The sequence below is a fragment of the Anaerococcus hydrogenalis genome (assembly GCF_002871895.1).
Lineage (GTDB): Bacteria > Bacillota > Clostridia > Tissierellales > Peptoniphilaceae > Anaerococcus > Anaerococcus hydrogenalis.
The window spans coordinates 57,672-115,342 of record NZ_PNHP01000006.1 but is presented as its reverse complement, the minus strand read 5'-3'; the positions used below and the strand labels follow the sequence as shown (position 1 = coordinate 115,342).

Annotated in this window: 48 protein-coding genes (2 of these 48 cut by a window edge); 37 read left to right on the top strand and 11 right to left on the bottom strand. The window is 30.2% G+C overall.

Annotated features, from left to right (window positions below; genetic code table 11):
* Both CJ192_RS08280 and mgtE read left to right on the top strand, forming a co-directional pair.
* A protein-coding gene (locus CJ192_RS08280) for a S41 family peptidase (protein ID WP_004818605.1) crosses the window boundary here: on the top strand, positions 1-1,113 show its 3' portion. Its footprint begins 90 nt before the window's first position; the window shows 1,113 of its 1,203 coding nt (coding positions 91-1,203); its start codon lies off the left edge, out of view; it ends in the stop codon at positions 1,111-1,113.
* 4 nt (positions 1,114-1,117) lie between these two features.
* A complete protein-coding gene (gene mgtE / locus CJ192_RS08275; protein WP_102198445.1) occupies positions 1,118-2,476 on the top strand; it encodes a magnesium transporter in 1,359 nt (452 codons plus the stop codon).
* Positions 2,477-2,939: 463 nt separating this feature from the next.
* On the opposite strand, the gene CJ192_RS08270 is transcribed toward mgtE, so the two are convergent.
* The 4 genes from CJ192_RS08270 to CJ192_RS08255 all read right to left on the bottom strand — a co-directional run bounded on the left by CJ192_RS08270 (position 2,940) and on the right by CJ192_RS08255 (position 7,664).
* Entirely contained in the window at positions 2,940-4,184 is a 1,245-nt protein-coding gene (locus CJ192_RS08270; RefSeq protein WP_004818678.1) for a YkvI family membrane protein, read from the bottom strand.
* 79 nt (positions 4,185-4,263) lie between these two features.
* A complete protein-coding gene (locus tag CJ192_RS08265) occupies positions 4,264-5,196 on the bottom strand; it encodes a 1-phosphofructokinase family hexose kinase (protein ID WP_004818644.1) in 933 nt (310 codons plus the stop codon).
* A 45-nt stretch (positions 5,197-5,241) separates the two neighbouring features.
* The gene (locus CJ192_RS08260; protein WP_004818581.1) at positions 5,242-6,621 is read right to left on the bottom strand and encodes a UDP-N-acetylmuramoyl-tripeptide--D-alanyl-D-alanine ligase; all 1,380 of its coding nucleotides are present in this window, start codon (positions 6,619-6,621) and stop codon (positions 5,242-5,244) included.
* A complete protein-coding gene (locus tag CJ192_RS08255) occupies positions 6,618-7,664 on the bottom strand; it encodes a D-alanine--D-alanine ligase family protein (RefSeq protein WP_004818583.1) in 1,047 nt (348 codons plus the stop codon). The genes CJ192_RS08260 and CJ192_RS08255 overlap by 4 nt, the downstream gene beginning before the upstream one ends.
* 171 nt (positions 7,665-7,835) lie before the next feature.
* Here CJ192_RS08255 and pepD point away from each other — a divergent pair, with 171 nt between their 5' ends.
* The 8 genes from pepD to CJ192_RS08215 all read left to right on the top strand — a co-directional run bounded on the left by pepD (position 7,836) and on the right by CJ192_RS08215 (position 15,053).
* Positions 7,836-9,254 carry a beta-Ala-His dipeptidase gene (pepD, locus tag CJ192_RS08250; protein WP_102198444.1) on the top strand — a complete coding sequence of 473 codons (1,419 nt, stop codon included), beginning with the start codon at positions 7,836-7,838 and terminating at the stop codon, positions 9,252-9,254.
* 251 nt (positions 9,255-9,505) lie between these two features.
* Positions 9,506-9,772, top strand: coding sequence for an HPr family phosphocarrier protein (locus CJ192_RS08245; protein WP_004814944.1), 267 nt, complete (start codon positions 9,506-9,508; stop codon positions 9,770-9,772).
* 234 nt (positions 9,773-10,006) lie between these two features.
* Positions 10,007-10,738 carry a Fe-S cluster assembly ATPase SufC gene (gene sufC, locus CJ192_RS08240; protein WP_004814941.1) on the top strand — a complete coding sequence of 244 codons (732 nt, stop codon included), beginning with the start codon at positions 10,007-10,009 and terminating at the stop codon, positions 10,736-10,738.
* Position 10,739: 1 nt separating this feature from the next.
* Entirely contained in the window at positions 10,740-12,155 is a 1,416-nt protein-coding gene (gene sufB / locus CJ192_RS08235; protein WP_037376890.1) for a Fe-S cluster assembly protein SufB, read from the top strand.
* Entirely contained in the window at positions 12,155-13,201 is a 1,047-nt protein-coding gene (locus CJ192_RS08230) for a SufD family Fe-S cluster assembly protein (protein ID WP_102198442.1), read from the top strand. The genes sufB and CJ192_RS08230 overlap by 1 nt, the downstream gene beginning before the upstream one ends.
* Before the next feature lies 1 nt (position 13,202).
* Complete coding sequence (locus tag CJ192_RS08225) at positions 13,203-14,423, top strand: aminotransferase class V-fold PLP-dependent enzyme (RefSeq protein WP_102198441.1); 1,221 nt, start codon at positions 13,203-13,205, stop codon at positions 14,421-14,423.
* The gene (sufU, locus tag CJ192_RS08220) at positions 14,423-14,857 is read left to right on the top strand and encodes a Fe-S cluster assembly sulfur transfer protein SufU (RefSeq protein ID WP_102198440.1); all 435 of its coding nucleotides are present in this window, start codon (positions 14,423-14,425) and stop codon (positions 14,855-14,857) included. Before CJ192_RS08225 ends, sufU begins: the two co-directional genes overlap by 1 nt.
* Positions 14,847-15,053: a hypothetical protein gene (locus CJ192_RS08215; RefSeq protein ID WP_004814932.1), complete on the top strand. Its 207-nt coding sequence runs from the start codon at positions 14,847-14,849 to the stop codon at positions 15,051-15,053. Before sufU ends, CJ192_RS08215 begins: the two co-directional genes overlap by 11 nt.
* 23 nt (positions 15,054-15,076) lie before the next feature.
* Here the strand turns inward: CJ192_RS08215 and CJ192_RS08210 are convergent, their stop codons facing one another.
* Complete coding sequence (locus CJ192_RS08210) at positions 15,077-15,901, bottom strand: Cof-type HAD-IIB family hydrolase (protein ID WP_102198439.1); 825 nt, start codon at positions 15,899-15,901, stop codon at positions 15,077-15,079.
* Between the two features lie 87 nt (positions 15,902-15,988).
* On the opposite strand from CJ192_RS08210, the gene CJ192_RS08205 reads away from it, so the two are divergent.
* The 19 genes from CJ192_RS08205 (at position 15,989) to CJ192_RS08115 (ending at position 41,422) form a co-directional block, all read left to right on the top strand.
* A complete protein-coding gene (locus CJ192_RS08205) occupies positions 15,989-17,131 on the top strand; it encodes an LCP family protein (RefSeq protein WP_102198438.1) in 1,143 nt (380 codons plus the stop codon).
* A gap of 8 nt (positions 17,132-17,139) precedes the next feature.
* Positions 17,140-18,156 (top strand): type 2 isopentenyl-diphosphate Delta-isomerase, encoded by a 1,017-nt coding sequence (gene fni / locus CJ192_RS08200; protein WP_004818590.1) that lies wholly within the window; start codon positions 17,140-17,142, stop codon positions 18,154-18,156.
* A gap of 297 nt (positions 18,157-18,453) precedes the next feature.
* Positions 18,454-21,000, top strand: a complete 2,547-nt coding sequence (locus CJ192_RS08195) for a S8/S53 family peptidase (protein ID WP_102198437.1) — start codon at positions 18,454-18,456, stop codon at positions 20,998-21,000.
* Positions 21,001-21,083: 83 nt separating this feature from the next.
* The gene (locus CJ192_RS08190; RefSeq protein WP_004818694.1) at positions 21,084-21,707 is read left to right on the top strand and encodes an NfeD family protein; all 624 of its coding nucleotides are present in this window, start codon (positions 21,084-21,086) and stop codon (positions 21,705-21,707) included.
* A complete protein-coding gene (gene floA / locus CJ192_RS08185; protein WP_004812995.1) occupies positions 21,707-22,648 on the top strand; it encodes a flotillin-like protein FloA in 942 nt (313 codons plus the stop codon). The genes CJ192_RS08190 and floA overlap by 1 nt, the downstream gene beginning before the upstream one ends.
* Positions 22,648-23,073: a hypothetical protein gene (locus CJ192_RS08180; RefSeq protein ID WP_102198436.1), complete on the top strand. Its 426-nt coding sequence runs from the start codon at positions 22,648-22,650 to the stop codon at positions 23,071-23,073. Before floA ends, CJ192_RS08180 begins: the two co-directional genes overlap by 1 nt.
* A gap of 317 nt (positions 23,074-23,390) precedes the next feature.
* Positions 23,391-24,332, top strand: coding sequence for a PhoH family protein (locus CJ192_RS08175; RefSeq protein ID WP_102198435.1), 942 nt, complete (start codon positions 23,391-23,393; stop codon positions 24,330-24,332).
* The gene (gene ybeY, locus CJ192_RS08170; RefSeq protein ID WP_102198434.1) at positions 24,313-24,777 is read left to right on the top strand and encodes an rRNA maturation RNase YbeY; all 465 of its coding nucleotides are present in this window, start codon (positions 24,313-24,315) and stop codon (positions 24,775-24,777) included. Before CJ192_RS08175 ends, ybeY begins: the two co-directional genes overlap by 20 nt.
* A complete protein-coding gene (locus CJ192_RS08165; protein WP_102198433.1) occupies positions 24,774-25,592 on the top strand; it encodes a diacylglycerol kinase in 819 nt (272 codons plus the stop codon). Before ybeY ends, CJ192_RS08165 begins: the two co-directional genes overlap by 4 nt.
* Positions 25,589-25,993 (top strand): cytidine deaminase, encoded by a 405-nt coding sequence (cdd, locus tag CJ192_RS08160; protein ID WP_102198432.1) that lies wholly within the window; start codon positions 25,589-25,591, stop codon positions 25,991-25,993. Before CJ192_RS08165 ends, cdd begins: the two co-directional genes overlap by 4 nt.
* Positions 25,990-26,871, top strand: a complete 882-nt coding sequence (gene era, locus CJ192_RS08155) for a GTPase Era (RefSeq protein ID WP_004818612.1) — start codon at positions 25,990-25,992, stop codon at positions 26,869-26,871. Before cdd ends, era begins: the two co-directional genes overlap by 4 nt.
* On the top strand, positions 26,858-27,616 hold the full coding sequence (recO, locus tag CJ192_RS08150) for a DNA repair protein RecO (RefSeq protein ID WP_102198431.1): 759 nt from the start codon (positions 26,858-26,860) through the stop codon (positions 27,614-27,616). The genes era and recO overlap by 14 nt, the downstream gene beginning before the upstream one ends.
* Positions 27,617-27,628: 12 nt before the next feature.
* Complete coding sequence (gene glyQ, locus CJ192_RS08145; RefSeq protein WP_102198430.1) at positions 27,629-28,504, top strand: glycine--tRNA ligase subunit alpha; 876 nt, start codon at positions 27,629-27,631, stop codon at positions 28,502-28,504.
* On the top strand, positions 28,504-30,573 hold the full coding sequence (gene glyS, locus CJ192_RS08140) for a glycine--tRNA ligase subunit beta (protein WP_102198429.1): 2,070 nt from the start codon (positions 28,504-28,506) through the stop codon (positions 30,571-30,573). Before glyQ ends, glyS begins: the two co-directional genes overlap by 1 nt.
* Before the next feature lie 8 nt (positions 30,574-30,581).
* Positions 30,582-31,394: a pyruvate, water dikinase regulatory protein gene (locus CJ192_RS08135; RefSeq protein ID WP_004818691.1), complete on the top strand. Its 813-nt coding sequence runs from the start codon at positions 30,582-30,584 to the stop codon at positions 31,392-31,394.
* A 44-nt stretch (positions 31,395-31,438) separates the two neighbouring features.
* Entirely contained in the window at positions 31,439-31,954 is a 516-nt protein-coding gene (locus CJ192_RS08130; protein WP_004818587.1) for a GNAT family N-acetyltransferase, read from the top strand.
* Between the two features lie 9 nt (positions 31,955-31,963).
* On the top strand, positions 31,964-33,499 hold the full coding sequence (guaA, locus tag CJ192_RS08125) for a glutamine-hydrolyzing GMP synthase (RefSeq protein ID WP_102198428.1): 1,536 nt from the start codon (positions 31,964-31,966) through the stop codon (positions 33,497-33,499).
* Positions 33,500-33,783: 284 nt separating this feature from the next.
* Positions 33,784-35,115 carry an RNA-binding domain-containing protein gene (locus CJ192_RS08120; protein ID WP_102198427.1) on the top strand — a complete coding sequence of 444 codons (1,332 nt, stop codon included), beginning with the start codon at positions 33,784-33,786 and terminating at the stop codon, positions 35,113-35,115.
* Between the two features lie 406 nt (positions 35,116-35,521).
* Positions 35,522-41,422, top strand: coding sequence for a hypothetical protein (locus tag CJ192_RS08115; RefSeq protein WP_244897301.1), 5,901 nt, complete (start codon positions 35,522-35,524; stop codon positions 41,420-41,422).
* A 169-nt stretch (positions 41,423-41,591) separates the two neighbouring features.
* Here CJ192_RS08115 and CJ192_RS08110 read toward each other — a convergent pair whose 3' ends face one another.
* Positions 41,592-42,023, bottom strand: a complete 432-nt coding sequence (locus tag CJ192_RS08110) for a helix-turn-helix domain-containing protein (RefSeq protein ID WP_002839745.1) — start codon at positions 42,021-42,023, stop codon at positions 41,592-41,594.
* 262 nt (positions 42,024-42,285) lie between these two features.
* Between CJ192_RS08110 and CJ192_RS08105 the strand changes: the two genes are divergently transcribed.
* The 5 genes from CJ192_RS08105 (at position 42,286) to CJ192_RS08085 (ending at position 46,253) form a co-directional block, all read left to right on the top strand.
* Positions 42,286-42,480 carry a hypothetical protein gene (locus CJ192_RS08105; protein ID WP_002839721.1) on the top strand — a complete coding sequence of 65 codons (195 nt, stop codon included), beginning with the start codon at positions 42,286-42,288 and terminating at the stop codon, positions 42,478-42,480.
* A gap of 1 nt (position 42,481) precedes the next feature.
* Complete coding sequence (locus tag CJ192_RS08100; protein WP_102198426.1) at positions 42,482-43,606, top strand: site-specific integrase; 1,125 nt, start codon at positions 42,482-42,484, stop codon at positions 43,604-43,606.
* On the top strand, positions 43,599-43,961 hold the full coding sequence (locus CJ192_RS08095) for a plasmid mobilization protein (protein WP_102198425.1): 363 nt from the start codon (positions 43,599-43,601) through the stop codon (positions 43,959-43,961). The genes CJ192_RS08100 and CJ192_RS08095 overlap by 8 nt, the downstream gene beginning before the upstream one ends.
* 117 nt (positions 43,962-44,078) lie before the next feature.
* Positions 44,079-45,560, top strand: coding sequence for a VapE domain-containing protein (locus CJ192_RS08090; protein WP_102198424.1), 1,482 nt, complete (start codon positions 44,079-44,081; stop codon positions 45,558-45,560).
* A gap of 336 nt (positions 45,561-45,896) precedes the next feature.
* Positions 45,897-46,253 (top strand): plasmid mobilization protein, encoded by a 357-nt coding sequence (locus CJ192_RS08085; protein ID WP_102198423.1) that lies wholly within the window; start codon positions 45,897-45,899, stop codon positions 46,251-46,253.
* Between the two features lie 216 nt (positions 46,254-46,469).
* Here the strand turns inward: CJ192_RS08085 and CJ192_RS08080 are convergent, their stop codons facing one another.
* The 5 genes from CJ192_RS08080 to CJ192_RS08060 are packed head-to-tail and all read right to left on the bottom strand — an operon-like array spanning position 46,470 to position 52,581.
* Positions 46,470-47,858, bottom strand: coding sequence for an ABC transporter ATP-binding protein (locus CJ192_RS08080; protein WP_102198422.1), 1,389 nt, complete (start codon positions 47,856-47,858; stop codon positions 46,470-46,472).
* A 10-nt stretch (positions 47,859-47,868) separates the two neighbouring features.
* Positions 47,869-48,525 (bottom strand): energy-coupling factor transporter transmembrane component T, encoded by a 657-nt coding sequence (locus tag CJ192_RS08075; RefSeq protein ID WP_044567210.1) that lies wholly within the window; start codon positions 48,523-48,525, stop codon positions 47,869-47,871.
* A 1-nt stretch (position 48,526) separates the two neighbouring features.
* Positions 48,527-49,114: an MptD family putative ECF transporter S component gene (locus CJ192_RS08070; RefSeq protein WP_102198421.1), complete on the bottom strand. Its 588-nt coding sequence runs from the start codon at positions 49,112-49,114 to the stop codon at positions 48,527-48,529.
* A 10-nt stretch (positions 49,115-49,124) separates the two neighbouring features.
* A complete protein-coding gene (locus CJ192_RS08065) occupies positions 49,125-50,843 on the bottom strand; it encodes an ABC transporter ATP-binding protein (protein WP_102198420.1) in 1,719 nt (572 codons plus the stop codon).
* Complete coding sequence (locus CJ192_RS08060; protein WP_072536938.1) at positions 50,827-52,581, bottom strand: ABC transporter ATP-binding protein; 1,755 nt, start codon at positions 52,579-52,581, stop codon at positions 50,827-50,829. The genes CJ192_RS08065 and CJ192_RS08060 overlap by 17 nt, the downstream gene beginning before the upstream one ends.
* 152 nt (positions 52,582-52,733) lie before the next feature.
* On the opposite strand from CJ192_RS08060, the gene CJ192_RS08055 reads away from it, so the two are divergent.
* The 3 genes from CJ192_RS08055 to CJ192_RS08045 form a co-directional block, all read left to right on the top strand.
* Entirely contained in the window at positions 52,734-53,726 is a 993-nt protein-coding gene (locus CJ192_RS08055) for a helix-turn-helix domain-containing protein (RefSeq protein ID WP_072536939.1), read from the top strand.
* 1,221 nt (positions 53,727-54,947) lie between these two features.
* The gene (locus CJ192_RS08050; RefSeq protein WP_102198419.1) at positions 54,948-56,540 is read left to right on the top strand and encodes a type I restriction-modification system subunit M; all 1,593 of its coding nucleotides are present in this window, start codon (positions 54,948-54,950) and stop codon (positions 56,538-56,540) included.
* Positions 56,537-57,671, top strand: partial view of a restriction endonuclease subunit S gene (locus CJ192_RS08045; RefSeq protein ID WP_102198418.1) — the 5' portion only. 89 nt of this gene lie beyond the right edge of the window; only the first 1,135 of its 1,224 coding nucleotides appear in the window; its start codon is at positions 56,537-56,539; its stop codon lies beyond the right edge, outside the window. Before CJ192_RS08050 ends, CJ192_RS08045 begins: the two co-directional genes overlap by 4 nt.

Here is a 57,671-nt window from a genome sequence, read left to right as displayed (position 1 = left end):
GATAGCCCCCTATTATCACAAGAAAACCAAAAACATATGGCTCAAATGGAAGCTATGAAAGAGTTAATAGATGAAAATTTCCTTTTCGATTATGATGAAAAACAATTGTATGACGGATCTTTGAAGGGAATGTTTGAGAATTTGAAAGATCCCTATACAGCTTATTATACAAAAGATGAATTTGAAAAGCTTATGGAAGGCGTAAACGGAAAGTATGCTGGAATTGGAGTTGCTGTTCAAGCAAGCGATGAAGGTTATATTAAGGCGATTTCTGTTTTTGATGAATCTCCTGCAAAAAAAGCTGGTATAAAAGTTGGCGATTATATTACAAAGGTTGATGGAGAGAGTTATTCTGCTGATCAACTAGAAGAAGCCGTTTCAAAAATCAGGGGAAATGTCGGAGAAAAAGTAAAAATCACAGTTTTAAGAAAAAATGACAAAGAAAAGGCTGAGGAGAAAGAAATAGAAGTCGAAAGAGCTAATGTAAAAGTTGATACTGTGGATAGCAAGGTAGTAGAAAAAGATGACAAGAAAATTGGTTATTTAAGAGTTAAAGAATTTGAAGATGTAACCAAGGAAGAATTTGCCAAAGAATTAAAGTCTTTAAAAGATCAAAATGTTGACGGAATAGTTATGGATCTTAGAAATAATCCTGGAGGAAGTCTTGATGTATGTCTTGCCATTGCTGATACATTTTTGGATGAGGGAGTAATTGTTTCAACTGTTGATAAAAAAGGTAAGGAGATAGTTGAAAAAAGTGATAAGGATATGGACAAGACTCCTATGACTGTCCTTATTAATGAAAATTCTGCCTCAGCATCAGAAATTTTGGCAGGTGCTTTTAAGGATAGAGGTAGGGCAAAAATTGTCGGAAAAACTTCTTTTGGTAAGGGCATAGTTCAAAAACTTTTCCCACTTGAAGATGGATCTGGAGTAAAAATTACAATTAGCGAATATTTTACTCCAAATAAAACAAAGATTCACAAAATAGGTGTAAAACCAGATATAGAGGTTGAAAATAAAGATAATGATAGCTTAGATATAGAAAATCTTGATAAGGACGATCAATTTAATAAGGCCATGGATACATTATTAGAAGAAATTAAGGGGTGATATTATGAACAGCTACAATAGCGAATTAAGGATAAAAGAGCTAAATGAACTTTTAGAAAAAAAAGATATTACTGCTTTGAAGGATTCTTTAAGAAGGACAAACCCAGTAGACATAGAAGAATTTATGTCTGAGCTTGATAATGAGCAAAGTTTGATCGTCTATAGACTTCTTAGAAAAGATGATGCTGCAGAAGTATTTGCAGAATTAAAACATGATGGCAAGCACCGACTTCTAACATCAATCACAGACCCTGAGCTTGATGCAATTGTAACAGCCTTAAACTTTGATGACGTGATTGATACCTTGGAAGAAATGCCGGCAACTGTTGTAAAAAGAATTTTGAGAAATTCTGATTCAGAAATGAGAAAAAGAGTAAATCAATTCTTACAATTTCCAGAAGATTCTGCTGGAAGTTTGATGACAACAGAATTTATAGAAGTAAATCCTCAAATGACCTGCCAAAAAGTTTTGGAAAGGATAAAAAGAGTAGGAACAAGTAGTGCAACTATTTATACTTGCTATGTAACAGATAAAACAAAATCATTGTTGGGATATGTTTCTTTGAGAATGATTGTAACAAGTCCGTCAGATACAAAAGTAAAAGACTTAATGTACGAAGATGTAATCAGCGTTGAAGCTTACGAAGACCAAGAAGAGGTTGCTAAAACTTTTAGAAGGTATGGTTTTACTGCCCTTCCAGTTGTAGATAGCGAAAGAAGATTAATAGGGATAATCACAGTTGATGATATCATGGATGTAATGGAGTTAGAAACAACAGAAGACTTCCAAAGAATGGCTGGTACAACACCAGATGAAGAAGAATACTCAACAACATCTGCCTTAAAACTTGCAAAAAACAGATTGCCTTGGTTAATGTTTTTGATGATTTCTGCATCATTCACTTCAACAATTTTAAAATCAAGCCAAAAAGTAATAGAATCAATAATTGCCCTTAACATGTTCATTCCAATGCTAACAGACTCAGGTGGAAACGCAGGAAGCCAATCATCAACCTTAGTTATCCGTGGTATGGCAACAGGAGATGTAGACTTAAAAAATTGGTTTAAAGTTGTAGGAAAAGAATTTGAAGTAGGTGTAATAGTAGGAGTAGTTATGTCACTTCTAGCATTTTTAAAATGCTTATTATTTGATGGAGTTGACATGGAAGTTGCTGCTATAGTTGCAATAACAATTTTTGTAATAATAATTATAGCAAAAGTTGTAGGTGCCCTACTACCAATGGGAGCCAAAAAATTAGGATTTGACCCAGCAATAATGGCAAGTCCACTAATAACAACCATAGTAGACTCAATAGGATTAATTTGCTATTTTGAAGTTGCAAAAATAATTATGGGAATATAAAAAAGCTTACTTTAATTAGTAAGCTTTTTTATTTGATAAATTAAGTAAAAAAGATATCTCTTAACATGATTTGTTAAAGATTAAATTTAAACTTTAGAATTATATAATGCATGAGATCTCTCGACAAGCTCGAGATGGGTAACTATATTATTTTTTTAATTTCTGAAGAACTTAGAGATTCTATGATTATATTTTTTAAAATAAGTAAATCATATCTTACAATACTTACTATAGTGAGTATATTTTATAAATTTCATTCAAAACTTATTTAGTATTAAATTACTTTAGTCATTAAATCCAAAAAGAATTAACCCATCTCGAGCCTAGTCGAGAGATCTCTTAAATTGTCTTTGCTAAATTTTAAATTTATTTTCAGATTTACATAAGCAATCTAATCTTTTTTTTAAATATAGCAAAAAAATACTGGATAAGAAAATCAATCTTCTTATCCAGTCTAATTTTATTATTCTTCGCTATTTTCTTCTTCTAATTCTTCTTTTATTTCTTCATGAACTGCTTGTTTTATTTCTTTATTATCTATAATGGATTTTTCTGCAAGTCTATTTAGCTTATCTTTTTCCATTTTTCCGAAATCTTCAAACTCGTCTAGTTTTCTTCTTGTTAGGACAGAAATTGCAAATCTTCTTCTCATTTCACGCTTTATTTCTTCTTTTTCTCTAAACCAAGCTATTACCAAAATTATGGTAAGGGCAAGTCCTAGGTAGCCTAAGATTGGGTATAGGATTGACATTAATTTTTTAAAGCCCATAAAGGAAAGCCCAAATCCTATTAGGGTAAATATTACTAGATTTCTTCTAAATTTATTTTCTGTATTTGAAAATCTTCTTGCTGCTGAATAAAATAGGGAAATTGATGAGTTAAAAATCATTCCGAAAATTATTAGTGACATCAAAAGTCCAAGAATTGGATGAATATTTTGCAAAACAACTTGCATTGGTATATCTGAATCTTTTACCATTGGTAGGGTGAAAAATAGGGTAAATCCAACAAGTGCTGTAAGGATTGCAACCATTAATCCCCCAAGCATTCCCCCAAGTCCTGCTTCTGCTGAATCGGTTTTACTACCTCCAAGAACAAAGGCCATGGAAATTCCACTTATCATACATAAACCAAAATAATTTAAGGTAGATAGGATAGGATTTGGTAGGGGAGATAAAACGGATTTTCCAATTTTATCTAAACTTTGCCAATCAGGACTTATTGTTATGAATGTATAAATTGATCCAACAACTGCAAATAAAATTATTAAAGGTGTAAAGGCACCTATTACTTGAGTAACCTTATCAAAGTCTAACATTCCTATAAAAATAATTAAGAGTGTACAAATTAAAGAACCTACCCAAGGCTTAAAGCCAAATTGTTGGTTTAAATTTGATCCAGCTCCTGCAATCATAACAAAGCCCATCAAAAAACAATTTATTACCAGGGCCCAATCCATAAATTTTCCTATATACTTATTTGAAATTTCATCTATTACATCGATATGACTTTCTGCAAGATAATGTGATCCTAGTTGAAGTATTATTCCTCCAACTAAAATATGAAAAATTCCTATAAATCCTAGACCAAATAGTCCAGAAACTCCAAAGGACACAAAATATTGCATAAGTTCTTGACCACTGGCAAGTCCTGCTCCGGTCAATACGCCTACATAGGCTAGCATTATACTTATAGTTTTTTTATTCATTATTTCTCCTTTTTACTTATTAAATAAAGCTTTTTTTCTTTAAAAAATAAAAGTGCTGGACTTACCAACACTTTTATTTTTAAGAAAATTGGTTAATTACAACTTTTGGTATGATTTTTTCTATTTCTTCTCTTGTTGGAAGGTCTAGAACTTCTGCAGTAGCTGTTGCAGCTGCTACTGCTACCTTGTAAGCCTCTAGGGTATCGCTTGTTCTTGCCAAAGTTCCTATAAATCCACTAATCATAGCATCACGACAAGCAACTGAATTTACTACTTCGTTTATGTGGATTTCTTCTGAAATGTATGAATGTCCATCTTTTGAGAAAAACATTGATCCTTTTTTACCATAAGATACTATGGCATTTTGGGCTCCCATTTCAATTATTTTTTTACCGTACTTATCCATATCTTCAATTGTTTCGATTTTTTCACCAAAAATTTCCATCAAGTCGTCTACATTTGGTTTTACAAGGATTGGTCCTTCTTTTATAACATCTGGCAAATATTTTGCAGGAATATCTGCTATAAAGTTTGCCTTGTTTGCCTTTGCTATTGAAACCATTCTTGAATAAATATCTTCATCAGCTTTTTCTTCCATTGGAGGAATTGACCCACCCATAACAATGGTATCTCCTTCTCCAACTCTAGATAAATAATACAAAAGTTCATCTACTTCATAGTGACTTATATTTGGTCCTTTTGAATTAATAGTTGTTTCTTCATTGTTTATAAGAAGTTTTATATTAGTCCTATTTGCTTCTTCAATTTCTACAAAATCTGTCATGATATTTTCTTTATCAAGCCATTCTTTGATGAAATCTCCTTGGTGACCACCTATAAATCCTGTTGCTACAGTTGGAATTTGTAATTGAGAAAGAACTCTAGAAACATTTAGGGCCTTTCCTCCTGGTAGGGTAAATTCGTCTGTAACATGGTTTTTATTACCAATATTAAGGTTTTTCACTTCCAAAAATACATCCACAGATGGGTTTAGTGTAACTGTGTAAATCATAATTCCTCCATTAATTTAATCTTTTCTAATCTTTTTTTAATTTTTTTATACCCTAAAATCGTAAATTGCTTCTATAACTTCTTCCATATGAAGCCCTCTAGATCCTTTTACAAAAACCAGAGTAGATTTTGTTATTAGAAGTTTTAATTTATCGATTAGGTCGTTTTTGTTTTCAAAGTAGAAGCTTCTATCTTGTGGGAAATTTTCTAAACTGGCCCTATACATTTCCTTGCAAAGAGGTCCAAAAAATAGGCAATAATTTATTTTTTTTGGATCAATATCAAGGCCAGACTTGTAGTGGAGATTTAATTCATCATCCCCAAGCTCAAGCATATCTCCCAAAACTACAATTTTATTTAAGTATCCATCCAAAAATCCAGCAAGCTCAAGACCTTGTTTTAATGATTGAGGATTTGATTTGTAGGCATCATCAAGAATGTCAAAACCATCTCTTTCAATTAATTCATTCCTATTGGCATTGTTTGATGATTTTGAAAGCCCCACTTTAATTTGATCATAAGATAGGTCAAATAATTTTCCAATCAAAACTGCTAGGGCACCATTGTAAACTTGGTGGGAACCTAGTAAGGGAACTGAATAATTTTCATCCTTGTAGGAAAAATTTGTTGATGTACTTGTATATTCTTTAGCTTCAACCTTAAAATCAACCTTATCTCCCATACCAAAGGATATAGTTTTTTGTTTTATCTCATATGATGGTAGGACTTTTTTTAAGATTTCATCATCGCCATTATATAAAAATATTCCATCATCTTTTAGGCCTTCAAGAATTTCAAGTTTTGCCTTGGCAATTCCTTCCCTTGTTTTTAATTTTAAAAGATGGGCATCACCGATATTTGTAATCATTGCCATATCAGGCCTTGCTATATTTGTCAAAACAGAAATTTCTCCAAAATCATCTGTTCCCATTTCAACAACTCCAATATCAGTATCTTCTGAAAAATCTAAAATTGTAAGAGGGACTCCTATTTCATTGTTTAAATTTCCATGAGTTTTTTCTACCTTATATTTTTCTGATAGGACTGAATGGATAATATTTTTGCTAGTTGTCTTACCATTTGAGCCTGTTATAGCTATAATTTTTATATCAAGCTCTTTTCTATAGGCCCTTGCAAGATCTCTTAGGGCTTTTTGTGTATCATCTACTATAATATAAGGAATATTTATTGATTTTGGAATTTTAAAATTTTTGTCAATCAAAAAGGCAGGTGAGCCTGCATTTTGACATTCTTCAATAAAAATTCTTCCGTCAAATTTCTCCCCAACTATGGGAATATAGAGCATATCTTTTTTTATAGTTCTTGAATCGATTGATACACCCTTGATTTTCACATGGCCATATTCAGGATCAGAAATTTCCCCACCAAGCATTTTAGAAATTTGATCTAAGCTTCTTTCAATCATTTAAATCTCCTTTTTTGAAAACTTTTAAATCCTTCTTCAATTAACATATCTAAAATTTCTTCAAATTCAAGATTAAAGCTAATTTTACAAAGTCTTGCAAAAAATGAAGTAGGAGTAAAACCTGGGAAGGTATTAATTTCGTTTATATAAAATTTATTGTCTTTTAAAAATATATCAACCCTTGCAAAACCTTGACATCCACAAGCCTTGTAGCATTTTTTTGCAAATTCTAAAAGTTCTTTTTCAAGATTTTCATCAATAGGATAAGGAAGCTCTTCCTTAGTAGATTTGTCAAAATATTTTGCATCGTAATCAAGGAAGGTGTGGTCTGTTGTGTAAGCACCAGGTTTTGATGCCATTAATTCATTTTCACCAATTATAGCAATTTCAACTTCTTGACCAATTATTGCTTCTTCAACTAAGATTTTCTCGTCATATTTTAAGGCTTCTTTTCCAAATTTTAAAAGCTCTTTTATATTTTCAGCCTTATTTACACCAACAGATGATCCGTTTGCTGATGGTTTTACAATCATAGGAAATTTAATATATTCTTGGCATTTTTTTGCAAAATCTTCATTAAAAGTTTCTTCCTTTGCATAAAGGTACCTAGCTTGAGATAATTTATTTTTTTCAAAAATGTCATTTGCAGTAACCTTGTCCATACAAACTGATGATGATAAGAGGCCATTTCCTATGTAGGCCATGTCAATTGCATCCAAAAATCCTTGAATTGTACCATCTTCACCATAAGTTCCGTGAATACAAGGAATGATTATAGTATTATCCTTATCCTTATCTTTTAATTCTAAAAGAAAGTCAGAAATTGATTCTAGAATATTTTCCTTACAAGTCTTTACAAGATCAAATTCATCATCTGTATCTATAAAATCAAAGGCCTTTGAAAACCTGCCTTTTTTGTCAACATATACAAGTTTTAACTTATATTTTTCTTTGTTTAAATTTTTTGAAATATTAAGGGCACTTCTTAAAGCTATATCATGCTCGCTTGAAGGTCCACCACATAATAAGTAAGTATTAATCATTTGTCTCTCCATCTAATTTTATATAAAAATTTTACTACATATGAGAAATTAGAGCAAATAAAAGGCAAATGAAATATGAAAAAATAAATATTTCATAAGATTATTTTAATTTTATATTTTTATTTTCCAAAACGAGTATAATGTTTTTAGAAAATAAAAATAGGAGGGTTTATGCAATACGAAGATTTACAACCAAAAGAAGTTTTTCATTGGTTTAGAGAAATATCAAATATACCAAGAGAAAGTGGAAATGAAAAAGGAATTTCAGATTTTTTAGTTAATTTTGCAAAAGAAAGAAATTTAGAATATTGGCAAGATGATGTTTTAAATGTATATATAAAGAAAGAAGCAAAAAAAGGCTGTGAAGATTATCCAGAAATTTTACTTCAAGGCCATATGGATATGGTAGCTGTAAAAGAAAAAGATTCTGACCATGATTTTTCCAAAGATCCTATAGAACTTCTTGTAGAAGGAGATTGGGTTACAGCAAACAAAACAACCCTTGGAGCTGATGATGGAATAGCAGTAGCTTACGCTCTTGCAATTTTAGATAATGATGAAATTAATCACGGACCTATAGCAGCTTTGATTACAACAGGCGAAGAAACATCAATGGTTGGTGTAAACAATCTCGATACTAAAAAATTAGGAAATCCAAAATATCTTCTAAACATAGACAGTGAAGAAGAGGGGATTCTTACAATAGGCTGTGCAGGTGGAATGGATATTAAATTCTCTTTTGAAAAAGAATACGAAAAAGCAAATGGAGAATTCATTTCAATAGAATTTAAAAATTTCCAAGGTGGCCACTCAGGAATGGAAATTGATAAATTTAGACTAAATGCAATCAAAGGCCTTGTAAGAGTAATTGACACTCTTGATTCATATAAAATTGCAAAGATTGAAGGTGGGGTAAAAAGAAATGCCATCCCTTCTCATTCATTCGCAATAGTAGAAGTAGAAAATGCTAAAGAAGCAATTAAAAAATTAGAAGAAGTAAAAGAAAATATCCTACATGAATACAAAAATTCAGATCCAAATGGACAAATTATAATAGAAGAATGCTCTTATGATGGGGAAGTTTTCACAAAAGAATTATCAGAAAAAATTGTAAATTCAAACCTAATTGTGGCTGATGGTCCTGTTAAAAAATTTGATGGATCAATGGTTACAAGTTCAAATCTTGGCTTAATTGAAGAAGATGAAAAAAATATAACATTTATAGTTCTTGCAAGAAGTGAGCTAACAAGTGCAAAAAGATTTAGACGTGATGTTATAAAAAGACAAGTTGAACTTTTTGGAGCAAAAGTTTCATCTGATAATGAATATCCAGGATGGGAAAGAGAAGATAGCGAATTATTAGAAAAAATGGTAAAAGTTTGGGAAAATTTATATGGTAAAAAACCTGAAATTTTAACAACCCACGGTGGACTTGAATGTGGACTTTTAAAACAAGATATGAAAGAAACTCAAATGGTTTCATTTGGTCCTGAAATCGAAGGAGCTCACTCACCAGAAGAAAGAGTAAATATAAAATCAACAGAAAATAATTATAAATTCTTAATAGAATTATTAAAAGAGTTAAGATAAAACAAAGAGGCTTCGGCCTCTTTTATATTTATATAAATAATATGTATAAAACAAGCTTGTTAATTTTCTATTTCATGTTATAATGTTTACAGAAAGGAAATCATTTTCTAAAATTTAAGATAATTTATTGTCGAAGTAAATCGTTGTATTATTATGGGAAAACGTGTATAATAAATATAGCGAGTTAAGGTCTTGAGTTTAAAAAATATATACTGATAATATTTATTTATCAACAAAAATATGGAGGAGTTATGTACGAGGAAAAAGTCACATTAGTGAATGAAATCGGTTTACATGCAAGACCTGCTTCTATTTTTATTAGAGAAGCTGTTAAGCATGGATGCGATATAAACGTAGAAAAAGATGGCAGAGTTTATAATGCCAAATCAATTATGTCCGTGCTTTCAATGAGCGCTGGCAAGGGTGAAGAAATTACTATAAAGGCCCAAGGTGAAGGCGAACAAGAAGCTGTAAAAAGCTTGGTAGATTTAATAGAAAATGAACTAACAAATTATTAGTTGAAAATAAACATATTAAAAATAAAATAATTACTTAGAAGAACACTTTTAGTAAAAAGTGTTTTTTATTTGTGAAAATTTTTAAAATTTTACTGAAAAATAAGAACAATAAATTTAAGATGAAATCTTTTATCAGATGTTAGGATTTCAAGTTTTGACAATCCGTACTAAAGTAGTATACTTTTTATTGGATATAAGATTTATTTTTTCGAAAATTATAAGAAGAGGTACAAAATGAAAGAATTATTAAAAGTTGAAAATTTACATGTTTCAGTTGGAGATACTGAAATATTAAAAGGAATAGATTTAAAGGTAAATGCTGGGGAAGTTCATGTAATAATGGGTTCAAATGGATCAGGAAAATCTACATTTATGAATTCAATCATGGCTAATCCAATTTACGATGTAACAGAAGGAAAAATATTTTTTGAAGGAGAAGATATAACAGACCTTACAACTGACCAAAGAGCAAGGGCTGGAATTTTTATGTCTTTCCAATCACCAGATGCAATAAATGGTGTAAAACTTAGAGATTTCTTAAAACAAGCTAAAGAAGAAGTTACAGGTAAAAAACCATCAATTTTAGGCTTTAATAAGGAACTTAAAAAAGAAATGGATGATTTAAAATTATCTGAAGAATATGCAAATAGATATGTAAATGTTGGATTTTCTGGTGGAGAAAGAAAAAAATCAGAAATTTTACAACTTAAAATGTTAAATCCAAAACTTGCTATGCTTGACGAAACTGACTCAGGACTTGACGTTGATGCAGTAAGAATTGTAAGCGAAGGAATCAAAAATTATTTAAGCGAAGATAATGCAGTAATAGTTGTAACTCACCACAATGAATTATTAGAAAATATTGATGTTGATTATGTTCACGTTTTAAAAGATGGAGTAATCAAAGAAACATCTGATGCAAGCCTAATGGAAAAAATCGAAAAAGAAGGATATGAGTGGGTTTAAAATGACAGAGAAAAAATTTGATGAATCAACCTTTAAGGATATAGATAGGGGTATTTATGATGTCATTGACAAATTCGAATACTCAGATATATCCGATAAGGGTTTGAATAAAGAAATAGTAGAAGAATTATCAAGAAAGAAAAATGAACCAGAATGGATGTTAAAAAGAAGACTTCAATCTCTTTTGATTTTTGAACAAACAGAAAATCCATCATGGGGACCAGACCTTTCAGAATTAAATATGGCAGATATAACAACTTATGTTAAGCCAAAAACTGACAAAAAAAGCAATTGGGATGCCCTACCAGAAGAAATTAAAGATACTTTTGATAGGCTAGGAATCCCTCAAGCTGAGCAAGAATCTCTTGCAGGAGTTGGGGCCCAATACGACAGTGAGGAAGTTTATCATTCAATTCAAAAACACTTGTCAGACCAAGGGGTAATTTTTACAGATTTTGATACAGCCTTAAAAGAACACGAAGAAATTGTTCATAAATATTTCCAAAGAGCAATTCCACCAACCCTACACAAATATGCAGCTCTTCACGGTGCAGTTTGGTCAGGAGGATCTTTAATTTATGTACCAAAGGGAGTAAATGTAGATATTCCTCTCCAATCTTATTACAGGTTAAACGCTCCAGGAGCTGGACAATTTGAACACACAATGATTATTGCTGAAGAAGGAGCAAAAGTTCATTTTATAGAAGGATGTTCTGCTCCAAAATATAATGTTGTAAATCTTCACGCAGGAAGTGTAGAAATTTTTGTTCACAAGGATGCTGAAGTAAGATTTTCTACAATAGAAAACTGGTCAAGAAATATGTACAACCTTAATACAAAAAGGGCAATAGTTGAAGAAAATGGTCAAGTTGAATGGATTTCTGGATCATTTGGTTCTAAAGTTTCTATGCTTTATCCAACCACAATTTTAAATGGGGAAGGAGCAAGGGCAGAATACACAGGAATAACTTATGCATCAAACGGTCAATATATAGATAATGGTTGTTCAATGATTCATAACGCACCAAACACTTATTCAACAGCTCTTACAAAATCTATTACTCAAGGAAATGGAAAATCTATGACAAGGTCTTTTGTAAAAATTGGAAAAAAAGCAAAAGGATCAAAGTCAACTGTAGATTGTGAAAACTTAATGTTATCACGTGAATCAAAATCAGATACAATTCCAACTCTTGATATAAGAAATGATGATGTAGATTGTGGACACGAAGCAAAAATTGGATCTCTTGATCAAAAACAAATATTTTATTTAATGAGCAGGGGAATTCCAGAAAACGAAGCAAAATCTATGATAGTTAGAGGTTTTGCAGAGCCAGTTGCAAAAGAATTGCCACTAGAATATGCAGTTGAGATGAATAATTTGATTGATATGGAATTGGAAGGAGCAAATGGCTGATGGAAAAAGTAAATGTAATGAGAGAGCCTACTTGGTCATATACCAAGCTAAATTATAGTGAAAAAGCTCCAAGTTTAAATGAAAAAATAGGATATAAAAATTTAGAAAGCTCAAATAAAGAAAATAAATCTTTAGATGAAATTTTTAAGGAAAAAAATTATGGACTTTCGAAAGCTTTCTTAGATGAGAATAAAAAATTTAATAATTTAGATATTTATAGGGATATTGATGGAGAAAAAGATTTAGAATTTATTAATTTAAACCTTGATCAAAAATCAAAACAACTTGTAAATAAAATTGATATAAATGCAAAAAAAGGATCAAAATCTTCATTTTTAGTTAATTTTTCTCAAAGTGAGGGGAATTCTTCCTACCTAAATTCTTTAATTAGGGTAAATCTTGAAGAAGATTCTTCTGTGAAGTTGGTTGTAGTTGTAGATTTATTAGAAAATTCTCTAAATTTACAACAAATTTCATCAATAATTGGTGATAGGGCAAATTTTGATATTTCCTATATTGAACTAGGTGCAGACAAGTCTTATGTAAATATAAGAAATTTCCTTGATGGGGAAGAATCCAATCTTGAAGAAAATGGAATTTATTTTAAAGAAAATGATGACTTTTTAGATATTGGTGCCTTCAATGACCATAAGGCAAAAATTACAAAATCAAATTGTCTTTTCAATGGAGCTCTTAAGGGCAAAGCTGAAAAAAGATGGAAAGGTGTTGTTGATCTTAAAAGAGGATGCGAGCATGCTGATGGAAAAATTGGTGATTATGCAGTAATGCTTAGTCCTGATGCTATAAATAGGTCTGCTCCAGTTTTATTAAATGAAGAAAAAGACGTTTCTGGAGAACACGCTGCAAGCGTTGGAAGATTTGATAAGGCAATGTTATTTTATATAATGAGCAGGGGTTTTTCTAAAAGAAAGGCAGAAAGTTTGATGCTTGAAGCTAATTTTGCTCCAACAATTGATAAAATTGACCATGAAGAATTGAGAGAAAAAGTAAGATATAAAGTTCACGCAATGAATACGAGGGGTTAGGATGGATATAGAAAAAATAAGAAAAGAATTTCCATTTTTGGATGAAGAAAAAACTGGAAAAAAAGTTATTTATCTAGATTCAGCAGCAACCAGCCAAAGTCCTCTTTCAGTAATAAATGCCCAAGCTGATTATTACAAATATTCAAATGCTAATCCCCACAGGGGAGCTCACTTTTTATCATGGAAAGCAACAGAAGCCTTTGAAAATACCAGAAAAAAAGTAAAAGAATTTATAAATGCAAGTAAAGATGAAGAAATAATTTATACAAGAAATGCAACAGAATCTTTAAACCTTGTGGCCTATTCATACGCATGTGAAAATTTAAAAAAGGGTGATGAAATTGTAATTTCAATTTTAGAACATCACGCAAATTTAGTTCCTTGGCAAAGGGTAGCTAAAGAAACTGGGGCAGTTTTAAAATATGTTTACCTAAATGATGATTATTCCTTAAATTACGATGAAGTAAAAGAAAAGATCACAGATAAAACAAAAATTGTTTCAATTACTGCCTCATCAAATGTTACAGGTGAGATGACAGATCAAAAATTAATAACAGAACTTGCCCACCAAGTTGGGGCGATTTCAATTGTTGATGCTTGTCAACTTGCTCCACACGGAAAAATTGATGTCAAAGATTTGGATTGTGATTTTCTTGCTTTTTCAGCCCACAAAATGTATGGACCAATGGGAATTGGAATTTTGTATGGAAAATATGACTTGCTTGATAAAATGAAACCATATAATCTTGGTGGAGATATGATTGAATATGTTTATGAACAAGAGTCTACTTTTGCAGCTCCTGCCCAAAAATTTGAAGCAGGAACCCAAGATGTTGGTGGAGTTGTAGGACTTTCTGCAGCAATTGATTTTATGAATGAAATTGGAGTGGAAAATATTTATAAGCATGAAAATGAGCTTGCAAGGTATGCTTATGAATTAATAAAAGATATTGACCATATAAAAGTATTTTTCCCAGAAAAAAGAAAAACAGGATCTGTTGTTTCTTTTACCTTTGATGATATTCACCCACATGATGTTGCAACAATTTTAGATATGAAAGGAATAGCTGTAAGAAGTGGTCACCATTGTGCTATGCCACTTCACACCTACCTTGATGTATCTTCAACTTGCAGAGCGTCATTTGCCATATATAATACTAAAGAGGAAGTAGAATATTTTGCAAAAGAGCTTAAAAATGTAAGAAAGGTGATGGGACTTTAATGGACTTAAATGATGTTTATACTCAAGTAATTTTAGAAAATTCAAGAAATCAAAAAAATAAAAGAAATTTGGAAAATCCTGATATAAAAGAGACAGGACACAATCCTTCATGTGGAGATGAAATTGTTTTGGAATTAAAACATGATGGAAATGTAATTACAGAGGCAGCTTTTACAGGACACGGTTGTGCCATAAGCCAAGCTGCAACTTCTGTTATGTGCGATGAAATTGTTGGAAAAACAATTGAAGAAGCAAAAGAGATGGCAAAAATTTATATAGGAATGATTAAAAGAGAAGATATTAGTGATGAAGATTTGGAAAAAATTGGAGATGCAGCAGCTTTCCAAAATATTTCAAATATGCCACAAAGGGTAAAATGTGCACTTTTATCTTGGAAAACCTTGGATGAAGTTATAGAAAAAGATGTCAAATAATAATATTTTTAAAGACTCTAACTTATTAGAATTTGTAACAAGTACTATAACTTTTGTCCTTCTTATAATTCTAACAATAATTCAATTTGTAAATAACAAGCCATTTTGGTGGATAATATTATTGGTAACTATTATTATGGGTGCCAATGCCTATCTTAAATATAAAAAATTTAAAGAAAACAAAAAGCATTCTTAGTTAATCTAGGAATGCTTTTTTATTTAAAATTTTTCAAAATTATTTTCAATTAATTTTTCTATGGCCTCGCCAACTCCTGCCTTATTGTTTGATAAAGTTATATAATCAGCATGAGGTTTTAGGTAATCATTGGCGTTTTCCATAGCCACAGAAAATCCTGCCATATCTAGCATGGGAATATCGTTCATTTCATTTCCTATTGCCATAATTTCATCAATTTCAAAACCAAGTTTTTCACTCATTAATTTAATGGCATTTCCCTTGTTTGCATTTTTGTTCATAACTTCAATTAAAACAGGGGCGGTTTTTGCATAATAATAATTTTCGTTTACATAGCTAGGCATATTGTCCATTACTTTTTCTATATTCCAAGGCCAACCCATAATCAAAAATCTACCAAAATTTTTGTTTTGGTCAAAATCATGGTAGGAGACTTTTTTAAGTTTTAGCTTGGTTAAAAAAGAATCGACCTTTGTAAATAAATTTGGATTTTTGTGCCTTGTATAAAAACTATCATCATCCATGGCTGAAACTTGAACCTTAAATTTTTTTAAAGAATCATCTAGGGCGATTAAATCTTTTGGTTTTTGAAAAACTCCTGTAATTACTTCCTTAGTGTAATTGTCAAAAATATAAGAACCATTTTGAGAAATTGAAAAATGTCCTTCATGTTCAAGATCTAGTTCTTTCACATAGGGAAGAATTCCAGAAAATGGCCTACCACTTACAAGAGCGATGTGGCATCCTAATTTTTTTGCCTTTAATATCATTTTTTTGTTTTTTTCAGGTAGACGCCTTAAATCAGTTAGTAAGGTTCCGTCTATATCAATTGTAATTAGCTTAATCATAAGTAGATTATATCATATATTTTTTGATTTTATCATTTTTATTAAGGATATTTTTATGCTATAATTACAAGATGAGAAGGAGATTTTATGAAGTTTAAAAGATTGTTAATTACCTTATTAACTGTAGCTACTGTATATTTCGGGTCTAATCTTTTTTTAAATAGGCTAGAAAATAAAAAAAACATTACAAATTATGGAAAAGAAGCTGCAAGTGAAAATAAATACCAAAAAGTTGATCATGAAATTTTAGTTTTGATGGTTGGGGTAGATGTTAATGAGAATAATGAAAATCCAGATTTTACAAGAACTGATACAATAATGTTGTGTAAAATAAATGCAGAAACTGGAAAGGTTGATCTTTTATCTATTCCAAGAGATTCAAGAATTAAGGTTAGAGATGAATTTACAAAGGCAAACCATGCTCACGCTTATGGTGGGATTGGTTTAACTTTAAAATCTTTGAGAGATTTTTTGGGACTTGATATAGATTATTATGTGGAAATTAATTATGACGCCTTGGTTGATATAGTAGATGGCATGGGTGGTTTAAAATATAAGGTTCCAAAGGGGATTTCTATTGACCATGGAGATGTTCATATTAGACCAGGTATTAATGATATGGACGGGATGGATGTCTTGTGGTATCTAAGAACTAGAAAAATTTATGATAATGGAGACCTTGGTAGGGTTAATGCTCAACAAGAATTTTTGAAGGCAATAGTTAATGAATTAGTTAAAAAATCTAAAGAAATTAGCATGACATCTTTGATAGAAACATATTTTAAAGATGTAAAAACTAACCTGCCTTTTTCAACCATGGTTGAATTTGCAAATAGCATGTCTAATTTTTCATCTGATAAATTTAAAACTTATACAGTTCCAGGTGAAGCAAGTATGATTGATGGAATTTCTTATTATATTCCAGATTATGAGGCTACATGGGATATTGTAAATAAAGTTTTTCCTAAATATAAATTAAAGGGATGGAAGAAGGAAGATAGTTATTATTGGGAATATGAATATTATAATTATTCTTATAAAAATTATGGGTCAAATGAAGATTATAATAAGATAAAAGAAAATAAAGATAATAATTTGAACAATTATAAGGACTTTGACGATAATAAAGATGAGGTTAAAGAAAAAACTGATGATTATGAAGATAATTCATTAGATAATAAAAATTATTTGAATGATGAAATTGAAGATTTTACAGAAGATAATTATTAGGTGATATTATGGATGAAAAAAGAAGAGCAAGAAAAGATGAACATATTGAAAATTATCTTAGAAGTGAATTTAGGTCAAAAACTCTCTTAAATAATATTTATGTTGAACACAATGCCCTAAGCAAGGTGAATTTTGATGAAATTGATACATCTATTGAATTTATGGGAAAGAAAATTTCTATGCCAGTTATGGTAAATGCTATGACAGGTGGAACAGAAATTAGCGAGGACATAAATGAAGATTTATCAAATATTTGTGCTGATTTAAATATTCCTATGGCTGTGGGAAGTGAGTCTATTGCCCTAAAGGATATCAAGGCGAGAGAATCTTTTTCTTTATTAAAAGATAAGAATAATGTTTTTAAGATAGGAAATTTAGGCTTTGAAAATAGTTTAGAAAATTTTGAATTTGCCAAAGATTTAATCGGGGCAAGTGCCATGCAAGCCCATTTAAATATTGCCCAAGAGCTAGTTATGGATGAGGGAGAAAGAGATTTTTCAAATAATTTTGAAAATTTGAAAAATATAAGAAAAAATCTTTCAGCACCTTTGATTGTAAAAGAAGTTGGCTTTGGGATGAGTAAGGAAGTTGGCAAAAAACTTTTGGATATTGGAGTTGAATATATAGATGTCGCTGGAAAAGGTGGAACTAACTTTATTGAAATAGAAGATATGAGAATTTTTGATAAAGATTATTCAGAATTTTATTCTTGGGGCATACCAACAGCAAAATCAATCCTTGATTTAAGAAGTTTATCTGATGATTTTTTCTTAATTTCAAGTGGTGGAATAAGAAATGCTACTGATGTATGTAAATCTATAATAATTGGGGCTGATATGTGTGCAATTTCTGGAGAAGTTTTGTCATTTCTTTTAAGAGGTGATTATGATTATGCCCAAAAATATCTTGAAGAATTACAAACTAAAATAAAAATATTTATGGCCCTTGTTGGAGCAAAAAACATAGAAGAACTTAAAAAAGTTCCATATAAAATAACTGGAAGGTTAAAAGAATTAATTGACTAAAAAAGAAGGATTAATCTTTCCTATGGTGTAAACAAATCCTCAAGCACGAATATCTGACTTCAAAAATTGGTGATTTCTAAATTTCAAAATTCTAAAATCGCAAACTCGCTAAAGCTCGAACAGTGCGATTTTGACGAATTTTTAAATTTGAAATCAAATCAATTTTTTCCGTAGGATATTCTTTGCATGAGGATTTGAATACTTTGTAGAAAGCCTTAAGAAGGAGTAATCCTTCTTTTTTTATTACAAAATATTTATTTCTTGCTATAATAAAATAAAGAATACTAGGAGGGAAAGATGAAATCTTATAGGAAAATTGCTATTGGGTTTGGTATAGGCTTGATTGCCATTTTAGTTTTTTATTTTGGAAAAGGTTTTTTAAATTTAGGACCTAAAAGGGATAGAAATTCAAATAATCCAGATGTTATTTTAAGTGACAGTAAAGAGAAAAATAATAATTCTAATAGCAAGGCTAAGGCAAAATATATTGAAAAAAGAGTTTCTATGAAAGAAAATTACCCACAAAAAAGTCAAAAGTTAGAATTTTCTGATAAGAAAAATTTCTTTACAATTCCAGGAAAAGAAAACATAAAAGAAGATGATTTTGGAGAATATGTTGATGGTGAGATCTTAGTTGATGTAGACTTGGATAAGTTCGATGAAAAAATATTTGATAAGTACGGGGCAAAAATCATTGGAAAATGTGACATTTGGGGTGGTTATCAAATAAATATTCCAAATAAATCTATAGATGAGCTAGAAAAAATTGCTGAGAAAATTAAAAAAGAAGAGGGAGTAGTGGTTTCTAGAGTTCATTGGTTGATTCCAGTTGGAATAAATGAATCGTATCCGGATGATAATTTCAAAATTGGTAAAAAGAATTTTGATAAAAATAATTTATGGGATGGTTATGATTTAGATAAAGGATTTGATAGAAAAAATAAAATTAGTGAAGATGATCCTTATTGGTCATATAAAATAACAAACTTATCATATATGTGGAAAAATCTTGATTTTAAAGAAGAATCTCATATTGGAGTATTTGAAAATGGAAAAATAGGAACCAGTAAAAACAAGGATACATTTATAGAAAAAGATTTAGACTTTCAAAATTTAAATACTCAAGTCATTGAAGATGAAAATAAAAGATCAAAGTCAGAAAAGTTCTATAAAGAAGCAACAAAAGATATGAAAATTCATACATATTTAGTTTCTTCAATATTAGCGGCGAGACATAATAATTTGGGATTTAGTGGTGTAGGTAAAGATACAAAAGTATATCCTACTGTTTTTGATTTTAGTATTTTTCCATACTTGTTGGCATATAGGATAGATAATTCAAGTAATCAAATAAAAATATTTAATTTAAGTTGGGGATATTTAAAAGAAGTTCTATATTACTTGAATACAGATAAAGAAAATATAAAAAAAGATTCTAAAAGCAAGAATAGGACCTTGCGTAGAATTGCGAAATTCGGGCTAAGATCAGAGGGCAGAAATCAAAAACAATATTATAGAAGATTTCAATTATATCTTAGAGATAATTCGATGGTATATAATGTAGCTTTAAAGAAATTAAAAGAACAGGGCAAAGATTTCTTGATAGTAAATTCAGCAGGTAATGAAGGGGAAATAATAAGAGATATTGAAGAATATTCTGATGTAGAGATAAAGAAAACAACCTTTTTTGAAGAAGTAGATGATGATATTAAAAAAAGAATAATAATTATTGGAGCTTCAAAGCCAGAAATGAATAAAAATGGTAAAACTATTTTTTGGAAAAACTCAACTACTAGAAATTTAGATATTGTAGCACCTGGTAATAATGTACCTGGATATGATAAAAATGGTAAATTGATGTTGTGGGATGGTACATCAGCTTCTGCTCCTTTTGTAGCAGGACTAGCAGCAAATCTTTATAGTGCCTATCCTGATAAAATGAATGGTGAATTGGCAAAAGAATTAATAGTTAAGTCTGGAAATATTGATGTAATAGATGAATTTAATGGGGAAAATTCAAAACTTGTTGACGCAAAAAAATTGACTGAACTTGTTAAGAAAAAATTTGAAGAAGAAAAAGAGGATAAGAAGGAAGAAAAGAAAATTAATAGAAAAATTATTAGGGAAAATAAAAAAGATGATAATAAAGGAAATTTAGAGCAAATTGAAAATGTTCCTTCTAATCAAAGTTCTAATAAAGATCAAGAAAATCCTCCGAGTGCTAGTAATGATGAAAATCTTTCTAAAGATAAGACCTATAAGATAATTCAAGATGGTAAAGACCAAGGAGAAATTTCCATTTTGGATATGGGAGATGCTTATTTTATAGATGTGGATAAGTTAGATGAAATTTATTTTTCAGATTCACCTTATTTTACAGACCCTGAGTATTCTGATATTGCAAATAAATACAAGAAAATCCTTTCACAAAATCAGGGAAGCTATATAAGAGAAAATCCAGATGGATCATATTATTTTAGATTATTTCTTGGAAATATAGATGGATTAGAAAATAAGCCAAACTATTCCTACCAATATTTTCCAGAATATGGAGTTTTTACTTTTGCAAAAAATAATTATATGAAAGAAAAAGAGGTAACTTTTCTAACAAGTAAGTACGCAGGAATAATTTTAAATGGAAAATTATATGTAGAGGCAGATTGGCTAGCTTGGTGGTTTGGTTTTGAGTTGGATTATACATTTGATTCAAAGAATAAAATCTTTGAATATAAGAGGGAAGGTCACGATATTGGCCAAGAAGGAGTCGATTATATAAATATTTCTACAGAAAATTATAAAGATATTTATGAATTATTGGATGATAATTTTGAAAAAATAAATTAAAAGTGAGGAGAAATTTTCTCCTCCTTTATTTTTTTGGGTATAAGATATTTAATAGTAGTATTTTTACTATAGAAAGGAGTATTATGTTAGCAGATATTTTATTAGCCCTATCTTTTAGTTTAGCTTTTATAAGTATTGTTGCTATATTTTTTACTGACAAGAAAATTTTATTTTCTATAATAGCCCTGGTACTTTTTGCTTATTTTTATAAGGTAGGATTTGATAGGGGTCAGGCAGATTTGATAACTATTATTTGCTTTATTTCTGGTATCTTGTTACTAGTGATAGAGCTAATAACGCCAAGTTTTGGAATTTTGGGAACTTTGGGCTTAGTTTTGACAATTTATTCTCTTATGGATTCATTAGATAATTCCTTGTTTGGAATAATTGTTTTGATGGTAACAGCAGCATCTGTTTTTATAAGTATAACCATTTTTATAAGATTAGGATTTTCTGCTAAGGTTTTTGAAAAATCAATTCTAACAAATGTTCAAACAAAGGAGAGAGGCTATAATTCAAAAAAAGATTATTCCTTTCTTTTAAAAAAATCTGGAAGGACACTTAGTATTTTAAGACCTACAGGAAGGGTAGAAATTGATGAAAAAATCTATGATGCTAGAACTTATGGAGAATTTATCAAAAAAGATGTAGGAATAAAAGTAGTAGAAATAAAAGATGGAAACATTTATGTTAAGGAGGATATATAATGCCAATAATTATTCCAGCTTTGATAGTAATTTTAGTAGTAGTATTTTTATCTTTAGTTCCAATTGGATTATGGATAACAGCAAGATCATCAGGAGTTCCAGTTTCTATGGGATCTCTAGTTGCAATGAGATTTAGAAGGGTAAATCCTAGACATATTGTTTATGCCTTAATCAAATCTCACCAAGCAGGTATACAAATTGAAAGCTCTGATCTTGAAAGTCATTTTCTTTCAGGAGGAGATGTAAACCAAGTTGTAGATGCCTTGATTGCAGCTGAAAGGGCAAATATTGATTTGACATTTCAACAAGCAGCAGCAATGAATCTTGCAGGAAGAAATGTTTTTGAAGCTGTACAAGTTTCTGTAAATCCAAAAGTAATAAATACGCCAACAATTGCGGCAGTTGCAAAAAATGGAATTGAAGTAAAAGTAATTGCAAAAGTTACAGTAAGGGCAAATATTGAAAGACTTGTCGGAGGAGCAGGAGAGGAAACAATTATAGCAAGAGTTGGTGAAGGAATTGTAACGACAGTTGGTTCATCTCACACTCACGCAGAAGTTTTAGAAAATCCAGATAATATTTCCCAAACAGTTTTGGAAAAAGGACTTGATTCAGGAACTGCTTTTGAAATTTTATCAATTGATATAGCAGATGTTGATGTAGGACGAAATGTTGGGGCAGAATTACAAAGAGATCAAGCAGAAGCTGACAAAAATATTGCCCAAGCTAAAGCTGAAGAAAGACGTGCCCAAGCCATAGCTCTTGAACAAGAAAATAGGGCCAAAGTTGTAGAAGCTCAATCAAAAGTTCCTCTTGCAATAGCAAAAGCTCTAGAAAGTGGAAATCTTGGAGTTTTAGATTATTATAATATGAAAAATATAAATGCCGATACTCAAATGAGAAATAAAATATCAGAAACTGATAGTAGAGATGAATACTAATGGCAAAAGATAATTTAAAAACTAAGTTTTACAAATTTATCTACAAATTAGATAAGGAAAATAATAAAGAAGAAGGAAAATATACTCCTGATTTTGACACTTGGTTAAAAGAATTAAATAATCAAAACAAAAGAAAAAATACCACAAAAAAGAAAATGAGTTTTGGAGAGGCTATGTCCTCCCTTGCAAAAGATGAAAAGAAAAATAAAAAAACTTTTGATAAGGCTTACAAAAAAGTTCAAAGAAAAAATAATAAGGATTCCTATAATAAAAAAATAAAACAATTCAAAAAATCTTCAGATATTTATTCAAAACAAATAGAGGATTATAAAAAAGAAAGACAAAAAATAAAATTGGATAAAAATGAATTGAAAAAAGCTATAATTTATTCAGAAATTATAGGAAAGCCAAAAGCTAAAAGATGAGATTTTCTAATCTTATAAGGTATACTAATCCTCAAGCACGAATATCTGACTCCAAAAATTGCTGATTTCTAAATTTTAAAATTCTAAAATCGCAAACTCGCTTACGCTCAAGCAGTGCGATTTTTTACGAATTTTAAAATTTGAAATCAAATCAATTTTTTTCGTATGATATTCTTAGCATGAGGATTTGTATACTTTAACAACAGCCGAAAGATGAGATTTTCTCATCTTTTTTATTTACCCTAAAATGGTATAATAATCTCAAAGGAGTGATTAAAATTAAGGAAATAATACAAATAAATAATACCGATATAATCATGGGTTTGTTCGGTAATTTTGATAAAAATAGAAAATATATTGAAAATAGGTTTGATGTAAAAATAAAAACTGAAAATGGAAATATAAGTATAAAGGGTGAAGAGGTAAATGTAAATCTTGCCATAAAGCTTATTGAAGAAGTAATAGAGGTTATAGAAAAAGAAAAAAGCATTGATTTTCAAAAATTAAAATACTTTTCTGATATGCTTGTTTCTGAAAACAAAGAAGTTATAAAGTCATCTTTGGACCAAGTTATTGTTACAACTGCAAATGGCAAACCTATTAAGCCAAAAACCTTAGGACAAAAATCTTATGTAAGTATGATCAATAATAACGATGTTGTTTTTGGAATAGGACCTGCAGGAACAGGAAAAACTTACTTGGCAGTTGCCATGGCCATAAGGGCCTTTAAAAATAATGAAGTAAATAGAATTATACTTACAAGACCTGCTGTTGAAGCTGGTGAAAGTTTAGGATTTTTGCCAGGAGATTTGCAAGATAAGGTCGATCCTTATTTAAGACCACTTTATGATGCACTTTTTGAAATTTTTGGTTTTGAAACTTACCAAAGCTTAGTTGAAAAAGGAGTAATCGAAGTTGCTCCACTTGCTTATATGAGGGGAAGAACTCTTGATAATTCTTTTGTAATTTTAGATGAGGCACAAAATACAACTTTCGAACAAATGAAGATGTTTTTGACAAGACTTGGATATGGATCAAAGGCAATTATCACTGGAGATATTACCCAAATAGACCTTCCTCGTGGGAAAAATTCTGGTCTAAAATCTGCATCAAGAATCCTTAGAAATGTAAGAGGAATAGAATTTATGGAATTTACTGCAGTAGATGTAGTAAGACATCCTCTTGTTCAAAGAATTATTGAAGCATACGATAAGGCTGATAAGGAAAAAGAAAATAAAGATGAAATTAATAATAGATAATACTACAAATGAAGATTTGACCCTTCAAAAAGATTTGGAAAAAGTCATAAAGGAAGTTTTGAAAGTTGAAAATGTAGATGAGAAAAAATGCGAGATCTCCCTTTCTTTTGTAGATGAGAAAAAAATAAGACAGCTGAATAAAGATTTTAGGCAAACTGACAGGGTAACAGACGTTTTATCCTTTCCTATCGAAGACTTCTTCAATGAGGATAGAAAAACCTTACTAGAAAAACCATATTTGATGCTTGGAGATGTGGTTATTTGTACAGATGTTGCAAGAAAGCAAGCAAAAGAATTGGGACATTCTTTTGAAAGAGAGATAATGTATCTAACCTGCCATTCTATACTTCATCTGTTAGGATATGACCATATGGAAGATGATGATAAAAAGATAATGAGATCAAAGGAAAAACAAGTTATGAAAAATCTTGGAGTATTCAAATGAAAGACGAAAAACAATTAATTGAAGAAATTAAAAGTCAAGTTAAAGAAGAACTGGAAGAAGAAAAAAGAAAAGAAGACGAAGCCCAAAAATATATTCCAAAGACCAGATCTGCTGGGGAAAAATTTGTTAAAGGCTTTGACTATGCCTTTGAGGGTCTTGTTTTTGCTATAAACAATGAAAAAAATATGAAATTTCATGTTTTGACCTCTATTCTTGTCCTATTTGTTTCCTTATTTTTAAATGTTTCAAGGGTAGAGATGATGTTTTTGGTTTTTTCTATTGCCTTTGTAATTTCTTGTGAACTTTTAAATACTTCTTTAGAACAAGCAGTAAATCTTGCAGGTGAAGGGAAAAAATCCAAGGAAGCTAAGGCCAGTAAGGACCTATCGGCAGCTGCTACTTTTGTATCTGCCCTAAATACAATTTTTGTAGCCTACTTGGTATTTTTTGATAAGGTTGCAAATTTCTCATCCTCAGTTGTACTAAGAATTTCGAGAAGGCCATCTCATCTTGCCCTGATTGCAGTATCAATAGTAATTATTTCAACCATATTTTTTAAAGGGATTTTTTATAAGGGGCACGGGACAGCCTTTCATGGAGGATTTGTTTCAGGTCATACATCAATTTCTTTTTGCCTTGCAACAATTGGGGCTATGAGAGTTGAAGAAGGACTTTTGATATTTATATTTTATGGACTTGCTATTATAGTTGCAGAAAGCAGGTTTGAGGCAAATATCCACTCACTTCCAGAAATTATCAGAGGGGCAATCCTAGGTACGGCAATAGCACTTTTAATATTTGGAGTATTTTCATGAAAAAAGATTTAAAAGGACTAATAAATGAGGCTATAGAAAATAAAAAAAATTCTTACTCACCTTATTCAAAATTTAGGGTATCAAGCCTAGTTTTAACAAAAAAAGGAAATATTTATAAGGGAGTAAATATAGAAAATGCAGCCTATTCTGTAACACTTTGTGCAGAAAGATCTGCCCTATCAGCGGCAATAAGTGCTGGAGATAAGGAAATTGATACTATAATAATTACAGGAGATAGTGATATGACCTATCCTTGTGGAGTTTGCAGACAATTTATGGCAGAATTTTTAGATTCAGATTCAAAGATTGTAATAGCAAATTCAACCGAAGATTATAAGATATATGGATTAAGGGATATTCTTCCATATAACTTTTCAAAAAAAGATTTGGAGGAAAAATGAAATCAGGTTTTGTATCGGTAGTTGGCAGGGCAAATGTAGGAAAATCTACCTTAATGGAAAAAATTTTGGGAGAAAAAATTTCAATAATTTCAAATAAACCCCAAACAACAAGAGATGAGATAAAAATAATATATAACGATGAAAATTCACAAATAATTTTTTTAGATACACCAGGTATCCAAACACCAAGAAATAAACTTCAAGAACACCTACTTGAAGTTTCAGAAGATAGCCTCAAAGATTCAGATATAGTAACATTTATAGTCGATAATTCCCTAACAATTGGAAGACTTGATAAGATGATTTTGGATTTATTAGAAAAGATAAAAGTACCAAAAATTCTTCTTATAAATAAGTGTGACCTATTAGAAGAAGGGGAAATTGATCAAATAAAAAAGACCTACATAGGTTTAAATGCTTTTGATTATATAATTCCAATTTCAGCCTTAAATGATGAAAATATTGAAAAATATATACAAACAATAAAAGAAATTTTACCTGAAGGACCCTTATATTATCCATCAGATATGATAACTGACAAAAATGAAAGATTTATAGTATCTGAAATAATTAGGGAGAAAGCTTTAAGAAATCTTTCAAATGAAATCCCTCATGGAATTTTTGTAAGAATTGACCAATTCAAAAAAAGAGATGATAAAAACTTATATGATATTTACGCTAGTATAGTTGTAGAAAGACCAAGCCATAAAGAGATAGTTATCGGTAAAAACGGAAGAAAAATCAAAAAAATCGGCATGGATGCAAGAGAAGAAATAGAAGTATTTATGGATAGCAAGATAAATTTAAAGTTATGGGTTAAGGTCGAAAAAGATTGGCGTAAAAAACAAAAATTGGTGAATAGGTTTGGTTACAAGTGATAATTCAAATGTAGAAGGCTTTGTTTTAAGAGAATTTACTTACAAAGAGTCAAGTAAAATTATAGAAATTTTTACAAAAAACATGGGTAAAATTTCTGTGATTGCCAAGGGAGTTTTAAATAAAAAAAATACAAATCTTTCATCAACCCAAAGATTTGTAAAAGCTTCCTACAATCTTTATAAATCTGGAGAGAAATTTTTTGGGATAAAAGATGCCTCATTAATCAAATCTTATTCGAAATCTAATAAAAATTTTGATATAATAGTATATAAATCGGCAATTTGTGATTTATTATTAAGAACAATTGATTTTGACCAAAAAGAGCTTGTCTATAATTTATTAGACAAGACTTTTGAGAGCTTTGAAAAAGCAAGTGAAAATTATTTAAATATTTTCCTTTGCTTTTTATTAAAGTACATATCTTTTTCAGGCTTCAAACCAAATTTAAAAGAATGCTCTATCTGCGGAGAAAATATCAAGCAAAATTATGTATATTTTTCTATAGAAGATGGGGGAGTGGTTTGTAATTCTTGTAGGAGTAGAGATCATCAATTGATTTATCTTACAAAAGAAGAATATTTGTTTATGTTAAAATTAATCTACACTCCAACTGATAAGGTAGAAAAAATTGATTTAAAAATAGAAAAGAAAAAACTTTTAAATTTGATAACAGCTTATGTTTTAGAGTGTTTAGAAATTAGAAAATTTAGCTCACTTGAATGGGTAATTAAATTAGTCAAATAAATAGGAGAGAAAATGTATTTTGAAGATTTAATGCTAAAATTAATAGAATATTGGGAAGGACAAGGTGCATCTTTCATGCTTCCTTATGATTCAGAAAAAGGAGCAGGAACAATGAATCCTCACACTTTTTTGAGATCTTTGGGAAAAGAACCTTGGAAAGTTGTTTATGTTGAACCATCAAGAAGACCAGCTGATGGTAGGTATGGAGAAAATCCAAATAGATTATACCAACACCACCAACTACAAGTTTTACTTAAACCAACACCTGAAAATATTCAAGACTTATATTTAAAAAGTCTAGAAGTTATTGGAATTAATCCAAAAGAACACGATATAAGATTTGTTGAAGATAACTGGCAATCACCAACACTTGGAGCTTGGGGACTTGGTTGGGAAGTTTGGCTTGATGGAATGGAAATAACCCAATTTACTTATTTTCAACAAGTAGGTGGAATAAACTGCGAGCTTGAAAGTGGAGAAATAACCATGGGCCTTGAAAGAGTTTGTATGTACTTACAAAACGTGGACAATGTTTTTGATATTCAGTGGTCTGAAAATTTAAAATATTCAGATGTCTTTAAGTTACCAGAATATGAAAATTCAAAATATTCCTTCGAAGACGCTGATAGCGAAGTTTTGGGAAAATTATTTGAAATATACGAATCTGAAGCAAACAGATTAATTGATAAGGGACTTGTATACCCAGCTTATGATAATGTATTAAAATCATCTCACACATTCAACACCTTGGATGCTATGGGAGCAATCTCAGCATCAGAAAGAAGTCACTATATTAAAAGAGTAAGAGATATTTCTAGTAAAGTTGCAAAAGCATATATAGAAAAAAGAGAAGAACTAGGATATCCACTTTTAAGAAAGGATAAGTAATGAGCAAATATTTATTAGAAATAGGAGTTGAAGAATTTCCTTCAGCTTATATAAATTCAACAAAAAAACAACTTGAAGAAAAATTCAAAAAATTAATTGAAGAAAATAAATTAAGCCTGGAAGAAATAAAAGTAGAATCTACTCCAAGAAGATTTGCAATTTTGCTTGATGGACTTGAAGAAAACAAATCAGAAGAACTTGTAAGCGTAAAGGGCCCTTCCAAAAAAATTGCCTATGATAATGAAGGAAATCCATCAAAGGCACTTTTAGGATTTCTAAGAGGACAAAAGGCAGATATTTCTGATGTAATAATCAAAGACTTTAAGGGTGAAGAATATGTTTATGTAGAAAAAAAAGAAGAAAGCCCTTCTATAAAAGAAGTTTTACAAAAAAATATTTATGATCTTGTAAAATCATTAAACTTCCCAAGATCTATGAGATGGGGAGGAAGATCTATCAGATTTGCAAGACCAATTAGGTACTTCTTATCACTCCTTGATGATGAAATTTTGGATTTTGATGCTGAAGGAATAAAAGTATCAAACACTACAAAGGGTCATAGGGTTTTAGGAAAAAGTGAAATTGTAGTTGATAAAATTGATTCTTATTTAGACCTACTTAAAGAAAATTTTGTAATTTTATCTTACAAAGAAAGAAGAGAAATAATTCTTAGAGGCCTTAATCGTTATGCCAAAGAAATTGGTGGTAAATTTCTAAAAGATGAAGATTTATTAGAAGAAGTTATAAATATAGTAGAATATCCTACAGTTTTGATGGGTGAGCTTGACCATGAATACTTAAAATTACCAAAAGAGGTAATTATAACACCAATGAAAGATCACCAAAGGTATTTTCCAATTGTAGATGACAATGAAAGTTTAATGCCATATTTCCTACTTGTAAGAAATGGTGATGATTATGCTAAAGAAAATGTAATAAGTGGAAATAAAAAAGTACTTACAGCAAGACTTGAAGATGCGAAATTCTTCTATGACATTGACAATAATAAAAAGTTAGAAGAATATGTAGATCAATTAGACAGACTAACCTTCTTTGAAGGTCTTGGATCAATGAAACAAAAGACTGAAAGATTAATTTCCCTATCAAAAAATTACCTAGAAGAATTTAAACTTGGAGAAGATGTTTCTGATAATTTACTAAGGGCAGCTTATCTTTCAAAAGCAGACCTTGTTACAAAAATGGTTATAGAATTTACAGAACTTCAAGGAACAATGGGAAGAATCTATGCTACAAATTCTGGCGAAAATATCCAAGTTGCAAATGCAATAGAAGAAGCATATAAACCAAGAAGCTCAGAAGATTCACTTCCAAAGTCAGTCGCAGGAATTGTCTTATCAATAGCTGATAAGATTGATACAATAACAGGTCATTATATAATCGAAGATTATGTAACAGGAAGCCAAGATCCATTTGGACTTAGAAGATCTGCAATTGGTGTAATAAATATAATAGCTGATAAGAAAATTGATGTAGATATAAAAGATTTAGTAAAAGATTCTTTATTTGTATATACAGAAAAAAATGAACTTTCATTCGACTATAATCAAACTTTAGAAAAGATTACAGAATTTTTCATAGATAGGTTAAAAAATATGATGAATGATAAGGGATATAGGTATGATCTTGTAAATGCAGTGTTAAATACTGGAGAATCAAATGTACTTTCTGTAATTGAAAAGGTAAAAGCCCTAGAAGAATTTGTAGGACAAGATGATAGCGAAGAAATTTTAAACTATTTCACAAGAATTAATAACTTTACAAAAGACTTTGATTCTATTGATGTAAATGTTGAAAAATTAGATGAAGGATTAGAAAAACAATATTATGATTGTATAAATAATCTTGAAAGTGAAAAATATCTAGGCCAAAAACTTTACCAAAAAGCTTTGGAAGAAATTGCATCAACAAGACAAATTGGTAATGACTACCTAGACAACACTATGATAATGGTAGATGATGAAGAAATAAAAAATAATAGATTGGCTCTATTAAATAAACTTGCTAAAGATATTTCTAGGGTATTTAATATAAAAGATTTAGTAAAATAGGAGATAAAATGGCTCGTGGTGTATTGAATGTTTATATAATAAGTGATTCTACTGGAGAGACGGCTCAAACTTTTGCAAAATCAGTTGTAACTCATTTTCCAAATGTTAATTTCAATATAAATAGAAAATTTAATATTGACAGTGAAAATAAAATTGATAAAATTGTTGAAAAAATCCCTGAAAAATCAATAATAATCCAAACTATTGCTGAAAAAAAGCTAGAAGAATATGTAAAGGAAAAAGCTTTAGAAAAAAATATAGAAGTAATAGACATACTAGGACCTGCCCTTTCTTTGTTTGAAGAAGTTACAGGAGAGAAAGCCTTAAGGGAGAAAAAACTTACAAGAAAACTATCAAAAGATTATTTTTCTATGATAGAGGCAATAGAATTTGCTGTAAAATATGATGATGGAAAAGACAAAAGGGGAATAAAAGAAGCAGATATTGTACTTCTTGGAGTATCAAGAACATCCAAAACACCAGTAACAATGCTTTTGGCTACAAAAGATTTTAAAGTTTATAATCTTCCCTTAGTTCCAGAAATAAGACTGCCAGAAGAAGTTTTTGATATAGATCCAAAAAGAATAATAGGATTAACTATAAACCCAGATAAATTATCAAAAATTAGGGAAGACAGGTCAAAAGGACTTGGCATAGATTCAAAGAGTGATTATTTTGACAAAGAAAGAATCAACAGAGAATTAGAATATGCTAAGGAAGTCTTTGAAGATTTGGATTGTAAGGTAATAGATGTAACTTTAAATACAATAGAACAAACAGCTACAGACGTTCTAGAATATTATAAAAAGAATTTTTCATAAAATATTGCTGCTTTAGCAGCTCTATTTTTTATAAAAGGAGAATTATGGAAAATACTAAACTTATATTATCAAGAAGGTTGATAATAAGAAGGTTTGAAAAAGAAGATTTAGAAAAAGATTTAGAATTTATGAAAGATCCAAAATTTTTCTATATGTCAAAAGTAGAAGATGAAAAAGGATTAATAGATACATGCCTTTTTAACTATGAAAATAAAAATAATTACAATTTTTGGCACATAGTAAACAAGGGGATGAATGATTCTATAGGAACAATAAGAGCAAACGAATGCGAAAATGGAGTTAGGATTTATATAATAATAAACAAGTCATTAAGAAATAGGGGCTATGGTAGGGAGGCTCTAGAAGCTGTAATAGATTATTTCTTTACCCTTGGGCAAGAAGAAGAAGTTTATGTAAAAGCAGGAAAAAATAATGAATCCTTTAAAACTCTTATAGATAAATTACACTTTAAAAAGTATGATGAAGATACAAAGTATAACTACTACAAGATGGATAATCTTGATTATATGAAATATTTTGCAATATTTGGAGAAATATAGGAGGGGTAGATGGAGAAAAAATCTGAAATAATGGTATTGGACTTCGGTGGCCAATACAATCAACTTATAGTAAGACGAATAAGAGAAATGGGAGTCTATGCAACACTTCATGATTGCGATGTTAACTTAAAATCCCTTGATCTAGAAAACTTAGATGGAATAATTTTGACAGGTGGACCACAATCAATCCATAGCGATGAAAGTTTAAAATTAAATCCAGAAATATTAAACTTAAACGTTCCAATACTTGGAATTTGTTATGGTATGCAAGCCTTAGCTTTCCACTTTGATGGAGAAATATCCGAAGCTGAAAAAGGAGAATATGGAAAAACTCCTTTATTTGTTGACCAAAGATCAAAATTATTTGAAAATGTAGCACAAGAATCAATAATTTGGATGAATCACAGAGACCAAGTTACAAAAATTTCTGATGGTTTCAAAAAAATTGCCTGGTCATTAAATTGCCCAATAGCAGGATTTGAAAACGAAGAAAAAAATATATATGCAGTACAATTTCACCCAGAAGTTGCCCATTCCGAATACGGATTCCAAATGTTAGAAAACTTTGTTTTAAATATTTGTAAGGCAAAAAAAACTTGGATAATGAAAGATCTTGCAAAAGAAACAATAGAAAAAATAAAAGAAAAATACGCTGGAGAAAAAATGATATGTGGACTTTCAGGTGGGGTTGATTCAACAATAGCTGCAACACTTGTTCACAAGGCAATAGGAAATGATCTACAATGTATATTTGTAGACCATGGTTTACTAAGAAAAGATGAAGCAAAATCTGTTATGGACCAATACAAAGAAATTGGTTTAAATGTAAAAATGGTAGATGCATCAAAAGAATTTCTTGATTTACTAAAAGGCGTAGAAGATCCAGAAGAAAAAAGAAAAATAATAGGAAATCACTTCATAGAAGTATTTGAAAGAGAAGCCAAAAAATTTGGTGATGCAAAATATTTAGTACAAGGAACAATATATCCTGACGTAATAGAAAGTGGAAAAGGAAAAGGTTCAGTAATAAAATCCCACCACAACGTAGGTGGACTTCCAGAAGATATGCTTTTTGAAGGAGTAGTAGAACCGCTAAGAGAACTCTTCAAAGACGAAGTAAGAGCCCTTGGAGAAAGCATAGGAGTTCCAGAGGAGATGGTATGGAGACAACCATTCCCAGGACCGGGACTTGCAATTAGAGTTATAGGAGATATAACAGAAGAAAAATTAGAAATTGTAAGAGAAACTGATGCAATACTAAGAGAAGAAGTAAAAAATGCAGGATTAAACAGAGATATCTGGCAATATTTCACAGTATTTACCCCACTAAGAACAGTAGGAGTAAAAGGTGACGAAAGATCTTATGACTATGTTGTTGTAGTAAGAGCAGTATCAAGTAAAGACGCAATGACAGTAGAAGCCTTCGATATGCCATACGAACTCCAACAGACCCTATCAAACAGAATGATAAACGAAGTAAAGGGCGTTGGAAGAATAGTCTACGACATAACCTCAAAACCACCAGGAACAATTGAATGGGAATAGTAGCAAAATTTTCTAAAATGGCTTAATTACAAGCTATAAAGAGAATGAAAAATGGCTACTGGTACTCAAATGGTACTGGAAGTAAAAAAGAATAAATTGAATAATAGTTCCAAGTGGTTTACATGAGGACAAAAAATTAGACCGTAGTTTCAAGCTACGGTCTTTTTGGGTGTGATATTGTACATAATTTAGCAAATTAATAAATAATGCGACAATAAAATGTCGGTTTGAATTCAAATATTGTCGCAAATATGATATAATAATTGTATTAGAGGAGGTCTGCAATGAACCCATATATTGAATCAGAAACATTAGAACTTAAAGAAAAATATACGGATACAATTACAAAGGAAATAGTATCTTTCCTTAATGGTGCGGGGGGATCAATTATTATTGGAGTAAAAGATAATGGTACAGTAGTTGGTGTAGACAAAGTTGATGAGGTTCTTAGAAAAATATCCGATATTATAACAACTAAAATAGAACCGAACCCACAAGATGAAATTAGCTCAGAACTCAAATTTGATGATGGAAAAACCCTTATAGTAACTCATATAAATAAAGGACGTCATCATATTTATTGTCAAAAGAAATTTGGGTTTTCTTCTATTGGATGCACAATACGAATCGGTACAACCTGCAAAGAAATGACACCGGAACAGATAAAAATTCGATATGAGAAAAAATTTATAGATAATGAATATATGCTTAAGAAAAAATCAAACTCATCAGATTTATCGTTTAGGGAACTTAAGATATATTATTCAGAAAAAAATTATCATTTGGACGATAAATCTTTTGAAACGAATTTGAATTTAAGAAATGAAGCCGGAGAATATAATTTATTAGCAGAACTATTATCCGATAAAAATAATATTCCATTTATTTTTGTGAAATTTCAAGGGGAAAATAAAGCTTCTATATCTCAAAGAAGCGATTATGGTTATGGATGTATATTAACGACTTATGGGAAAACAAAAAACAGATTGCAGGCTGAAAATATATGTATTTCTGATACGACAGTTAGACCAAGAAAAGATACATACTTATTTGATTTTGATTGTGTTAACGAGGCAATTTTAAATGCTTTGGTTCATAACGATTGGACAATCACTGAACCACAGATTTCAATGTTTCATGACAGACTTGATATATTATCACATGGTGGACTTCCTGGCGGAATGACAAAAGAGCAATTTTTTGATGGAATAAGTAGGCCAAGAAATGCAACTTTGATGAGGATATTTTTAAATATGGGATTAACTGAACACACTGGACATGGAATTCCAACCATTGTAGAAAAATATGGAAAAGATGTTTTTGAAATTGAAAGCAACTATATTAGATGTACTATTCCTTTTGAACAGGAAGTAATTGAACAAATAGACAATAAAAATGTCGGTTTGAATGTCGGTTTGAATGTCGGTTTGAATAAGACTGAGAAGAAAGTGATTGAACTTTTGATAGAAAATCCAAACTTAACATCAATCGAACTTTCAGAAAAAATTGGTGTGACAAAGAGGACTATTGAAAGGACATTCAGATCTTTACAAGAAAAGAAAATTATAGAAAGAATCGGATCAAAGCGTGATGGTAATTGGATTGTAGTCAGGTAAATAGAATATATTTCTAAATTAAAGTTTATAATAATGATTTGTTTTAGTATATTAGATATTTTACTTTGGAGATAATATTGCCAAGCTCTATATTTATTTGATTATAGAGATTTTTGAATTATTATTTAATTAAAAATAAAATTCCTAATATAAGTTAAGAATTTCATTATGTATATATTACTTTTAATTAAATATAAAATATAGATAAATTCATAATTTAAGAGATTTTTCTAAAGATGTATAATTTTTATTATTAGAAAAAGTAATAATTAAGATTAATTAAAAATAAGGAAATAAAGAATTAAATTTATTAAATCATTCTAAAGAGAAACATTTTCTATAAATTGATTACTAGAATGATATTTAATAAAGAAAAATTGTGGAAGTTATAAGATAAATATATTAAATGTATAATAAAGAGGTTGCTAAAATTATGGGATATTCAGCGAAAATAAAACCAGGTATGGCGGATCCTTATTGGTATGAATGGTCTGTGGGTCAGAAATATATCGTAGAAATGCTCAATCCAGATAGCCATATTCAATATGTTGAGCTTCAGGCAGATGTTCAATTGGGTTTAGATGATGTAGTGATTACATACGATAATGGCAAAACTAAATTTATCCAAGTAAAGCATACAAGAGTTGATGATACGATAACTTTTGGGGATATTGTTTCTACTGGGAAACTTAAAAAGGATATTAATTCTAAATGCTCATTATTAGGAGAATTAGCAAGGTCATGGAATTTGGAAAAAGGCTTACATACAGATTCGGAAGTATATATTTTTACAAATAAAAAAGTAGGAAGTAGAGCTTCATTGGCTGAAAAAGGAAAAATTAATAGGCCACCATTGAATATTTTTTTGGAAGAATTACAAGACAAAGTAAGTAAAGCTGAGAGCTTTTCAGATATAGTTTTTTCTGATAATAAGGAAGCTTGGAAAGAATGGTGTAGTGAACTTGAATATATTGAAAAGGATGAAGATAAGCTTACTTTTTTGAAAAATCTACATGTGAAAACAGATCAGGAAAGTTTGGGGGATTTAGGAAATTCAATAAAAAGTAAATTGCAGAGATATCTTTCAGTTTCTGAGGAAGTGTCAGATATTTTGCTTGGAAAGCTTGACCATGCTTTGAGAGATTGGACTACATCCAAGCGAAACAGCTCAAAAATAACTATAGAGAAATTATACTCAGCGTTATCTATAGAAGAAGAAGTTATAATTTATAATCATGATCTAATACCAGTTAGTCCTTTTTTTGATAGCAGAAATGAATTTATATATAATATTGAAATAGATATTATAGATGGATATGAAAAAGTTCTTTATTTATCGGGAGTACCAGGAACAGGAAAAACCAATATTATTAGTAAACTTTCCTGTAAAAAAGATAGTTTAGTTGACATTCGTTATTATGCATATGAGCCGATTGATCCCAATAAAGAATATTTACCATCTGACGTTTCTGAAAGAGTAAAAAAAGGGGTATTTTGGGATACATTATTAAATCAATTAAGAAAATTGTTAGCGGGTAATTTATATAAATATAAAGTACCTGTTTCAAATAGTTTTTTAAAATTGGAAGAAAAGAAAAACGAGTTTTTCAGAATTGCCTCTGAATTTGCAAAGGATAGAAATAGGATATTCGTACTTGCTATAGATGGATTAGACCATGCTGCTAGATCTGGTGTAATAGATGAAACATTTTTACCAACATTACCTAATCCAGAATATATTCCAGATAACGTAAAGATTATTATTGCAGGTCAGCCAAAGGAAGACTATAGAAATTATCCGTATTGGTTATACCAAAATTCTCAAAATGTTAAAGAATATGTAGTCCCAAATATTCAACCAATTGATATTGAAAAGCTTGTTAATGAAAGATGTAACCATTATAATTCAAACAATAAAAAAAACGTATCTAATATAATTTCTAAGTATGCAGGTGGTAATACGTTGGCTGCTATTTTTGCTGTGCACGAGGCGATGAACTGCTCTGATCCGTTGATACTGGAAGAAAGACTTAAGTATAGAAAATTAAGTGGAAATATTCAAGAATATTATAGAACAATATGGGAAGATACAAAAAAGGAAATGCAGATACCTTTTGTTGATTATAAAATGGCTGGGGTATTTGCTTTCTTTAATGAACCTATTAGCGCAAAAAAACTTAGTTCGATTTTTAAAGATGAAGGAATTAGCAATTCTTCATGGAATAATATTCTCAAAGCATTGAGTCCGCTTTTGATAGAAAAAAATAATACATATACTATTCTTCATAATGATATCCGCATTTATTTATCAGGAATTATTGGTATAGATAAAGATCATGTTAGAGAGGTTTATTCGAAGCTTGTAGATTATTATCTTTCTCAAGAAGAAAAAACCATTGGGTTTTACAGAGATGTTATTAGATTTTTAATAGCGTCAGGTAGAACAGAGGAATTTTCAATTATTTATAATCCTGAATATGTAATGAGTGCATATGTTAATGGAATTGATCTGACAGAATTGAATCATATTACGGATGAATTAATGCGTTATGTAATCAACGAAGATTCTATAGATTGGAATAAATTAAGGAGTGTGACACTTGGGTATTTGACTATTGAACAAATTCGAAAAAGTTTGTACGAGATAGAAGATGTCTCTTTTCGTAAAAGCATAAGGATTATGAACGTTCATAAATATGAATGTTATATTACATCGGTAGATAAATGGACATCAAAAATTATATTAGATGTACTTCAATTGATTAATGATTTATATGAAAACGGCGAAGAATATCGTGGAATAACTCTATTTTTGAATTGGTTTAATCATGTTAAGTTTTCGGAAATTCAAAAAATAATAAATGATGGAAATAAAGATCTTCGAGGGAGTGATGGTAGAAATATATCTGAATTACTAAGTAAAGCTTGTGTTAATACAGAACATTTTGAAATTCTAGATGGTATTTCTGAACTTGAAGCTGACAATTTTTTAATAAATACCGTTGAACATGTTATAGGTGAAATTATTGAAAATCTTCACGCAGAAAAGTTAGAAAAGGCATTCGGTTCTCTTGATTTGATTTTAATAGATCCTCTTGTAGTTGGAATAAAAAAACTAATTGAGCAAAATCGTTATGAGGATCTGAAAATTTTAAAAAAGTCGATTCAAAAACGAAAAATCTCTAACTCCATGAGTATGATGATATTCTATTTTTTAAAAATTGTGACAGGAGATGTTGATTGGAACGATAATAAAGATGGTGTTGTTTGGGATGAAATTGAATCAGTAGAGATGCCGGATGATAATATTGAAAACTTAATGACCTACTACACTATTTATGCTATTGTAGCATCATATTTACAAAATAAAACTCGCTCAACTATTGCTCAAGAAATAACTAATAAATATATTGAAGCTCATAATCACATGAAACCAGATTATTTTTTGTTATATTTTAATGCTGCTGCGTATTTGGGAAAATGGCTTAAAGACAAAAATAATAAAAGACAGTTAAATGAACCAGTTAATGATCTTAAACTTATCATAAGTAATTTATATTGTAAAAATTGGAGTATTAATGAAATTGATTTTGAAACACCCTTTCTTCGAGCATATCTTCTGAATGCATATATAATTCTTTTAGAAGACGAGAGCATTCAATTCCAAAATATGTTAAAAAATTCTTTAGAAAGAGTCTTCGAGGATAATCCTGTTAATCAATTATTTGCTCCTGGCATGCTATATTATAGAAACAATCTCAAAAGAATGCAACTATGGATTGATGAATGGCTAGCTGATAATGGAAGAGTTTGGTCAGAATCTATTGGTGATAGGAACAGAATAGTTAAAAAATTTTTAGAATCGAAAGAAAAATATGATAAATACAATGATCTTAATCTTAGAGGTGCTGTGGATAAAGTTAGATGGTCTGTTATCGGATTTGCATCACATAAGGAATACTGTGTAGATTATTTGTTGAACTGGTATACAAATCTTGTTGATAGATTTCCTGAATATATTTGTAATTATGCTGAAATTGTTAAAAATATTTCTGATAAAATTGAGGTTCTTGGGGATAATAGGATAGAATATACGTTAAATACTAAAATCTATTCTGATTTGGGTAGCGAAGGGACTTTTCGTATTCAAAGCATTTTGAAAAATAGAAGACTATTTTCTCAATGTATTTCGAATCCATCATATCTAATTGATATGTTGATTGGATACCTTAAAGATAGAAAAATTGATAAGGAACAACTTCTAATAATTTGGTCCGTAGGAATAGGATTATTAGATTGGCGAAATGAAGTTGATCATGATTCTATTTCTTCATTGCAAAGTTCAATTGAAATATGTTCGACAAAAAATGGAATCATTGATATCAAAAAGGATTTGTCAAAACTTGGACCTGCATATATTGATTTGTTTTCAGATCCAGTAAAACATATTATACCAGATAGATGGTGTGATAATGAAAATAGTGTTAAAGAATTTGAAAATGCAGAAGAGATATTGACATCATATATTACAAAAAGTGATGAAGATTTACCAGAATATTCTGATGTTATTAAGGCGATAAAGTTTCTTTATACTGATAATAAGTTAACTGAAACTCAAATTAATCGAGTGCTTGCTGTTGAGCTAAGCAAAGACAATTATGGCATTAATCAAAATAGTGTCTTAGAATTTATATTTGGTATTGCAAAAGATAATGATATAGATGAATTCTTAAGACAATACATTAGAAAGGCTATTGATAATAATAGATTCTATCCATATTTAGATCTACCATATATTATTGGTTGGAGGCTTAAACATAAGGAAGAATATTATATTGTTGACTCTTTAGAAGCGCTAATTTCTACATTCAATTGTTGGATTACAGCATCAAATCATATAGAAGGACCCGAATTAGAAGAGGGATATGATTATTCTAGATATACAAATTTTGAAAAAGAAGATATGCTTACTAATTTGTTTAAGATTCTTATGTTATTGATTACATCTGATGATGCCGATGCTGCGAGAGTTGCAATTGGAGGAATAACAGCATTTTTGAGAGTTAATATTAGTTATATTCATAAAATAGAAGAATATTGGCATAGATTACATTATCAAGCGAAAGAATGGTTCATTATGGTGTATGAATTCGTATATGAATTGTGCCCAGAACATAGAGAAAAGATTTATGGATATTTAGTTATTCACTCGAAAGATGATGATTTTAATGTAGCACTATACTCAAAGCTACTCTGTGAGAATATTAATCCTAACTATTCAAAAGAATATTGTGTAGAAAAAAAAGACTACTTTTCATATATCCCAAATAATGGAAAAAAACTATTAATAAGAACGCCTAGAAATAGTCATTTGATTAATGGAAGCGATTGTGTGTTGGAGCAAATATCGTTAATGGAAGAGCGTTTATTAATTGATTTTACGGATTTAGAAAGACGTACGGCTGATTATTTTGATAATGTAGAAGTTCAGAGTTTGTTGCCACTTTTTAGAAGAAAAACTGGAGGATGTAGAGTTGTATGTGATAAAGTGAATTTAGCTTTTTTTCGTGTATTATATAAGGAATGGTACTACGGAAGGTGGAATGGTATGGATGCTGAATTGGCTAGAATTTTACTTTCTGCGTCGGAACCATTTACTTTGTTACTTTCACCTTATAGATGGAAATGGAATGAGTGTAAGTTATTTGACAATCCTGATAATATAATTTCTTTATCAAAAACAGAAAGAAATTCTAGAATAGAACAAGTATTTAATACGGGAATAAATTCTGATTATATTGTATTAGCAGGTGCTATTGAGGACTATACATATAAAAAGCAAATTTTTGGTTATATTTTAGGATATTTAGATGTGCAAGAAATAAATGAGCAACAGGCGAGTCAAGAAGTTGAAAGAAATGCGCGTTTATTCTTAAAGAAGAGAAGAGACTATATTGAATATCAAAGCCCAAATGTAACAATGCATCAGAATGGAATTGAGAGTTTTAAGCAAAGTAACATTATGTGTGGATTTAGTAAATTCATGCTTTCGGCATTAGGGTGGAAAACAAGATTTGGGTTACAAGGCTTAGAAATAGTTAATTTAAATGATGAAATAGTAGGAAAACTAGAGTGTTTTTATGGATTTAAAACGGATATAACTAATAGATACTCTTCAAATCAACCTTATTTACAGAGGTGGATAGTAAAAAGAAAAAAATTGAATGAAGCTCTTGAAGAATCTAAATGTCCATTTCAGGTAAGAACAATAATTGACTCTTTGGTGACTAGCTTAGAAGAATTATGAATGATAAACAATATTTTATAAATTAGTTTAATTATATGCTCTAAAGAAAATGTAAAATAAATGTTGGAGTGGAGTTGAAAATAATAAATTTAATAATTCTTCCAAGTGGTTTACATTTGGACAAAAATAAGACCGTAGTTTCAAGCTGCGGTCTTTTTGCGTACATATTTTATTTTAAAAATCTTGATTTTTTAGGGTAAGATAGCTTCCAATCTTCAAACTCTTCGTCTGTTATTTCATCATTGTAATGCTTTTTTCTCATCTCATTCCATTCTATAAGAAAATTATTGAAGTCTACATCATTTGATAAAAGCCCTGTGATTTCTCCATCGCCTGCCAACGGTCTAAACTTCATGTCTTTTTCATAATCAAATATTATATGCATTATTTCAAAAATAGAATTAGGTTCATGATTAATTAATGCTGATATGTCACAATCAAGTGCTTCAGATATTTTTTGTAATTGTTCTTTACTTGGAGATCTATTTCCAAGTTCATAATTTCTTATGGCAGCATCTGTCAAACCAGACTTAATTGCAAGTTCTTTTTGAGTTAAGTTTCTCATAAGTCTTAACTTTTTTAATTTTTCTCCAGAAATCAAACTAACTCCTCCTTATTTCACAATAACTATAAATATTTTATCACAAAACGAACAAAAGCTCAACAAAACTGTTCTGTTGTAAATATTTGCAAGCATCTGAATTTTTCAGAAAAAAATAAATAGAAAAAATTTGACAGAACAAATATGAACTGTTACTATATATACATACCGTTCGATATTGAACGGAAGTTGTAAGACATATAAATTAATGCTCGCCTTTTTTGAGGATGTAGAACCTTACAAACTATAAAAGGAGGACATTATGAAAGGTATTTTTATGAATGCAAAAGATGTACAAGAATTTCTTGATGTAAGTAGGACAACAGCATATCAGATTATAAACGACATGAATCAAGATCTACTTAAATTAGGTTATCGTGTGCAAAGAGGAAAGGTAAATAGAGAATACTTTATGGAAAAGTATTGCTATAAACCAACAAATGCAAAGGAGGTTTAAAGTGCCAGCATTTAGAGATGAAAGCGGGAACAAGACTTGGTTTTGTAAATTTAATTACACCAACTGGAAAGGAGAAAAATTAACTAAGAAAAAACGTGGATTTTTAACAAAAAAAGAAGCTTTAAAATGGGAACAAGAATTTTTAAATCAACATTCTGAATCAATTGAGATGAGTTTTAGGGAGTTTTTTGAACTTTATAAGAGAGATAGAAAACCAAGAATAAGAGAAAATACTTGGAGGACAAAAGAAGCTATTGTAAATCAAAAAATACTTCCCTATATAGGTGATCTAATGCTTAATGAGATTAATAATGTAACCATCATTCAATGGCAAAATGAGCTTATGAAGATTAAGGATAAGAATGGAAAAAACTACTCTCCTACTTATTTGAGAACTATTCATGCCCAGTTATCCAGTATCTTAAATCATGCTTGTAGGTACTACAATTTAAAAACTAATGTTGCTCGTGATGTTGGTTCTATGGGTGAAAAAGAAGCTGACGAAATGCTATTTTGGACTCAAGATGAATATGAAAGATTTATAGAAGCTATTAAAGATAAACCTGAGTCATTCTATGCTTTTGAACTTTTATATTGGTGTGGTCTTAGGCTGGGAGAATTATTAGCCTTAACAAAAGAGAAATTTGATTTTGAAAGGCATACATTAAAAATTGATGAATCTTTACAAAGGATAGATGGGAAAAATGTAATAACTGCTCCTAAGACTAAAAAAAGTATAAGGACAATAGTTATGCCTGAATTTTTAACTGATGAGATCAAAGAATATATAGAAAGTTTTTATAAGTTAAAACCCAAAGACTTAATATTTAATTTTTCTAAGAGCTACCTACACCATGAAATGGATAGGGGATCTAAGAAATCTCAAGTAAAAAGAATTCGAATACATGATTTAAGGCATTCTCACGTTTCTCTCTTGATTGAACTTGGATTTTCTGCAACTGCAATAGCTGACAGGGTTGGACATGAATCAATTGACATCACCTATAGATATGCTCATCTCTTCCCTAGCAAGCAAAAAGAAATGGCTTTGTCTTTAACGCAAGTAAGAAATAACAAGGCAAATGATTGGAAAGATTTATTAGAAGAGGACGATAAAGATGTTTAGAAGACATTCATTAGATAAAATTTCACAAAAAACTAGAAATAAAGAGAAAAATAGAAAAAGAAATCGCATTTTAAATTTTAGGGTATCTGAAGAAGAATATGATCTAATAAACAAAAAGATAGAAATAAGTGGACTTAAAAAGCAAGATTATTTTATTCAAATGCTATTAAATCACGAAGTTAAGTTAGTAAGTGATTACAGACTTTCTGATAATATAGCCAAGGAAATATTTCAACTAGCAAAAGTTATTAAAAAGGTTGGAAAACTAGATGACGATGAAGCTGATATTTTAATCTATATTTTAGAAATATATGAAGAAATCAAAAAAGAAAAAAGCCCCTACTACAAAGAGTAAAGGCATACACTCCTGTGAGAAGTGTTCTCTAGACAAGTTCATTTTACCACAGGAGTCTTATTTATACCAGACAGGAGGATAAAATGGAGAGCAAATATAAAACAATAAAGAGATTAGATGGTTGTAAAAAGAAGAGGAGTAAGGCTTATGACAGATATTAAATTAAAATTCCCAGAAATAGATCAGACTTACGCCTTTTTAGACTTACAAACTACGGATAAGGGGACGGTTAGACAAATTACTGGTAATATTGTAACAGCTATTTTAAATCCCAAATATTGTCAAAATCAAAAAATAATTGATGGACAAATATTATTTGATAAATTTACCAATGAAATAAAATTCCAGGGAAAAATTATCGGAGAAAGAAATATAAAGGAAAATCAAATACGACTTTGGGATGATTCTTTAAATAATAGATTAGGCTTAGAGATAGAAAAACATTTTGGAATTAATTATAACGCAAACAAAATGTGGGAAGCTATTCGTTTTGTAGCTCATCAATATGAAGTGAGTCCGCCAAAGCAATATCTTCAAAATTTAAAATGGAATGGAGATAAAAATGCCATTAGAAAACTTTTACCAAAGTATTTGGGAGCGGATGATACAGAGCTTAACAATTGGATAATGGAACATATGATATTGGGCATGATAAAAAGAATTTTTAATCCAGGAGCTAAGTTTGATGAGATGATTGTTTTAGTTGGTGGACAAGGTATAGGCAAATCGACTTTTGCAAGATACTTATCCATAACAGATGATTGGTTTTGTACAATAGAAAACATTCAAGGCAAGGATGCCGTCATGAACCTTATGGGTAAAACTGTCGTTGAAATCGAAGAATTCGTTGCTTTAAGAAATGCAAAATCGGCTAATGAAGCTAAATCTTTTTTATCAAAACTAAGCGATAGGATAAGAATACCCTACGAAAAATATGCAACAGATGTGCCAAGAACTTGCATCTTTATAGGGACATTAAACGAAAGAACTTTTCTTAATGATCATACTGGAGAAAGAAGATATTTACCTGTTGAATGTAACCCGAATCAAAGAGTAAGGACTATATTTCCAGATAAAAATAATAAAGAAAAACTCCCGGATAAAGAATATATCTCACGCATAAGAGAAGATTTTAATCAGGCTCTAGCCTTAGGGTATGAAATCTTTAAAAACAAGACTCATGCATGGACTATACCAAAAAATCTCTTAAAAGACTTGTATAAGGAACAAGAAAAGTTCAAATATCTAAACCCAGATGTGGAAGACATTAGATATTTCTTAGAAGAATATAAGCCAAAAAGTGCAGATCCAAATATAACTTGTTTCAAAGAACTAACCATGCAAGGCTACCAAATAAAATCAAAGTCTTTTTCAGAGATCATGGATAATTATTTCCAAGAATGGATTCCAGTTAGGTCATCAAAGACTAAGAGAATATCACCAAGTGGGGTCTCAATTCCAGTAAAACTATACTATGAAAAGAAAGAAGAAAATGAAATTGACTTTATAGAAGTTGACAAGAATTTATTGCCAGAAGAATGGAAAAAAGAAAATCAATTAGAAATAGATACTGCAAATCAAGTAAAGATACAAATGTAACTTTGTAACCTGTAACCCATCGTTATAAATCTTCTTAAATTAGGATTACATAAATTAATGGCTTGATAATAAGGAGTTGACATAGACTCTTAAAACAAGCTCGCCTAATTTTGGAAGTTTTTATTTTATAAGTTACAGTTACACTTATTAATTCCTATTTGAAAAAATATAAAAAAATAAATTTTAGACTTGCTAATAATAGCAAGCACAGTAAGTGAGTACCCACTTACGAAAAAATCAAAAAATTAATAGCTTTTAAGGCTATATAATTTTATGAATTTTACCTTGTTAGGGAGAACCCTAAGACCCCAAAAGATATAAGCAAAGGAGAAAATTATGGATAATAGAACAAGAAAAAATCAACTTAAAATATATTTAACAGACGAAGAAAAAGAAATATTTGAAAAGAAAATGAAACTTGCAAATTGTAAAACAATGTCCCACTTTCTTAGAAAATGTGTGTTGGAAAAAGAAATTTATATTGTAGATCTAGAACCATTTAGAGATCTCCAATGGTTACTTTCAAATGCAACTAATAATATAAACCAGATTGCAAAAGCTACTAATACAACTGGTGTTATTTACAAGAAAGATATAGATTATATGAGAGAAAAAATAGAAAAATTATCAAGAGAAATATGGCAGATCCATTCTCTACTTCTAAATAAATCAAAAGAAAGTTCTGGTGATTAGTATGGCAATTACAAAAATACATCCAATAAAATCAACTCTAAATTTTCATGAAAAATTGATAGTTTATCAAAGTTGTGTAAAATTAAGTAAAACTCCAATTCTAGAGGAATGGATAAACATTGATAAATAAAAAATGTATCAACCCTTACCTTTTTACCAGGATTTAGGTTGATACACAAAATTATTTATAGACCCTTAAGATTTTAATTATTGATTTTATGACATTTTATATATTCCATCTGCTACATTATTTAAAAACTCATAATCATGCGAAACAACAATTACAACTTTATTGGATTTTTTCGCCAAATCTTTTATAGCTTCTGATACAATTATCATATTTTTAAAATCTAAACCACTTGTAGGCTCATCAAAGATTATGATTTCTTTATTTGAAAGTAGAGCTAAGGCAATTGTTAACCTTTGTTTTTGTCCTCCTGAAAGCGACATTGGATGCTTATCTTTATATTTATCTAATCCAAGCCTATTTAGAACTATATCTACCTGATTTAATTTATCCTCAGGTAAATTTAATTCACATTCTTCTTTTACGCTTCGAGTGAATAATTGTGAATTAATGTCCTGTGTTACAAGATATGTGTTTTTTAATCTATCTTTATTATTTAAGAGTTTATTGTTGAAAAAAACACTTCCTGTATTTTTCTTTATAAGTCCTGAAATGCACTTTAATAAACTTGTTTTTCCTATACCATTTTTCCCAACTATACCTAATACTTCACCTCTATTCAAAGAAATATTAATATCTTTAAATATGAAATTTCCATTTATTGTATACGATAAATCTTCGCATAAATACTCATCATTTTTATTAAATTCTTTTTCAAGAACTTCCAACTTCGGAGTAGATAAGGTTCTAATTTTGAGATTATCTTCTTTTTTTGAATTAAATGATTTTATCTCTTCTTGTGTGAAACAATCCTTAATTATGCCTTTGTCTATATAATATGCTTTATCAATTATGTCTTTTAAATAATATAGTCGATGTTCTGCAACTATAATTGTCTTCCCTTCTTTTTTAAATATTTCAATATTATTTTTTATCGTTTCAATTGTATCCATATCAAGATTTGAAGATGGCTCATCCAATACGACAATATCTGTGTTTAATGCAAAAATAGATGCAAAAGCTAAAATTTGTTTTTCCCCACTCGACAATGAGAAGACATTTTTCCCTAATAATCTATCTATATTTAAATTATTAATAGTTTTTTTTAAGCTCTTTTTTATTAACTCTGGATCAGTTCCCATATTTTCAAGACCAAATACAATTTCTCCCTCGACATCAGAATTAAAAAATTGAGATTTTGGATTTTGAAATATCGAACCAACTTTTTCTGAAATTTTATATTGTGATATATTTCTAGTAGATTCTCCCTCTATTAAAACTTCTCCAACAAAGTCAGTTTCTTCTTCAAAATGTGGTATAATTCCATTTATTAATTTAGTCAATGACGTTTTGCCTGAACCACTTAGTCCCATAAGTAGAATACATTCGCCTTTTTCAACATTTAAGTTGATCCCTTTTAATATTTTATATCCCGTTTTAGAGGTACAAAATACATCATTTATATTTACATAACCCATTCTAACTCACCTAAAATATAACCATAATTAAAACAACAAATAAAATAACTAATACATCATAAACGGTGAATTTAAAATCAATTATAGTTGTTTTTCTACCTGGATTCTCGACTCCTCGTGTTACAGCTGCCTTAGATAACTCTTCAGACATATCAATTGCAGAATTTATTATAGGTACAACAAATATATCCATGTTTTTAATCATACTAATCCCCCTAATCTTCATTGATTCTCTAACACAATGTATATCTTGTCTTAATGTGGGAAAATATCTATAAGTTATCATAAATGCTAAAATAAAATTTTCTGAGAATTTAAATTTTCTAAAAACTCCTGCAATTCCTCTTACGGTCACTGTTTTGTATAACAATGTTCCTGCCATTATGCAAGGAAAAATTTTCCTTGCATAAGAAACAGGTACAATAAATGTCGTTACAATCCACTTAGGTGAATAGGGAAAAACAAAATAATTTATTATTAAAAAAGTAATAAAAGTTAAATATACTTTTAATCCCGATTTAAAATTTCCGCAAACTGTCAAAATAATCAACAAATAGCTCATTAAAATTAATTCACTCGTTACAGGTCTACTTTTAAATAGAAATATATTTACTAATAAAAGCAATATTATTGATGTTCTAGGATCTAATTTTAATCGCTTGGACATTTCAATTCCTTGCCTCAAAATTTTTATATAAAAATGATTTTAAAATCCCACAAGATAATAGTCCAAAAACAAACGGTGTTAAAATTAATACAATTAACATCGGTGTGTTAATAAAAGTCTTTAATATATTAACATAATCTACTGGCATCCCCATTTCAAGCATTTTTGATATGAATTCATCTTTTAGAATCCATACTTGTGCTGGAGAACCTATCATACCTAATGAAAAGAAAGCATATGAAAGTGAATTCCATTTATAACTGTCATACTTTGATAGGTATCTTATCACTTCTGCCAAAATACTAGCAATTGCTAATGATGCAATTATTATTAAACTAAACTGACCAGTTAAATAGTATATTATAGCAACAATAGCTCCCATTATTATGACTGCTCCTGTTTTTTTTACTTTTTGAACCATAATCATATATGGTATAGATCCAACCAAGGCTATAAAGCCAGGCATAAGTATCCACATTAATGGATGAAGACCGCCTAAAAGCATAAACCCAAAATTGATTGCAAAATATATTGCAGTAAATATACCTATCGTAATAACGTCTTTTCCTTTTAACTTTTTATTATTCATTCTAATACTCCTAATATATAAATTCTTCTGCTAATTTCGTTTTTTCTAATAAATTGTTATACAATTTTGATCCTTCTATCAATTCTTTGTGACTACCTTGACTTTCCACATACCCATTTTCTATGACTATGATTTTGTCTACATTTTCTATAGATTTTAATCTATGGGATATAATAATAACGGTTTTATCCTTTATTAATTTATTCAAACTTTCTTGGATTTTCTTTTCATTGTCAACATCTAAACTTGCTGATATTTCATCTAATATAAGTATTGGTGCGTCCTTCAGAAAGGCTCTAGCTATAGAAAGTCTTTGTCTTTCACCACCAGAAAGCTCTGACCCATTTTCTCCTATAACTGTATCTAACCCATTAGGAAGTTTATTAATAAAATCCATACAATTTGCAAGGGTAGCTGCCTTTACAACTTCTTCATCGCTGGCATCTTTTTTACCTATACGAATATTTTCTAATATAGATGAGTTAAATAAAGTAACATCTTGAAAAACAATAGATATTTTCTTAAATAAAGAATCTGTGGAAATGTTTTTTATATCCTTTCCATCTATTAAAATTTGACCTTTATCATAATCATATAATCTTGATATTAATCTTAATATACTTGTCTTTCCAGAGCCAGAAGCTCCAACTAGAGCCGTTACCTCTCCCTGTTTCGCAGTAAAGCTAATGTCCTTTAAAACCTGATTATCATCATAAGAAAAAGCTACATTTTTAAAGACTATATCAAACATATTCAGTTCTACATCTTTACCCTCTTGAATTTTTGTTTCCTTAATCTCCCTAATCCTTTCAACACTTGGATCTATAGAGAACACTTCTAATAATCCTTCTTTTGATAAATCTAAAATATCTTTTATTTTTATGGCAGCCATTAAATAACCTAAGAGATATAAAATGTCAATCTCCCCAGATAGAATAAGGCTAATCCCAACAAAACTAACTACTGCAATACTTACAAAGCCAAGAGCAGAGGATAAACCCATTACAAAAAGAGAGCCTTGTTCAACTTTAAGATGTATTTTTTCACTTTCATCCATCTGCATATATAACGAAGACCTCACTTCATCGGATAAGTTAAAACTATTTATTTCTTGTTGAAGTTCAATGGTTTCTTGGAATTTTTCTGAGTTTTCTCTAAGTACCTTGTGATATTTCTTGTTTCCTTTTACCTGCGACTTTTTAGCAATAGGTATTAGTATAAAACTTAAAATAGTTGGGATCATTACTGCAAGCCCCATCTTAAAATTACCTATCATTAACATAATTCCAATTAGTGGGAAAAATAAAACCATTCCTCCTACTTTAGGTATTGAATGACTCATAGCATGTTCTACTTTTTCCACATCTGCCATAATCGTTTGAGATATATCTGATAAATTATGTTTTGAGAAGTAGGATAGGGGAAGTTTTGATAGAGTTTCAGCAATATCTATTCTTAAATTAGCACTCTCTTCATAAGTTGTAGTATAAAGATCATCATATTCTTTGGCTAACAAAACATACATTATTACTAATGTAACAACAGAAACGCCAAAATATAAATAAGGGCTTTTAACATTTTTCAAAAGAAGCTCATCTGTTAACATCATTAAAATAAAGGCAGGAACCATATTAATACAGTAGACCAAGAAACTTGATATAGTAGATTTAGTGAGATCTTTAGCCCCTTTATCAGTCAGACAAAAGCGTTTTTTATAAAATTTCCTCATCTTTAACCCTCCATTGATTTGCACTATCGTAAAGCTCTAATAATTCCTTATATTTTCCACCTTTTGAAATAAGTTCTTGATCACTGCCTCTTTCAATTATTTCTCCATTCTCTAAAACTAAAATTTCATCAACAGAACGAATACTACTCATCCTATGGGCAATCATAATAACTGTTTTATCTTTCATAAGGTTTTTAAAGGCCTTTTGAAGCTCATACTCATTGTCTGGATCAATAGAAGCACTAGCTTCATCCATAATTACAATTTTAGATTTCTTGAGCATGGCTCTCGCAATAGCAATTCTCTGTTTTTCTCCTCCTGATAAATAGACTCCTTTTGATCCGATTATGGTATTCTCCCTTTCAGGAAACTTATTTAAAATAACATTACAACCTGCAAGTTCCATAGCCTTCATAACTTCTTCTCTACTTGCCTTTCTATTAGCAAGAGCAACATTTTCGTAAATAGATGTCTTAAAAAGTTTGCTATCCTGAAAAACAAAAGAAATTGTGTTTATTAGAGCATCCTTACTATAAGACTCTAAGGGTCTCTCTCCAATTTTTATACTGCCACTATCTACTTTGTAAAAACCAGATAATAGCTTTACAATAGTCGATTTACCTGATCCTGAATGACCCACCAAAGCATATTTTTTTCCTTCTTCTAATTTAAAAGATAAATTTTCTAATACTTTATTTCCATTGTAACCGAATGTTACATTATCAAACTCTATATTATAGTTTTTGAAATTAATATTCTCTCCATAAGACAATTTATCTTCATTCATCTTTTTATATAAATCTTCCAAAGTATCTACCGCATACCTAGCGTTAAAGATGTTCATACTAGCCCACATAATTTTCATAAATGAAACCATCATTACTCCACTTAAAAACAAAATCATGAATAGTTCAACAATAAGCAAATTAGCATTATTAACTTTATTTATGGTAAAAACTAAAGGGATAGACAAAATTGCAATAATTCCAAAAAATATCCATTGATATAGTACATAAGGTTTTTTAGAACTAATTGAGTAATCAAGAGCATACTTAGAATAATCCTTAATCGCCTTATAAAGAGTTTTAAAAGACTCTACAGTAGCTCCGAATATTTTAACAACTTGCATGCCTCTGACATATTCAACTGTTTCACCACTTAAAATTTCTAAGGATTTTTGGTAGTATTCCATGAACTCTCCTCCACCCATCATGTTCTTTAAAATAAGAGCCCCTACTATTGTTAGTATAAGAATAACTAATCCCACTCTGCTACTAATAGAAAAGGCAAGTATTAAAGATAATACTGGAATTAAAAAAGCTTGAGAGTTATCTGGTATCATATGTGCTACTGCCGTATGAGTTTTAGCTGCATTGTCATCAATAGTTTTTCTTATAATTCCAGATGGGTTTAAATCATAAAAGCGAAAACTTGCTCCTGTAAGTCCATCTATACCTTTTTTTCTTAAATTAGTTTCTAAGCGAAATCCAAGTTTATGAGAAAAAAAGCCCGACAAAAAGTAAACTAATGCCCCTATCGTCAAATATAAGACAGCTTGAATGGACAAAGTCCTAGCTACTAATAAATCCCCTTCAACAATGGAACTTCTTAAAAGTTTATACAGTAACGAATATCCGTACACCATTAAAAATGCAGATAGTGCTGATAAAAAAACTGCTATATATCCATTATGTTTTTCTTCAGGCACATAGGAAAAAAGCCTTTTATAAATTTTCATATTCCCCTCCTTAATATTCCTATTAGATTAAAATTTGCCTAGGAGATAATAATTATCATTGCGTTTTTATTATACATCAGTTATAATTACTAATACAATAGTTTTGAATTAATAAGGCTAATTGGAATATTGTCTAAAAGGGATAGTGTGTTATGACATATTATGATTTTGTAAAAGAATATATGAACGTAGATGAATGTAAAAATAATAAGAAATATTCAAGTGCAGGGCATACATTTTGTTGGAGTAAAGATGATTCAATTAATGCAGAAGGCCTATATTGGTTTTATGAAGGAAATGGATTTATTATTGATATCCACGATTTTTATATCAAAGAAGAAGTTATTCAAAATAGTACTTATAGTATGGAAAACTATGTTTCGATATGCTCTAGCTATATTGTAAGTGCAAACGGTGAAAAATTTAACCCTTATCAAACTTTGACGCCAAACTCCTTATATACTCTTGATTTTGACAATATAGAAGATGACTTTCTATTTTTATTACACGAGAATAGTTACTATCTCACTGTTTCTGTTGGATTTAAAAGAGAACTTTTAGAAAAGCACCTGTCATCCATTAATATCGATCTTGAATCCTTTTATAGGGCTTTACTTCAAACAAATCAAATAATACTTACAAAGTCATTGGAAAAAGTGGCAATGGAAATATTAAATTGTAAGATGGACGCTCCTGCCGCTGATTTTTTCTTTAAAGCCAAGGCAAATGAGTGGATAAGTATAGTAATCGATACCTACTTAAATAGAAAAAAATATAAAATTGAATCTGATGATAATAAAGCACTTGAAGATGTAGCCAGATTTTTAGATGATCATTTCGCCATGAATGTAAATCAGGAAACTCTTGAAAAAATATCTAAAATGAGCGGAACAAAATTAAAAAATTTGTTCAAAGAAAAATATGGTCAAAGCATTACAGAATACACCCAAAGAAAAAGAATGAATGTAGCTGAAACTCTTCTCTTAAATACCAAACTACCTATAAAGGAAATAGCTGAATCTGTTGGATACGCATCCCATAGCAAATTTTCCATTTATTACAAAAGATACAAGGGAAAACTTCCTAGTGAAGTCCGTAATTTAGCTTGCGAGCATCATAATTTAAATTGTGATTGCAGTGATTAAACTAATTTTTTATTTATAGACCCATATTTTTAGTTTTAATGGATATGTATAGATATTTGTATTTGTGTGTATAGAGTTGATTAAAAAAATAATCAAAAAAAATAAAGGCAGTCCGAAGACTGCTGATATTTACCTCTCTGTACCTTTGCTATGTTTTTTCTTATTTGACTTGGCTTTATCATCTGTCTTAAAGTTTTTTATTTGCCCTAATATAGACTTTTTATCTTTATCTTGACTCTTTACTTATTTTTTTACTTTTAAGAGCTTAGAAGACAAAAATAGATATTATATTAAAACAATATTTCTCCGGTACTGGGACTGGGACGGGACTAAAAATTTGAAAATGTCCTATAATTAGGTGGATTTGGTGATATTAGAAAAAATAGAATCTAGTATTTTGAATGGTTTGGGATATATCGTACGTTTGGAAAAGAAGAATGGGAGTAAAGAATATTGCGAGCAATATTTTTTAAGTTTTCCACCATTTATCAAGGTGTGAAGCGCCGCAGAATAAATGGATGGAAACCCTTCTGCAGGGAAGAAAAGCCGACGCGACAAATAGGAGCGTTGGCTTTTCTGATTCGCTAATGGGAATAGTCCCAACATATAAGGGTGACCGATGCATAAGCATCGGTCATTTTCGAGACGAAGCGAAGCTGAGTCCGAAAAACTAAGCGAGAGGCCAAAGGCCACGAGAGGATATTATAGTTTGTTAGTTTAGTGAAATGAAGATGTCAAAGTGCATCGGTTATTTTCGAGACGAAGCTAGGCTGAGTCCGAAAAACTAAGCGAGAGGCCAAAGGCCTCGAGAGGATATTATAGTTAATGACTTCTATAAAATTACGACGTCAAAAATCAATGGTTACAGAAGATTAAAAACTGTAACTGGGATTAAAATGGGAACATTTTTAAAAAAGAATAAATTGAATAATAGTTCGAAGTGGTTTAAATTTGGGCAAAAAATTAGATCATAACTTAATGGTGTAAGATAAATCGTGTTGGTAGAAGTAATTGATACTTATTTAAGAACGATTTTTTTGTAAAAGAGAATAAACTTAATAATAGCTTAATGTACTTTATACGAGGAAAAAAGTAGACCCTTGTTTTTGAACTTATCCCTAAACTTGGACCTAGTAGCAGAGTTAGTGTTAAAACTTACTCTGCTTTTTTTAGCTAAAAATAGCCTTTTTTGTTATAATTATACTAACAAGGAGTGTATATATGGAAACTACTATTAATCTTTACCAAAAATTATGGCAGGCTTCTGATGATCTTAGGTCTCAGATGGATGCCAATGAATATAAGAACTATTTATTAGGAATAATTTTTTATAAATATTTATCAGATAAGATGCTTGATGAGGTTGGCAAGTTACTTGAAGTTGATGATGCCGACCTTAAAACTATTCAGCAAATTTATCAAGAAGAGATGCAAGGAGATGATGCTGATCTTATTGTTGATGAGCTTAGGAATAAATTTTCCTTTGTAATATCCCCAGTCCATACCTTTACTAATTTTATAAAGCAAATCGAAGAAGGCACCTTCCAACTAGATGACCTGGGCCAGGCCTTCAATGAAATCGAGCGAGCTGATAAGGACTTCAATGGATTGTTTGAAGATATAGACCTCTACTCAAACAAGCTAGGCAAGCTTCCCCAAGAGAAGAACAAACGCATATCAAATGTTATTAAGCAATTTGCCGAGGTCAATTTTGCCAACTATTCTGGCGATGTCCTTGGTGATGTTTACGAATATATGCTAGCAAACTTTGCTTCAGAATCAGGCAAAAAAGCAGGAGAATTCTATACCCCACAGCCAGTTTCAAGACTTATGGCTATGATAGCTATGGATGGCAAAGAAGACAAGGCGGGCCTTACTGTATTTGACCCGACCCTTGGGTCTGGGTCCCTGCTTTTAAATGTAAGAAACTTTTCCAATGAAGCAAATCGCATCAGATACTTTGGTCAGGAGCTAAACAATTCTACCTACAACCTATCTCGTATGAATATGATCCTCCACGACGTGCCCCTAGAGTATCAGAGCTTAAACCAAGGTAACACTCTATCAGATGATTGGCCAGTAGATGAGCCAACTAACTTTGATGCTGTTTTGATGAATCCGCCATATTCTGCCAAATGGGATGCGAGCAAGGGATTTTTGGATGATCCACGCTTTTCTGAATACGGAGTCCTTCCACCAAAATCAAGGGCGGACTTTGCCTTTCTCCTCCATGGTTTTTACCACTTAAAAAACACAGGAACCATGGCAATCCTTCTCCCACATGGTGTCCTCTTTAGGTCGGGGGCAGAGGAAAAGATTAGAAAAATCATGCTAGAAAATGGATCAATAGATGCTGTCATTGGTCTTGCTCCAAATCTTTTCTATTCCACAGGAATCCCAGTAAGTCTTATAATACTAAGGAAAGATAAGACAGACAGAAGTGTTTATTTTATAGATGCAAGCGAAGAATTTGTCAAAAAAGGTAACAAAAACGAGCTAACCGAGGAAAATATCCAAAAGATATACAAGGCCCTAAGGTCTAGAGAAGACATAGATAAATTCGCTCACCTAGCAGGGTTTGATGAGATAGAAGAAAATGGCTTCAACTTAAATATCCCAAGATATGTGGATACCTTCGAAGAAGAAGATCCCATAGACTTGGCAGAAGTATCAAAAGATATCAAGGCTATCAATGAAGAAACCGATAAGCTTAAAGCAGAAATCCTAGCAGATATGAAAGACCTTGTGGCAAATACAGATGAGGCCAAGGCGGAGCTTGAAGGATTTATGGAAATCCTTGGAGGAGACCTATGAGAAAGGTTCCAGAGCTAAGGTTTGCTGGCTTTGATGGGGAGTGGGAAGAGAAGAAACTTTCTAAAATTGCAAAATTTTCTAAAGGAAAGGGATATTCAAAAAATGATTTATCTAACGGAAAATATCCAATATATTTATACGGACAAATGTATACAAATTATAAAAGTCAAATAAACGAAATAGAAACTTATACGGATAGTATTAAAGTTAATTCTATTTTAAGCAAAGGGAATGAAGTCCTAATTCCCTCATCTGGTGAAACTGCGGAAGATTTGGCTAGAGCGTCTCATATGAATATTTCAAACGTATTATTAGGAGGGGATTTAAATATTATAGAGCCAATTGATGGTGTAAATTCTCATTTTCTAGCTTTAGAGTTATCTAATGGAAGTGTAAAACGATCATTATCAAAGAAGGCTCAAGGAAAATCAGTAGTTCATTTGTATAATTCAGATATAAAAAATCAAAAAATTAATTACACAAAATTTGAAGAACAAGAAAAAATCGGATATTTGTTTAAAAAGTTGGATTCCCTAATCGAAATCCAAGAAGGCAAAGTTGCCAAGATGGAAGATTTCAAAAAATCCATGCTCCAGAAAATGTTCCCTAAAAAAGATGAACTTGTACCTGAATTTAGATTTGATGGTTTTGATTCAAATTGGTTTGTTTCGAGACTTGGAGAAGTTACTAGTCTTAGAGGTGGGTATGCGTTTAAAAGTCAAAATTATATTGAAAATGGTATTCCAATATTGAGGATTTCCAACATCAATTCTAATGGTACGACTAATGAAGACTATGTATACCATACTGAAATTTTAAACGATGATAATATATCTTTAGATAATGGTGCTATTGTACTAGCGATGTCTGGCGCCACTACAGGGAAAATATCTATTTTAAAAACTCAAGGTAAAGTTTATCAAAATCAACGTGTAGGATATTTTACAAAAAGTGATAGAATTGATTATTTATATTTATCTGTGATTTTGAGATCGCACTTATTTACTAGTCAACTAGACAAGATATTAATAGCTGGAGCTCAACCGAACATATCCTCAAAAGATGTTGAAGATTTCTCTTTTAAATTTCCATCCCTAGCTGAACAAGCAAAAATAGGTCAATTCTTTAAAA

Bases quoted from the DNA above. Each gene is read 5' to 3' on its own strand.
- CJ192_RS08270 (WP_004818678.1), bottom strand. From the start codon at position 4,184: ATGAATAAAAAAACTATAAGTATAATGCTAGCCTATGTAGGCGTATTG.
- fni (WP_004818590.1), top strand. From the start codon at position 17,140: ATGGATGAAAAAAGAAGAGCAAGAAAAGATGAACATATTGAAAATTAT.
- CJ192_RS08085 (WP_102198423.1), top strand. From the start codon at position 45,897: ATGGATAATAGAACAAGAAAAAATCAACTTAAAATATATTTAACAGAC.
- CJ192_RS08190 (WP_004818694.1), top strand. From the start codon at position 21,084: ATGTTAGCAGATATTTTATTAGCCCTATCTTTTAGTTTAGCTTTTATA.
- CJ192_RS08210 (WP_102198439.1), bottom strand. From the start codon at position 15,901: ATGATTAAGCTAATTACAATTGATATAGACGGAACCTTACTAACTGAT.
- CJ192_RS08120 (WP_102198427.1), top strand. From the start codon at position 33,784: ATGAACCCATATATTGAATCAGAAACATTAGAACTTAAAGAAAAATAT.
- glyQ (WP_102198430.1), top strand. From the start codon at position 27,629: ATGTATTTTGAAGATTTAATGCTAAAATTAATAGAATATTGGGAAGGA.
- CJ192_RS08105 (WP_002839721.1), top strand. From the start codon at position 42,286: ATGAAAGGTATTTTTATGAATGCAAAAGATGTACAAGAATTTCTTGAT.
- floA (WP_004812995.1), top strand. From the start codon at position 21,707: ATGCCAATAATTATTCCAGCTTTGATAGTAATTTTAGTAGTAGTATTT.
- CJ192_RS08245 (WP_004814944.1), top strand. From the start codon at position 9,506: ATGTACGAGGAAAAAGTCACATTAGTGAATGAAATCGGTTTACATGCA.
- CJ192_RS08265 (WP_004818644.1), bottom strand. From the start codon at position 5,196: ATGATTTACACAGTTACACTAAACCCATCTGTGGATGTATTTTTGGAA.
- CJ192_RS08070 (WP_102198421.1), bottom strand. From the start codon at position 49,114: ATGAATAATAAAAAGTTAAAAGGAAAAGACGTTATTACGATAGGTATA.
- pepD (WP_102198444.1), top strand. From the start codon at position 7,836: ATGCAATACGAAGATTTACAACCAAAAGAAGTTTTTCATTGGTTTAGA.
- CJ192_RS08135 (WP_004818691.1), top strand. From the start codon at position 30,582: ATGGCTCGTGGTGTATTGAATGTTTATATAATAAGTGATTCTACTGGA.
- glyS (WP_102198429.1), top strand. From the start codon at position 28,504: ATGAGCAAATATTTATTAGAAATAGGAGTTGAAGAATTTCCTTCAGCT.
- CJ192_RS08080 (WP_102198422.1), bottom strand. From the start codon at position 47,858: ATGGGTTATGTAAATATAAATGATGTATTTTGTACCTCTAAAACGGGA.
- CJ192_RS08130 (WP_004818587.1), top strand. From the start codon at position 31,439: ATGGAAAATACTAAACTTATATTATCAAGAAGGTTGATAATAAGAAGG.
- sufB (WP_037376890.1), top strand. From the start codon at position 10,740: ATGACAGAGAAAAAATTTGATGAATCAACCTTTAAGGATATAGATAGG.
- CJ192_RS08115 (WP_244897301.1), top strand. From the start codon at position 35,522: ATGTATAATAAAGAGGTTGCTAAAATTATGGGATATTCAGCGAAAATA.
- CJ192_RS08050 (WP_102198419.1), top strand. From the start codon at position 54,948: ATGGAAACTACTATTAATCTTTACCAAAAATTATGGCAGGCTTCTGAT.
- CJ192_RS08055 (WP_072536939.1), top strand. From the start codon at position 52,734: ATGACATATTATGATTTTGTAAAAGAATATATGAACGTAGATGAATGT.
- CJ192_RS08225 (WP_102198441.1), top strand. From the start codon at position 13,203: ATGGATATAGAAAAAATAAGAAAAGAATTTCCATTTTTGGATGAAGAA.
- CJ192_RS08060 (WP_072536938.1), bottom strand. From the start codon at position 52,581: ATGAAAATTTATAAAAGGCTTTTTTCCTATGTGCCTGAAGAAAAACAT.
- CJ192_RS08230 (WP_102198442.1), top strand. From the start codon at position 12,155: ATGGAAAAAGTAAATGTAATGAGAGAGCCTACTTGGTCATATACCAAG.
- ybeY (WP_102198434.1), top strand. From the start codon at position 24,313: ATGAAATTAATAATAGATAATACTACAAATGAAGATTTGACCCTTCAA.
- CJ192_RS08065 (WP_102198420.1), bottom strand. From the start codon at position 50,843: ATGAGGAAATTTTATAAAAAACGCTTTTGTCTGACTGATAAAGGGGCT.
- CJ192_RS08215 (WP_004814932.1), top strand. From the start codon at position 14,847: ATGTCAAATAATAATATTTTTAAAGACTCTAACTTATTAGAATTTGTA.
- CJ192_RS08095 (WP_102198425.1), top strand. From the start codon at position 43,599: ATGTTTAGAAGACATTCATTAGATAAAATTTCACAAAAAACTAGAAAT.
- guaA (WP_102198428.1), top strand. From the start codon at position 31,964: ATGGAGAAAAAATCTGAAATAATGGTATTGGACTTCGGTGGCCAATAC.
- CJ192_RS08205 (WP_102198438.1), top strand. From the start codon at position 15,989: ATGAAGTTTAAAAGATTGTTAATTACCTTATTAACTGTAGCTACTGTA.
- sufU (WP_102198440.1), top strand. From the start codon at position 14,423: ATGGACTTAAATGATGTTTATACTCAAGTAATTTTAGAAAATTCAAGA.
- era (WP_004818612.1), top strand. From the start codon at position 25,990: ATGAAATCAGGTTTTGTATCGGTAGTTGGCAGGGCAAATGTAGGAAAA.
- CJ192_RS08075 (WP_044567210.1), bottom strand. From the start codon at position 48,525: ATGTCCAAGCGATTAAAATTAGATCCTAGAACATCAATAATATTGCTT.
- CJ192_RS08180 (WP_102198436.1), top strand. From the start codon at position 22,648: ATGGCAAAAGATAATTTAAAAACTAAGTTTTACAAATTTATCTACAAA.
- sufC (WP_004814941.1), top strand. From the start codon at position 10,007: ATGAAAGAATTATTAAAAGTTGAAAATTTACATGTTTCAGTTGGAGAT.
- CJ192_RS08090 (WP_102198424.1), top strand. From the start codon at position 44,079: ATGGTTGTAAAAAGAAGAGGAGTAAGGCTTATGACAGATATTAAATTA.
- CJ192_RS08260 (WP_004818581.1), bottom strand. From the start codon at position 6,621: ATGATTGAAAGAAGCTTAGATCAAATTTCTAAAATGCTTGGTGGGGAA.
- CJ192_RS08255 (WP_004818583.1), bottom strand. From the start codon at position 7,664: ATGATTAATACTTACTTATTATGTGGTGGACCTTCAAGCGAGCATGAT.
- CJ192_RS08195 (WP_102198437.1), top strand. From the start codon at position 18,454: ATGAAATCTTATAGGAAAATTGCTATTGGGTTTGGTATAGGCTTGATT.
- CJ192_RS08175 (WP_102198435.1), top strand. From the start codon at position 23,391: ATGGGTTTGTTCGGTAATTTTGATAAAAATAGAAAATATATTGAAAAT.
- mgtE (WP_102198445.1), top strand. From the start codon at position 1,118: ATGAACAGCTACAATAGCGAATTAAGGATAAAAGAGCTAAATGAACTT.
- CJ192_RS08165 (WP_102198433.1), top strand. From the start codon at position 24,774: ATGAAAGACGAAAAACAATTAATTGAAGAAATTAAAAGTCAAGTTAAA.
- cdd (WP_102198432.1), top strand. From the start codon at position 25,589: ATGAAAAAAGATTTAAAAGGACTAATAAATGAGGCTATAGAAAATAAA.